49 protein-coding genes and 1 tRNA gene (1 of these 50 running past the window's edge) are annotated in these 57,671 nt (G+C 33.5%); 30 read left to right on the forward strand and 20 right to left on the reverse strand.

What is annotated here, in order from left to right:
• The 6 genes from AC3VI6_RS07695 (at position 1) to AC3VI6_RS07720 (ending at position 12,786) form a co-directional block, all read left to right on the forward strand.
• Positions 1-573: a TetR/AcrR family transcriptional regulator gene (locus tag AC3VI6_RS07695; RefSeq protein ID WP_497705744.1), complete on the forward strand. Its 573-nt coding sequence runs from the start codon at positions 1-3 to the stop codon at positions 571-573.
• 123 nt (positions 574-696) lie between these two features.
• Positions 697-1,659 (forward strand): helix-turn-helix domain-containing protein, encoded by a 963-nt coding sequence (locus tag AC3VI6_RS07700; RefSeq protein WP_497705745.1) that lies wholly within the window; start codon positions 697-699, stop codon positions 1,657-1,659.
• 90 nt (positions 1,660-1,749) lie between these two features.
• Positions 1,750-3,333: a tetratricopeptide repeat protein gene (locus AC3VI6_RS07705; RefSeq protein ID WP_497705746.1), complete on the forward strand. Its 1,584-nt coding sequence runs from the start codon at positions 1,750-1,752 to the stop codon at positions 3,331-3,333.
• A gap of 235 nt (positions 3,334-3,568) precedes the next feature.
• Positions 3,569-5,608, forward strand: a complete 2,040-nt coding sequence (locus AC3VI6_RS07710; RefSeq protein ID WP_497705747.1) for a BspA family leucine-rich repeat surface protein — start codon at positions 3,569-3,571, stop codon at positions 5,606-5,608.
• Positions 5,609-5,639: 31 nt separating this feature from the next.
• Positions 5,640-11,870, forward strand: a complete 6,231-nt coding sequence (locus AC3VI6_RS07715; protein ID WP_497705748.1) for a BspA family leucine-rich repeat surface protein — start codon at positions 5,640-5,642, stop codon at positions 11,868-11,870.
• A gap of 1 nt (position 11,871) precedes the next feature.
• Positions 11,872-12,786, forward strand: a complete 915-nt coding sequence (locus tag AC3VI6_RS07720; protein WP_497705749.1) for a PorP/SprF family type IX secretion system membrane protein — start codon at positions 11,872-11,874, stop codon at positions 12,784-12,786.
• Here AC3VI6_RS07720 and AC3VI6_RS07725 read toward each other — a convergent pair whose 3' ends face one another.
• The 5 genes from AC3VI6_RS07725 to AC3VI6_RS07745 form a co-directional block, all read right to left on the reverse strand.
• On the reverse strand, positions 12,787-13,596 hold the full coding sequence (locus tag AC3VI6_RS07725; protein ID WP_497705750.1) for a DNA/RNA non-specific endonuclease: 810 nt from the start codon (positions 13,594-13,596) through the stop codon (positions 12,787-12,789).
• Positions 13,597-13,607: 11 nt separating this feature from the next.
• Positions 13,608-14,042 (reverse strand): acyl-CoA thioesterase, encoded by a 435-nt coding sequence (locus AC3VI6_RS07730; RefSeq protein WP_497705751.1) that lies wholly within the window; start codon positions 14,040-14,042, stop codon positions 13,608-13,610.
• Between the two features lie 134 nt (positions 14,043-14,176).
• Positions 14,177-15,244 (reverse strand): ABC transporter permease, encoded by a 1,068-nt coding sequence (locus AC3VI6_RS07735; RefSeq protein WP_497705752.1) that lies wholly within the window; start codon positions 15,242-15,244, stop codon positions 14,177-14,179.
• Complete coding sequence (locus tag AC3VI6_RS07740; protein ID WP_497705753.1) at positions 15,237-16,502, reverse strand: mechanosensitive ion channel family protein; 1,266 nt, start codon at positions 16,500-16,502, stop codon at positions 15,237-15,239. Before AC3VI6_RS07740 ends, AC3VI6_RS07735 begins: the two co-directional genes overlap by 8 nt.
• A gap of 15 nt (positions 16,503-16,517) precedes the next feature.
• Positions 16,518-17,204, reverse strand: coding sequence for a queuosine precursor transporter (locus AC3VI6_RS07745; RefSeq protein WP_497705754.1), 687 nt, complete (start codon positions 17,202-17,204; stop codon positions 16,518-16,520).
• A 65-nt stretch (positions 17,205-17,269) separates the two neighbouring features.
• Here AC3VI6_RS07745 and fabD point away from each other — a divergent pair, with 65 nt between their 5' ends.
• A complete protein-coding gene (gene fabD, locus AC3VI6_RS07750) occupies positions 17,270-18,157 on the forward strand; it encodes an ACP S-malonyltransferase (RefSeq protein WP_497706581.1) in 888 nt (295 codons plus the stop codon).
• A gap of 49 nt (positions 18,158-18,206) precedes the next feature.
• Here fabD and AC3VI6_RS07755 read toward each other — a convergent pair whose 3' ends face one another.
• Both AC3VI6_RS07755 and AC3VI6_RS07760 read right to left on the reverse strand, forming a co-directional pair.
• Entirely contained in the window at positions 18,207-18,623 is a 417-nt protein-coding gene (locus AC3VI6_RS07755) for an MFS transporter (protein WP_497705755.1), read from the reverse strand.
• Positions 18,624-18,732: 109 nt separating this feature from the next.
• Positions 18,733-19,857, reverse strand: coding sequence for a DegT/DnrJ/EryC1/StrS family aminotransferase (locus AC3VI6_RS07760; RefSeq protein ID WP_497705756.1), 1,125 nt, complete (start codon positions 19,855-19,857; stop codon positions 18,733-18,735).
• 186 nt (positions 19,858-20,043) lie between these two features.
• Between AC3VI6_RS07760 and AC3VI6_RS07765 the strand changes: the two genes are divergently transcribed.
• Positions 20,044-22,467 carry a hybrid sensor histidine kinase/response regulator gene (locus AC3VI6_RS07765; protein ID WP_497705757.1) on the forward strand — a complete coding sequence of 808 codons (2,424 nt, stop codon included), beginning with the start codon at positions 20,044-20,046 and terminating at the stop codon, positions 22,465-22,467.
• On the opposite strand, the gene AC3VI6_RS07770 is transcribed toward AC3VI6_RS07765, so the two are convergent.
• From AC3VI6_RS07770 to AC3VI6_RS07780, 3 genes are all read right to left on the reverse strand, one after another.
• Positions 22,460-23,794 (reverse strand): sigma-54-dependent transcriptional regulator, encoded by a 1,335-nt coding sequence (locus AC3VI6_RS07770; RefSeq protein WP_497705758.1) that lies wholly within the window; start codon positions 23,792-23,794, stop codon positions 22,460-22,462. The genes AC3VI6_RS07765 and AC3VI6_RS07770 overlap by 8 nt on opposite strands.
• 110 nt (positions 23,795-23,904) lie before the next feature.
• Positions 23,905-24,213 (reverse strand): hypothetical protein, encoded by a 309-nt coding sequence (locus tag AC3VI6_RS07775; protein ID WP_274634018.1) that lies wholly within the window; start codon positions 24,211-24,213, stop codon positions 23,905-23,907.
• Positions 24,214-24,276: 63 nt separating this feature from the next.
• Positions 24,277-24,585 (reverse strand): hypothetical protein, encoded by a 309-nt coding sequence (locus AC3VI6_RS07780; RefSeq protein ID WP_274634017.1) that lies wholly within the window; start codon positions 24,583-24,585, stop codon positions 24,277-24,279.
• 252 nt (positions 24,586-24,837) lie between these two features.
• On the opposite strand from AC3VI6_RS07780, the gene AC3VI6_RS07785 reads away from it, so the two are divergent.
• The 6 genes from AC3VI6_RS07785 (at position 24,838) to AC3VI6_RS07810 (ending at position 30,039) form a co-directional block, all read left to right on the forward strand.
• Positions 24,838-27,219 carry a penicillin acylase family protein gene (locus AC3VI6_RS07785; RefSeq protein ID WP_497705759.1) on the forward strand — a complete coding sequence of 794 codons (2,382 nt, stop codon included), beginning with the start codon at positions 24,838-24,840 and terminating at the stop codon, positions 27,217-27,219.
• Positions 27,220-27,438: 219 nt separating this feature from the next.
• Positions 27,439-27,969 (forward strand): hypothetical protein, encoded by a 531-nt coding sequence (locus AC3VI6_RS07790; protein WP_520436159.1) that lies wholly within the window; start codon positions 27,439-27,441, stop codon positions 27,967-27,969.
• A 2-nt stretch (positions 27,970-27,971) separates the two neighbouring features.
• On the forward strand, positions 27,972-28,430 hold the full coding sequence (locus AC3VI6_RS07795) for a UCP033725 family protein (protein ID WP_497705761.1): 459 nt from the start codon (positions 27,972-27,974) through the stop codon (positions 28,428-28,430).
• Positions 28,431-28,778: 348 nt separating this feature from the next.
• Positions 28,779-29,015 carry a hypothetical protein gene (locus AC3VI6_RS07800; protein ID WP_497705762.1) on the forward strand — a complete coding sequence of 79 codons (237 nt, stop codon included), beginning with the start codon at positions 28,779-28,781 and terminating at the stop codon, positions 29,013-29,015.
• Positions 29,016-29,097: 82 nt separating this feature from the next.
• The gene (locus tag AC3VI6_RS07805) at positions 29,098-29,319 is read left to right on the forward strand and encodes a hypothetical protein (protein ID WP_497705763.1); all 222 of its coding nucleotides are present in this window, start codon (positions 29,098-29,100) and stop codon (positions 29,317-29,319) included.
• A gap of 270 nt (positions 29,320-29,589) precedes the next feature.
• Complete coding sequence (locus AC3VI6_RS07810; RefSeq protein ID WP_497705764.1) at positions 29,590-30,039, forward strand: hypothetical protein; 450 nt, start codon at positions 29,590-29,592, stop codon at positions 30,037-30,039.
• Between the two features lie 314 nt (positions 30,040-30,353).
• On the opposite strand, the gene AC3VI6_RS07815 is transcribed toward AC3VI6_RS07810, so the two are convergent.
• The 5 genes from AC3VI6_RS07815 to AC3VI6_RS07835 all read right to left on the reverse strand — a co-directional run bounded on the left by AC3VI6_RS07815 (position 30,354) and on the right by AC3VI6_RS07835 (position 34,755).
• Entirely contained in the window at positions 30,354-31,088 is a 735-nt protein-coding gene (locus AC3VI6_RS07815) for a nitroreductase family protein (protein WP_497705765.1), read from the reverse strand.
• 50 nt (positions 31,089-31,138) lie between these two features.
• On the reverse strand, positions 31,139-32,512 hold the full coding sequence (locus AC3VI6_RS07820) for an aldehyde dehydrogenase (RefSeq protein WP_497705766.1): 1,374 nt from the start codon (positions 32,510-32,512) through the stop codon (positions 31,139-31,141).
• 128 nt (positions 32,513-32,640) lie between these two features.
• Positions 32,641-33,327: an RluA family pseudouridine synthase gene (locus AC3VI6_RS07825; RefSeq protein ID WP_497705767.1), complete on the reverse strand. Its 687-nt coding sequence runs from the start codon at positions 33,325-33,327 to the stop codon at positions 32,641-32,643.
• A 30-nt stretch (positions 33,328-33,357) separates the two neighbouring features.
• Positions 33,358-33,969 (reverse strand): ribosome biogenesis GTP-binding protein YihA/YsxC, encoded by a 612-nt coding sequence (gene yihA, locus AC3VI6_RS07830; RefSeq protein ID WP_497705768.1) that lies wholly within the window; start codon positions 33,967-33,969, stop codon positions 33,358-33,360.
• Positions 33,970-33,990: 21 nt separating this feature from the next.
• Positions 33,991-34,755 carry an alpha/beta fold hydrolase gene (locus AC3VI6_RS07835; RefSeq protein ID WP_497705769.1) on the reverse strand — a complete coding sequence of 255 codons (765 nt, stop codon included), beginning with the start codon at positions 34,753-34,755 and terminating at the stop codon, positions 33,991-33,993.
• A 201-nt stretch (positions 34,756-34,956) separates the two neighbouring features.
• On the opposite strand from AC3VI6_RS07835, the gene mraZ reads away from it, so the two are divergent.
• The 16 genes from mraZ to AC3VI6_RS07915 all read left to right on the forward strand — a co-directional run bounded on the left by mraZ (position 34,957) and on the right by AC3VI6_RS07915 (position 52,113).
• Positions 34,957-35,424, forward strand: coding sequence for a division/cell wall cluster transcriptional repressor MraZ (gene mraZ / locus AC3VI6_RS07840; protein ID WP_497705770.1), 468 nt, complete (start codon positions 34,957-34,959; stop codon positions 35,422-35,424).
• Positions 35,411-36,307 carry a 16S rRNA (cytosine(1402)-N(4))-methyltransferase RsmH gene (rsmH, locus tag AC3VI6_RS07845; protein WP_497705771.1) on the forward strand — a complete coding sequence of 299 codons (897 nt, stop codon included), beginning with the start codon at positions 35,411-35,413 and terminating at the stop codon, positions 36,305-36,307. The genes mraZ and rsmH overlap by 14 nt, the downstream gene beginning before the upstream one ends.
• A complete protein-coding gene (locus tag AC3VI6_RS07850) occupies positions 36,307-36,639 on the forward strand; it encodes an FtsL-like putative cell division protein (protein WP_497705772.1) in 333 nt (110 codons plus the stop codon). Before rsmH ends, AC3VI6_RS07850 begins: the two co-directional genes overlap by 1 nt.
• 5 nt (positions 36,640-36,644) lie before the next feature.
• Positions 36,645-38,657, forward strand: coding sequence for a PASTA domain-containing penicillin-binding protein (locus tag AC3VI6_RS07855; RefSeq protein WP_497705773.1), 2,013 nt, complete (start codon positions 36,645-36,647; stop codon positions 38,655-38,657).
• Positions 38,658-40,124 (forward strand): UDP-N-acetylmuramoyl-L-alanyl-D-glutamate--2,6-diaminopimelate ligase, encoded by a 1,467-nt coding sequence (locus AC3VI6_RS07860; RefSeq protein ID WP_497705774.1) that lies wholly within the window; start codon positions 38,658-38,660, stop codon positions 40,122-40,124. It abuts the gene before it with no gap.
• Positions 40,125-40,127: 3 nt separating this feature from the next.
• Entirely contained in the window at positions 40,128-41,354 is a 1,227-nt protein-coding gene (gene mraY, locus AC3VI6_RS07865) for a phospho-N-acetylmuramoyl-pentapeptide-transferase (protein WP_497705775.1), read from the forward strand.
• Positions 41,355-41,427: 73 nt separating this feature from the next.
• On the forward strand, positions 41,428-42,813 hold the full coding sequence (murD, locus tag AC3VI6_RS07870; protein ID WP_497705776.1) for a UDP-N-acetylmuramoyl-L-alanine--D-glutamate ligase: 1,386 nt from the start codon (positions 41,428-41,430) through the stop codon (positions 42,811-42,813).
• Positions 42,814-42,829: 16 nt separating this feature from the next.
• On the forward strand, positions 42,830-44,020 hold the full coding sequence (locus AC3VI6_RS07875) for an FtsW/RodA/SpoVE family cell cycle protein (RefSeq protein ID WP_497705777.1): 1,191 nt from the start codon (positions 42,830-42,832) through the stop codon (positions 44,018-44,020).
• A 72-nt stretch (positions 44,021-44,092) separates the two neighbouring features.
• Entirely contained in the window at positions 44,093-45,184 is a 1,092-nt protein-coding gene (gene murG, locus AC3VI6_RS07880) for an undecaprenyldiphospho-muramoylpentapeptide beta-N-acetylglucosaminyltransferase (protein WP_497705778.1), read from the forward strand.
• Positions 45,184-46,530: a UDP-N-acetylmuramate--L-alanine ligase gene (gene murC, locus AC3VI6_RS07885; RefSeq protein WP_497705779.1), complete on the forward strand. Its 1,347-nt coding sequence runs from the start codon at positions 45,184-45,186 to the stop codon at positions 46,528-46,530. Before murG ends, murC begins: the two co-directional genes overlap by 1 nt.
• A gap of 1 nt (position 46,531) precedes the next feature.
• A complete protein-coding gene (locus tag AC3VI6_RS07890) occupies positions 46,532-47,272 on the forward strand; it encodes a cell division protein FtsQ/DivIB (protein ID WP_497705780.1) in 741 nt (246 codons plus the stop codon).
• On the forward strand, positions 47,259-48,611 hold the full coding sequence (gene ftsA / locus AC3VI6_RS07895) for a cell division protein FtsA (protein WP_497705781.1): 1,353 nt from the start codon (positions 47,259-47,261) through the stop codon (positions 48,609-48,611). The genes AC3VI6_RS07890 and ftsA overlap by 14 nt, the downstream gene beginning before the upstream one ends.
• Positions 48,612-48,696: 85 nt before the next feature.
• On the forward strand, positions 48,697-50,556 hold the full coding sequence (ftsZ, locus tag AC3VI6_RS07900; protein ID WP_298996540.1) for a cell division protein FtsZ: 1,860 nt from the start codon (positions 48,697-48,699) through the stop codon (positions 50,554-50,556).
• Between the two features lie 70 nt (positions 50,557-50,626).
• Positions 50,627-51,073, forward strand: a complete 447-nt coding sequence (locus tag AC3VI6_RS07905) for a GatB/YqeY domain-containing protein (protein WP_497705782.1) — start codon at positions 50,627-50,629, stop codon at positions 51,071-51,073.
• Positions 51,074-51,084: 11 nt separating this feature from the next.
• Positions 51,085-51,158: transfer RNA gene (locus AC3VI6_RS07910), tRNA-Arg, on the forward strand.
• A gap of 151 nt (positions 51,159-51,309) precedes the next feature.
• The gene (locus tag AC3VI6_RS07915) at positions 51,310-52,113 is read left to right on the forward strand and encodes a zinc-dependent peptidase (protein ID WP_497705783.1); all 804 of its coding nucleotides are present in this window, start codon (positions 51,310-51,312) and stop codon (positions 52,111-52,113) included.
• Between the two features lie 5 nt (positions 52,114-52,118).
• Here the strand turns inward: AC3VI6_RS07915 and AC3VI6_RS07920 are convergent, their stop codons facing one another.
• The 5 genes from AC3VI6_RS07920 to AC3VI6_RS07940 form a co-directional block, all read right to left on the reverse strand.
• Positions 52,119-52,307, reverse strand: a complete 189-nt coding sequence (locus AC3VI6_RS07920) for a YgaP family membrane protein (protein WP_274633718.1) — start codon at positions 52,305-52,307, stop codon at positions 52,119-52,121.
• A 2-nt stretch (positions 52,308-52,309) separates the two neighbouring features.
• Complete coding sequence (locus AC3VI6_RS07925) at positions 52,310-52,615, reverse strand: hypothetical protein (RefSeq protein WP_274633719.1); 306 nt, start codon at positions 52,613-52,615, stop codon at positions 52,310-52,312.
• 1 nt (position 52,616) lies between these two features.
• Positions 52,617-55,823, reverse strand: coding sequence for an efflux RND transporter permease subunit (locus AC3VI6_RS07930; RefSeq protein ID WP_497705784.1), 3,207 nt, complete (start codon positions 55,821-55,823; stop codon positions 52,617-52,619).
• A 79-nt stretch (positions 55,824-55,902) separates the two neighbouring features.
• Positions 55,903-56,979 carry an efflux RND transporter periplasmic adaptor subunit gene (locus tag AC3VI6_RS07935; RefSeq protein WP_497705785.1) on the reverse strand — a complete coding sequence of 359 codons (1,077 nt, stop codon included), beginning with the start codon at positions 56,977-56,979 and terminating at the stop codon, positions 55,903-55,905.
• A 20-nt stretch (positions 56,980-56,999) separates the two neighbouring features.
• Positions 57,000-57,671: the 3' portion of a TolC family protein gene (locus AC3VI6_RS07940; protein WP_497705786.1), read on the reverse strand. Its footprint extends 642 nt past the window's final position; 672 of the gene's 1,314 nt are visible here — the last part of the coding sequence; its start codon lies beyond the right edge, outside the window; its stop codon occupies positions 57,000-57,002.

Raw genomic sequence — 57,671 nt, forward strand, 5'->3', positions numbered from 1 at the left:
ATGAGTAATAGGAAAAAACTTATCGATGTAGCTAAAGAAAAATTTATAGCTTTTGGTAGTAAACATACTACAATGGATGAAATAGCCGAGTTACTCGGAATATCCAAAAAGACAATCTATACTTGTTTTTCATCCAAAGAAGAATTGATTATAGAAAGTATCAAAGCGCTAATAAATGAGTTTAAAATTGATGTAGAACCTATTCTTAACTCTAATGAATCAGCTTTAAATAAAGTAATAGCGATTTACGAAGTAATTTTTAAATATGTGGTAAAATTTAAGCCGTCGTTTCTTTTCGGATTAAGAAAATATTATCCTAATGCCTACGATGCATATAAAGAAATTACTATAGATGTAGTTTCTACAGATATAATGAAGTTACTTGAAGAAGCTAAAGTGAATGGAGAAATAAGACCAGATGTAGACCTTGAATTATTTAGCAAGCTATATTTAAGTGATTTAGAACGTCGTTTGTTTGATGCTGATAATTTGTTTGACAATTACCGAAAAGAGGTATTATTAGAATATATGATTGTTAATAATTTAAACTCTTTAAAACCTACCACTAAATAGGGATATAAGTTTGTGGTTTTTAAGAAGTGTCATGGAGTTTTAAAACTTATGGCACTTCTTTTTTTTGATAAAAATGATAGTTTAAAAATAATTATTTTTGGTGTTTTAGACGACTATAAGTAAATGAAGGAAAGAATAATAGAATATCAACTTGCACAACCCAAAGAATTTTTTGCAGAATTAAGTAAAACATTACCTGTAGAAATTAAAGGAACGGAGCTTATTTTTAAGGAGGAATTAGGTGAAGGAAAGATAAAATACATAGAAGTGCAAGAAGGTTTATGGGCGCAGCAAATAGACTATACTTTGCATGAGGATATAGGTTTGTTTCGAATTCCTAAAAGCACAAATAATTTCTTTTTAGTTGATTTCTATTTGTCAGATACAGAAATAATAAGATGTGCAGAAGGAAAAACGTTTAAACAAAGTTTTGAAAATGTAAATATGGTATTGAGTTCTTCTACTACTGCATCAAGAGCGTTATTGCCTAAAAACAAAAGAATAAAAGCTTTCAATATTCTCATTTCTAAAGAGTGGTTATTTAAAAACGTATTAGACGATCATGATAGTTTACGAGGCTTTTTTAGTTGTAATAGCCCAATATACTTATCAGAAAATTTAGATTATAAGCTCAAAGAGTTATTAAAGAAAATTGATTTAAACCTAAATAATAGGTTAACATCAATTTCTAACATTATACAAATTGTCGATTACTTATTTATTCGTTTTGGAGACAGACCTTTAAAAGAAGGGAAGCAAAACATACATCCAAACGATTTACAGCAGTTAATGAAGGTAAGAAAGGTGTTAGATACAAACCCGGAAAAAGAAATTTTGTTAAACGATCTTTCAGGTATTGCAGGAATGAGTTTATCTAAGTTTAAGCGTCTTTTTAAACAAGTTTTAGGAACAACACCGTATAAATATCACCTTAAAAACAAAATGGAAAAAGCGATGGAAACCCTTCAACAAGGTAACTATTCTGTGTCTGAAACAGGTTTTTTAATGGGCTATTCTAATTTAAGTCAGTTTTCAAAAGCGTTTAAAAATCACTTCGGAATTTTACCCAGCGAGGTAATAGTTTAATGAAAATTCCGTTTTTAAACGTAACTAGGTATTCCTACAAGCTAAAAAATCGATAGCTTGTTGTATTTTTGTAATAAAAATTCCCCAAGTTTGTTAAAAAAATTAGCTACATATTTCTTTTTGTGTCTTGTAATCCAGCTTTATAGTCAACAGAAACTAGACATTCAATATACCGATGCTTATAAAAAAGCAGAAGTTTACTTAAAGTTATTGCAAGAAAAATATTACGAAGGCGATTACAAACTTCATAAAGTGTATAGTGATTCATTGTATATAATTTCCAAAGAAAATAATCTGGAGAAATTTGAAATAAAAGCAATGGTTAATCAAGCTATTAATTTGAACCTAAAGGCAGAATATCACGAAGCTATAGAGCTTTACAAAAAAGCTTTAATTTTAACTGAAAAAGCACCAGAAGATGCTCATACAAAAACACTGATTTTAGTCAATTTAGGAAATACTTATAACAATGTAGAATTGTATGAAAAGAGTATAGAAACAATGAACCGAGTGCTAGAGCAAGCAAGTACTAAAGAGAAATCAGATTTGATAAAAGTAGCTGCTTTAAATGGACTCTCTAAAAGTTATTCATATATAGGCAATGATCAAAAAGCAATGCTATATGCGCAAGAGGTTAAAGAAATCGGAGAAAGGATAGGGAATGAAAGTATTGTGTTAACCTCACTAAATCATATTAGTAATACTCGTTATAAGCTAGGAGAATACCAAAAAGCAATTGAAATTGCTGAGAAAGCATTTCAGTACAAAGCATTTGAGAAAAACACAAGAGTTAAAGCTTGGTTGTTAATTAATTTAGGAGTAGCACATTACAAATTAAAAGAGTATAACAAAGCAGAAGAATACCTGCAAAAATCGTTATCTATTGCTATAAACAAGAATATTTTTGAAATAGAAATGAAATGCTATCAGCAATTAGCTAATATTTATAGAGAAACAGATAATAAAAATGCTTTTGAAGAAGCAGAAAAGAATTATAACCAAGCCCATGCTAATTTTTTAAATAGTCAAAAAGAAGCAGTAACCGAAGATTTGCAGGCAGAAATAAAAAACAAAGACAAGAAGATTTCTGAACAAGAAAAAAAGGTAACACAACTCACAAAACAACAAAAAACAATACTTTGGTCAAGTGTACTATCAATTTTAGGCTTAGGAAGCCTATTTTGGATATATATAAAAAAATATAAAAAAAGAAAATCACACAATACCACAAACAAGGATAATGATGTAATAATAAGTGAGAATCATGAAGTAGTTAAAGAAGAAAAATATAAAAACTCCTCTTTATCAGAAAAAGATAGAGACTTTTACAAAGGAAAAATTTTAGAGATAATGGAAGAAGAGAACATATATTTAGATTCTGATTTGAACCAAACTACTTTTGCTAAAAAAATAGGGTTAAGTAGCCACCACTTATCTGAAATATTACACTTTGGGTTTAAGAAAAACTTTTATCAATTTGTTAACTCATATAGAATTAGAGAAGCCAAAAACATACTAAAATCGTCACATAGTAAAAACCTTAAAATACTCGCTGTGGCATTTGACTCAGGTTTTAAAAGCAAAACAACATTTAATCGTGTGTTTAAAGAGCAAACAGGGTTAACACCTTCTGAATATAGAAAAAACATCAATAAATCGGGTTCCACTCGTTAGAATGATACTTTTAAAATAACAAACAATTTTACCTTGCACTTATTATTAGTTAGCATATAGTTTTTAGCAAGGATAAATAAAAGATTGAATTAATAAAGTAGTGTTTCTATGGGATTTTCTTTAAAATAGTTGTTTTAAAAGAAAAAAACAGAGGGATTTATTAATTGTCAAAACACTATTATAGTTTAAGTTTTAAGAGCGTTTAGTTAGTTGTTTTTAAAACAAAATGAAAAGAATGAGAAAACCATTACACATATTTTTTAGAAATAGTCTTGTTGTGCTTTTTGTTATTTTAAGCGGACAGTTATTTTCACAATCATTTACTTCTTTGTGGAATACAACTAATATAAATTCGAGCTCTTCTGCGACAAATCAAATAACAATACCTGTTAATCCAGCATATACATATTCTTATACAGTAGATTGGGGAGATGGAAATGTTGATGCCAATATAACAGGTAGTATCACGCATACCTACGCAACTCAAGGAACTTATACTTTAGAAATTAGCGGTACATTTCCAGCAATTTATTTTAACAATAGTGGAGACCGTTTAAAAATAATAGAAATACTTAATTGGGGAGATATTCAATGGCAAAGTATGGAAAATGCTTTTTACGGATGTCAAAATTTAAATTTTGATGCCATTTCACCACCAGATTTAAGCCAAACGACTAGTTTACGAAATGCCTTTAGAGATTGCTTATTATTTAACGGTATTATGAATAATTGGGACGTTAGCACAATTACTGATATTTCTGGTTTATTTATGAGGTGTGAAGTTTTTAACAGACCGCTAGATCAATGGAATACCATTAGCGTAACAGATATGTCTAATACCTTTAACGGAGCTAGAGTTTTTAATGAACCTTTAGATAATTGGAATACAGCTTCCGTGACTACATTAGAATACTTTTTATCAGGAGCTTCTAGGTTTAATCAAAATATTAACGATTGGAATACTGCTAGTGTAACCAATATGAATGGTGCCTTTAGATTTACCAACAGTTACAATCAACCTATGAATAATTGGGATGTGAGTAATGTTACTAATATGGAAGCAACATTTCAAGGCTCTAATTTTGATAGTTCAATAAGTAATTGGAATGTAAGCAATGTAACAACCATGGCAAGTATGTTTAGAGAATCTGAATTTAATCAAACTCTAAATAATTGGAATGTAAGTAATGTTACCGATATGTCGGAAATGTTCCAGAGAAACCGAACTTTCAATCAAGCTTTAAATAACTGGGATGTAAGCAATGTTACCAATATGTCTAGCATGTTTGATGGATGGATATGGGGATCTGTATTCAATCATCCTTTAAACTCTTGGGATGTAAGTAATGTTACCAATATGAGCTATATGTTTAGAGATAACTCAGCTTTTGATCAAGACATAAGCAGTTGGAATGTAAGTAATGTTACTGATATGGAAAGTATGTTTGAAGAAACGACAATGTTTAATCAAGATATCAGCTCATGGAATGTTAGTAGTGTAACAAACATGGAGAGTATGTTTGAAAAGACAGAAGTATTTAATCAACCCTTAAATAGTTGGAATGTAAGTAATGTTACTATTATGCGAAACATGTTTGCGTTATCTCAAGCATTTAACCACCCTTTAAATAATTGGGATGTTAGTAATGTTACCAACTTTCAAAACATGTTTGATAGATCTGCCCTTTTTAATCAAGATATAAGTACTTGGGTAACTTCAGCCGTTAGTAATATGGCTAGTATGTTTAATCAAGCAACTTCTTTTAATCAAAATATTGGAGCTTGGGATATCTCTGGAGTAGCAAATATGACAAATATGTTGTCAAATAGTGGGATCTCTCAAGAAAACTACGATAGTATTCTTATAGCTTGGGCAGCTCAAACTGTACAAAATAATATAACCTTAGGCGCAACTAATCTTAATTATTGCGATGCTTTAAATCAAAGACAGAGTTTAATAGACAATTATGGATGGAGCATCAATGGAGATAATGTAAACTGTTCCTATGTGTTATGTACACAAATAACAATGCCCCAAAATGGAGATACTAATGTTCCAGCAAATAGTGATATTCGATGGAACCCAGCTCCGAATGCTACAGGATACAGAATTAGTGTCAGAAGGGAAAATGGGGCAACTTCTCAAATAATTTATGATAATGAAGATGTAGGAAATGTAGTAGGTATAGACTTTACTAATGAATTTACTTCAGGCGATATAGTATATGTAACCGTTATACCTTATAATGATGAAGTGACCTGCTACAGGATGTGAAGAAATTAGTTTTACAGTAGTAGAAAGTTGGGTGAACAGCCCTGATGCATTTAAACTAACCTACGATACAAGATTACAGAGTCCTTATGGAGGTTCTACACCAACAAACCAACTAAGAATCGAAGCTCAAACAGGTTACCCAGATAATCTTACTTATAATTATTCTATAGATTGGGGAGATGGACAATATGATAACAATGTTACTGGAAATATTACGCATACATATCTTACCCCAGGAATTTATACAGTGAGTATTATAGGAACTTTTCCAGCTCCTAAACATGAGGAATTTAATAGTGATTCACACAAACTATTGTCTATAGACCAATGGGGTACACAAGTTTGGCAAAGCATGAATGGTGCATTTGCAGGCTGTGAAAACATGGAATATAATGCTACAGACGTTCCCAATCTAAGCAATGTAACAAGTATGAGAAGAATGTTCATTGTATGTAGAAATTTTAATGGAAATATAAACAACTGGGATGTAAGTAATGTAACAAATATGTATGGGATGTTTGGTGCAGCATCGGTTTATAACCAACCCTTAAATAACTGGGACGTTAGTAGTGTTACTACTATGAATTTTATGTTCGCAAGTGCATCAGAATTTAATCAAAACATTGGAAACTGGAATACAAGTAGCGTAACCGATATGTCTAGAATGTTTAGTAATGCTGAAGTATTTAATCAAAACATTAATGACTGGGATGTGAGTAGTGTAACCAATATGTCGCAAATGTTTGAAAGAGCAGTAGCATTTAACCGACCTCTGAATAATTGGAATGTAAGTAACGTAACCGATATGTCTGAAATGTTTAATGGGTTTGTTGCAGATATGTCCTTTAATGAAAATATTAACAGCTGGAATGTGAGTAATGTTACAAATATGTCAGAAATGTTTCAGAGATGTGTCAATTTCAATCAGCCTTTAAACAATTGGAATGTAGCATCAGTAACTGATATGAATTCAATGTTTGAGAGGGCCTCTTCTTTTAATCAGCCCCTGAATAACTGGAATGTTTCTTCTGTGACTAACATGGCGAGTATGTTTAATAGTGCTAGTGCTTTTAACGAGAATATCAGTAGTTGGAATGTTACCAATGTTACCAATATGAGTAGTATGTTTTTTGGTGCAGAAACATTTAATGAAACTTTAAATAGTTGGGATGTAAACTCAGTAGTAAACATGTCTAGTATGTTTCGTAATGCGATAGCCTTTAATCAACCTTTGAATAACTGGGATGTAAGTGCCGTAGCAAATATGAGCAGCATGTTTGAAGGTGCTACAGCCTTTAACCAACCTTTAAATTCTTGGAATGTAAGCTCAGTAACTTTAATGCCCTCTATGTTTGAAAGTGCCACAGCTTTCAATCGTCCACTTGGAAACTGGAATGTTTCAGTAGTTACAAACTTTGAAGCAATGTTTAAAAATGCATCAGTATTTAATCAGTCACTGACAAACTGGAATACAGGAGAAGCGCAAACAATGGCAGAAATGTTCTACGGAGCATCTGTGTTTAATCAAGATATTAGTAGTTGGAATGTGTCATTCGTAACCACAATGCAAGAAATGTTTAGAGAAGCCTTTGCCTTTAACAGTTCTTTAAATTCATGGAACGTAGCTTCGGTAACTACAATGCAAGGAATGTTTCAAAATGCTATTGCTTTTAATGGAGCTATAGAAAACTGGAATGTAAGAGCCGTTACCACAATGCAAGATATGTTTAATGGGGCAACAAACTTTAATCAACTAATTAATAATTGGAGACCAACTGCAGTAACTAGTATGCAACGAATGTTTCAAGAAGCAACCTCCTTTAATCAAGCCCTTAATCAATGGCTGTTAGGTGCTGTATCTATGAATGCAATGTTTAATGGTGCTTCGACATTTAATCAATCTTTAGGCGAATGGGATATTAGCAATGTTACCAATATGCAAAATATGCTAGATAATACGGCTCTTACTCGTGAGAATTATGACAGTACCCTTATTGCATGGTCTGAACAAACGGTAACACCAGGCATCAATTTGGGAGCAAATACACTTTTGTACTGTGATGCCATGGAAGAAAGACAAGCAATGATTGATAATTTTGGATGGACTTTCACAGGAGATATTCTAGATTGTCCAATTCCTGAGTGTACACAATTAATAGCGCCATTAAACGGAGAAACAGATGTACCCGTTAATACCAACCTTACTTGGGAACATGCCTTGTATGCGCGAGAGTATAATTTATCAATTACAATTCAACCTTCTGGAACAACCATAACAGAAACTGTGATAAATGCTACTACGTATGAATTTCCCACAGATTTTTCTGGAGGCGAAACCGTTTATGTTACCATTACACCTACAAATGGAACAGGAAGCGCTACCGCTTGTACAGAAGAAAGTTTTACAATTGCTACTGCTCCAGCAACTGTTCCCGATTGTACAAGCTTAACAATACCACTTAATAATGATACCAATGTTTCAGTAGGTACTGATTTAAGTTGGAATGCTATAAGCAATGCAGATGGATATACCTTAACGGTAGGAACTACTTCTGGAGGAACAGATATCCTAAACACGGTTGACGTAGGAAATATAACAACGTATGATTTGCCAACAGACTTACCAGAAGACACAGAAATAGTTGTTTCTATAATACCCTATAATGCAGAAGGAAATGCGACAAGCTGTAGCGAAGAATCTTTTACTACAGAATTTATTCCAGTACCACCAACTTGTACCGCATTGGCAAACCCTCTTAATGGAGCAACGAATGTTCCAGTTAGTACTGCTATTTATTGGAATGCAGTTCCAGAAGCAACAGGGTATTTAGTAAGTGTTGGTACTACCCAAGGAGGTATAGAAATAACTAACAGTATTGATGTTGGAAATGTTACTTCTTATAGCTTTAGTGGAGATTTACAAGAAAATAGAAGGTATTATGTTCGTATAACTCCATACAATGATGTGGGAGATGCCACAGGTTGCTCAGAAGAAAGTTTTACCACAGGAGTAGGAACCGTTACTGTAGTGCCAAACTGTACAACAATAACCAGCCCAACAAATGGTACAACCGATGTAAGTATCAGTACAAACATAACTTGGGATGCAGTTACCAATGCCGACGGATACTATATTTCTATCGGAACCACTTCTGGCGGAACGGATATCATCAACAACGAACAAGTAACAGGTACGAGTTACGACCCTACAAACGATTTTCCAGAGAACACCACCATCTATGTTTCGGTAACTCCATACAATTCCGTTGGAAGTGCCACAGGCTGTGCAGAAATTAGTTTTACTACCGAAACTGTTACCACGCTTCTAGACTGTACAACAATAACCAGTCCAACAAATGGTACAACCGATGTAAGTATCAGTACAAACATAACTTGGGATGCAGTTACCAATGCCGACGGATACTATATTTCTATCGGAACGACTTCTGGAGGAACGGATATCATCAACAACGAACAAGTAACAAGTACTAGTTACGACCCTGCAAACGATTTTCCAGAGAACACCACCATCTATGTTTCAGTAACACCATATAATTCTGTTGGAAGTGCCACAGGCTGTGCAGAAATTAGTTTTACTACCGAAGCTGTTGCCACGCTTCCAGACTGTACAACAATAACCAGCCCAACAAATGGCACAACTGATGTAAGTATTAGTTCCAATATTAGTTGGGATGCAATAAGCAATGCAGACGGTTATTATATTTCTATCGGAACGACTTCTGGAGGAGCGGATATCATCAACAACGAACAAGTAACAAGTACTAGTTACGACCCTACAAACGATTTTCCAGAGAACACCACCATCTATGTTTCGGTAACTCCATACAATTCCGTTGGAAGTGCCACAGGATGTTCAGAAATCAGTTTTATTACGGAAACCGTAGAGACAATCCCTGATTGTACCAACATCACCAGTCCAGCAAACGGGGCAACCGATGTAAGTATCAGTACAAACATAACTTGGGATGCAGTTACCAATGCCGACGGATACTATATTTCTATCGGAACGACTTCTGGAGGAACGGATATCATCAACAACGAACAAATAAATAGTATGAGTTACAATCCAGCAAACGATTTTCCAGAGAATACTACTATCTACGTTTCGGTAATACCATACAATTCCGTTGGAAGTGCCACAGGATGCTCTGAAATCAATTTTATTACGGAAACCGTGGCGACAATTCCTGATTGTACTAGCACCATCAGTCCAACAAGCGGGGCAACCGATGTAAGTATCAGTACAAACATAACTTGGGATGCAGTTACCAATGCCGACGGATACTATATTTCTATCGGAACCACTTCTGGAGGAACGGATATCATCAACAACGAACAAATAAATAGTATGAGTTACAATCCAGCAAACGATTTTCCAGAGAATACTACTATCTACGTTTCGGTAATACCATACAATTCCGTTGGAAGTGCCACAGGATGCTCTGAAATCAATTTTATTACGGAAACCGTGGCGACAATTCCTGATTGTACTAGCACCATCAGTCCAACAAGCGGGGCAACCGATGTAAGTATCAGTACAAACATAACTTGGGATGCAGTTACCAATGCCGACGGATACTATATTTCTATCGGAACCACTTCTGGCGGAACGGATATCATCAACAACGAACAAGTAACAGGTACGAGTTACGACCCTGCAAACGATTTTCCAGAGAACACCACCATCTATGTTTCGGTAACTCCATACAATTCCGTTGGAAGTGCCACAGGATGCTCTGAAATCAATTTTATTACGGAAACCGTGGCGACAATTCCTGATTGTACTAGCACCATCAGTCCAACAAGCGGGGCAACCGATGTAAGTATCAGTACAAACATAACTTGGGATGCAGTTACCAATGCCGACGGATACTATATTTCAATTGGGACCACTTCTGGCGGAACGGATATCATCAACAACGAACAAGTAACAGGTACGAGTTACGACCCTGCAAACGATTTTCCAGAGAACACCACCATCTATGTTTCAGTAACACCATATAATTCTGTTGGAAGTGCCACAGGCTGTGCAGAAATTAGTTTTACTACCGAAACTGTTGCCACGCTTCCAGACTGTACAACAATAACCAGCCCAACAAATGGCACAACTGATGTAAGTATTAGTTCCAATATTAGTTGGGATGCAATAAGCAATGCAGACGGTTATTATATTTCTATCGGAACGACTTCTGGAGGAACGGATATCATCAACAACGAACAAGTAACAAGTACTAGTTACGACCCTGCAAACGATTTTCCAGAGAATACTACTATCTACGTTTCGGTAATACCATACAATTCCGTCGGAAGTACCACAGGATGCTCTGAAATCAATTTTATTACGGAAACCGTGGCGACAATTCCTGATTGTACTAGCACCATCAGTCCAACAAGCGGGGCAACCGATGTAAGTATCAGTACAAACATAACTTGGGATGCAGTTACCAATGCCGACGGATACTATATTTCAATTGGAACGACTTCTGGCGGAACGGATATCACCAACAACGAACAAGTAACAGGTACGAGTTACGACCCTGCAAACGATTTTCCAGAGAACACCACCATCTATGTTTCGGTAACTCCATACAATTCCGTTGGAAGTGCCACAGGATGCTCTGAAATCAATTTTATTACGGAAACCGTGGCGACAATTCCAACATGTACAACTATAATCAATCCTGTTAATGGCGCTACGGATGTAAGTGTTAGTGTAAACATCTCATGGAATGCCATTAATAATGCTGATGGTTATTATATTAATATAGGAACAGTTCCGGGGGGAACCGATATTGTAAATAACGTCAGCACATCAGAGTCTACCTACAGTTTACCTTATGAATTCCCCGAGAACACTAATATTTATGTATTGGTGGTTCCGTATAACAATGTAGGTAGTGCTCTTGGTTGTTCAGAAATTAGTTTTACAACTGAGATAGGAAGTATAAGGGAAACTAAATACGGTTTTTCTCCAAATGATGATGGTGTAAATGATTTTTGGGAAATTGAAGGAATAGAACAATACCCAGACAATACAGTTACTGTTTACAATCGATGGGGAGATATGGTATTTCAAATTGAAGGATACGATAACCGATTTAATGTTTTTAGAGGTACAGCTAATAAATTAACAAGTATGGGAGGCGATAAACTACCAGCGGGAACATACTTCTTCAGTATAAAAACTTCACAAGGAGGAAAATCAACTGAAACAAAAGGGTTTTTAGTGTTAAAAAGATAAAATGAAAGAGATAAGAAACTATATATTATTAGTTGTTTTTATGGTTGTATTTAAAAATGGTTGGGGACAACAAACTTCATTATATCCTGAGTACAACTACAATCCATTTATTATAAATTCAGCGTATGCAGGTATGTCTGAAGGAGCAGAAATTACACTGAGCAACTACGGATTTATAAACGATGTAGAAGGAAGTCCTAGAACACTGTCGTTAAGTTTTCACACGCCTATTGCTAGAAGAAAAATGGGAGTAGGAGGAGCTATTTTACGTGATAAAATAGGAGTAAGCACCTACACACACGCGTTCGCAGCCTATTCGTATAAAATATTTTTTGATACAGAAATCGACCGACCTTATTGGCAGCATTATAATGAACATGTGATATCATTCGGACTTACAGCTGGGATTCAGCAGTTTCATGAAAATTTATTAGACCTTGGAATTACTGATGACATTGAGTTCGCCGAAAATATAGATGTTACTGTACCGACAGTTGGGATTGGTTTCTTGTATAACCATGCTAACTTTTATGCAGGAATATCGTTACCTAATATCTTGGGTGATAAATTAGCTTCTAGAGATGATTTAGAACTTTCCAATCCTGTTTATGGATATTTCGGTTATCGATTTTTTACCAATCGATTTGAAGAAGTAATGATTAAACCAAGTGTATTATTAAAGTACGAAGGAGGAGCACCCATGCAGATAGATGCCAACCTAGCAGTAAACTTTAAAAATAAGTTTGAAATAGGAACAGGATACAGAAGCAGTTCTTCAATTAACTTTTTAGGTGGAATTTACGCCCTGAAAAATCTAAAATTTGTGTATTACTATAATGTGGGATTAAGCGATACAGTTTTAGGCAATAGCCACGGAATACTGGTTTCTTATGTCTTCGGAAATAAGAGAAGATAATTATCTAAAACTCCAGTTTTTATAGTTAGCAGAAGCTTCTAGTTTATTTTCTAAACCATCAGGTAATTCAGGAAAGAAATCGATGCCCGTTTTTTGTTCTAACTCATCAATAGAAACGACAAACTCATACAAAGGTTTGTTGCTGTCTTTATGAGGTAATAAAAAAGCAATCGCCTTAATTTCTGGTTGGGTATAATCTAACAAAACCTTATAAAAATAGTTAGGTACGCTTACTTTTTCTTTTCCGATGGTTGTTAAGTTGGGTTCTAAAATCCCACCAGTAACCACATACAAATGGTTGTATTTCTTAGCCCAGTAACGAGTTTTTTGTTCTAGTTTATTCCAAACTCCTGAGTTAAACTCATGGTTTTGAGGGGAAATATTCGATGTATAAAACGTTTCATCATGTGCTTTTTGTGAAGCACGCCTATCTCCTGCAGGACACAAATGCCCTTTGTCGTAACCAGAGTTTTTATAGTTTCTCCAATCGGCAGATTTGGTTTTTACCTTTGGGTCTTCAATAAAAAACGGACGCTTATAATTGGTGTAAACAATATCGCTTTTGTCTAAAGAATAGGCCACCCATTCAGCTTGCTCATGTTGTTCGTTATACGACAACTGGTAGCCATTATGCTTAATAATAACCCCAGTTGTTGAGGTTGGAAAATAATCAAAGTCGTTTGGTTTATTATTTGTTGTTTCGGTTGATGGTTGAGGTGAGGTATTTACATCTTCCTTTTGCTGTAACCAATAACCAACCACTAAAACAATAATGGTAATAACAACTTTTATTTTCCTAGAAGTACTCATTCTTTATTTATCTATACAATTTCTTTAAAATCTTCAGTTTTTTCAACTTCATTAAAAATTTCTTGAAACTTAACAGGTGGCACCGTTAATTTACGCTTAACCAAATCTAACCAAGCACCATAAACGGTGATAATAGCCGATAATTTACCTGCTTCATTAAAAACTTCATGCTGAATTTTCCAACGTTCACCTTTACTAGACAATCCTGTAACTTTTAAGTTCACAGTAATGTCTTCGCCCATGTGAATCTCACGTAAAAACTTGGTGTTTTCTTCAAATAAAATAGGACCTATATTTTCTTTTGTAAAGTCTTGAACCGTAACGTTATGTTCTTTAAAAAAACGCAAACGTAACTCTGCTGCATAATCGTTGTATGCGGTATGACGCATGTGTATGTTGGCATCAAAATCTGCCCATCGTGTCTTAAATTGTACACTAAAACTCATATCTAAAATTTTAATCGCAGGGCGATAGCCAAGAGTTAATTCCCTAAGGCTTGCCTCGAAATACATAAATAGTTTTCATCAATCAACTTATGGTTATACCTAGTGATAATTGATGGATGCGAAAGTACAAATTTTTAAGTTTTTACATCTAAAGCATCACGAAGTGTGTTTCCGATTAGCATAAAAGCCATTACTAAACTCATAATTGCGAGCCCAGGGATGATAGCTAAATACGGTTTTCCTAGAATAATGTAGTTGTAATGGTTTTTAATCATAGCTCCCCAAGAAGGAGTAGGAGGTTGCGCCCCTATACCCAAGAAACTCAAGCCACTTTCAATCAAAATAGCAGCAGCGAAATTAGCGGCAGATATTACAATAATTGGCGCTAAAATATTCGGTAAAATATGCTTAAAAATAATTCTGAAATCAGAAAACCCTAAGGCTTTAGCAGCTTCTACATATTGCTGTTGCTTGGTGGTAATTACCTGACCACGCACTACACGAGCCACTTCTACCCACATCGTGAGCCCCACAGCAATAAATACTTGCCAAAATCCTTTTCCTAAAGCTAGTGTGATAGCAATCACCAATAAAAGTGTTGGGATAGACCAAGTAATGTTGATAATCCACATGATAAAATCGTCTATTTTTCCGCCAAAATACCCTGCGATAGCTCCGATAGGAATTCCGATGACAAGAGAAATAAAAACGGCGATAAAACCGATAAAAAACGAAATTCTAGCTCCAATTAACAATCTGCTCAATAAATCGCGTCCGTATTTATCGGTTCCTAAGTAAAATGTTTTTTGTTGAATATGCTTTTCGTAAGACGCAGGAAAGTCCTTTGGTAAACCATCTGCATACTTAATTATTTCTAGTTGATTATTTTTAACTGAGTGTGATTGTATCGGAATTTCAGTTGCCGATTGTTCTTTTCCGTTCATAAAAACTGAAAACCACGACTGCTGACTTTTACTTTCAGAAGGGATGCTCAGCATTTGAACAGAAAAACCTGGAGGCTTAGAATGAATTTCTAAATGCATTTGGTTAGCGGAGTTAGTGTTGTCTGGAGCTAAAATATAGCAGAAAACTGCAACGAATCCACAAAAAATAATAAACCAAAAGCTAAACATTCCTGTTTTACTACGTTTAAATTTTTGGATGGCTATTTGCCACAAAGATGTGCTTGCGTTACTATTCACTCTTTTTAAATTCTTTCAAATTATTGATGTCAATACTCGACGGATTTTGAAAAACTTCTAAATCAAAATATTTAACAGAAGCTAAAATATGGTCAAAAATATTCGCCATTACACGCTCGTAATCTTGCCATACTTTTTCTCTACTAAACGCATAAATTTCTAACGGAATTCCATTAGGCGTAGGTTCTAGTTGACGAGACATGAGCAACATGTCTTGGTTAATTTTTGGATGATTTTGAATATAATGATCTAAATAAATTCGGAAAGTTCCAAAATTGGTTAGGTTTCTACCGTTTAGTAAGACTGATTTATCAACGTTGTGTTCCTCATTGTATTTTTTTATTTCCTCACTGCTTTTTGTAATGTAATCAGAAATTAATTCAATTTTTTTAAAGCGTTCGATGTCTTCATCAGTAAGAAAATGAATACTGTTTATTTTAATTAAAATAGCTCGTTTAATACGTCTACCTCCCGAACTATTCATCGTTCGCCAGTTTTTAAATGAATCGGATGTTAGGTAATAGGTAGGAATGCTGGAAATGGTATTGTCAAAATTTCGAATAATTACTGAAGTTAAGTTAATTTCAACAACATCACCATCAGCACCGTATTTTTCCATAGTAATCCAATCACCAATTCTAACAGTATCGTTAACCGCTACCTGAATACTTGATACAAAACCAAGAATAGTATCTTTAAAAACTAATAAAAGAACTGCTGAAAAAGCTCCTAAAGCAGTTAAAAAACGAATTAGAGGCTTACCTGTTAAAACTGAAAAAGACGAAATAGCTGCAATAAGCCATAACACAATCATAAAGATCTGTACATAGCTTTCTAAAGGTTTGTCTTTAAAAGCTTCGGTGGTACGTAAAAAATCTTTAACCGTTAATAAAATACTACGGATAAACCAGATGATGGCAAAAATAATTCCGATAGTCGTAATACGTTCTGCGTAGGTAAACAAGTTAGGGAAATCAACAAGAATTTCTTTCAGCAGATTATAAATCAGTATGAAAATAATAATTCTTGTTAAGTTTAAAAAAGTTCTGTTTTTAATTAGTAAATCATCAAAAGTGGTAGATGTTTTATTCGCCATTTTGCGAATAGCTTTTCTACCAAAGTATCTGAAAGCCTTAAAAAGAATATACCCTAATAGAGTAAGTACCAAAAGGTTTGCTAAAAGATTAAGGTATATTAAAGTGGTTTCAGAAAGAGAAAAATGCTCTTTAAAAATTCTATAAAAAAACTTGTTTAACATAGTAGTACAAGGTTGTTAATCTGTTATTTCTTCGCCAACTTTTAGTCCAAATTTTCTTCGGAACCAATACACCACAATATATAAAACAGGGGTGTCTAAGGCAGCTATAATTACTTTAAATAAAAATCCACTTAGTAAAAGACTTCCAAAGATATTCCAAGGAAGAATTTCAAAAGAACTTAGTAAAAATAATACGGTAAAAGTATCTATAAATTGTGATAAAAAAGTAGAGAAGTTGTTACGAAGCCATAAATGTTTTCCTTTGGTTAAATTCTTCCAAAAATGAAAAATTCGGATATCTATAAATTGAGCTGCTAAATAAGCTAGCATTGAAGCTAAAACAGCTAATGGAGACAACCCAAAAACTTTTGTAAAGGTACCATTGTCAATAGGAGAATTATCTATAGCAGGTGTATAATCTGCCATTAAAATAATAAGCATAGAAAAAAAGGAGGCAAAAATACCAGCGATTACTACTTGGTTGGCTTTTTTCTTTCCGTAAATTTCCGATAAAATATCAGTAATTAAAAAAGTGATAGGATAAGGAAGGATACCTACCGAAACCTCAAAACGGAACAAATTAAAAGGTTCCCAATAAAAAAACTTCTGAAAAATTAAATTCGAAGTTACTAAAGATGCAATAAATAAAGCTGCTAAAACTAAGTAAATAAGTTGTGCTTGATTTTTTTGTCGTGCCGTCATAAAACGAAGATAGTAATTTTAAAAATTGTATGTTTGCATCGTTAAACAAACAACAAAATAAATACATGAAGGCATATATTTTTCCAGGTCAAGGAGCACAATTTACAGGAATGGGATTAGATTTATATGAAAATTCACCACTAGCTCAAGAACTTTTTGAAAAAGCAAATACTATATTAGGATTTAGTATTACTGATGTAATGTTTGAAGGTACTGCTGAAGAATTAAAACAAACAAAAGTAACGCAACCAGCAATCTTTTTACACTCGGTGATTTTAGCGAAAGTTTTAGGTGATGATTTCAAGCCAGAAATGGTAGCAGGTCACTCATTAGGAGAATTGTCTGCATTAGTAGCTAATGGAGTATTATCTTTTGAAGATGGATTAAGATTAGTTTCTAAACGTGCTTTAGCAATGCAAAAAGCTTGTGAAATTCAACCATCAACCATGGCAGCTGTTTTAGGGTTAGAAGACAAAGTTGTGGAAGATACGTGTGCTGAAATTGATGGAGTAGTAGTAGCAGCGAATTACAATTGCCCTGGTCAATTAGTAATTTCTGGAGAAGTTGAAGCAGTTGAAAAAGCTTGTGCAGCATTAACAGAAAAAGGAGCAAAAAGAGCGTTAGTGTTACCAGTTGGAGGAGCGTTTCACTCACCATTAATGGAGCCTGCTCGTGAAGAGTTAGCAGCAGCAATTGAAGAAACTACGTTTAACGAGCCTATTTGCCCGGTATATCAAAATGTAGTAGCCAAAGCAGTAACAAATCCTGCAGAAATTAAAGAAAACTTAATCGCACAGTTAACAGCACCAGTAAAATGGACACAGTGTGTACAAGCAATGATTGCTGACGGTGGTACAGAGTTTATCGAAGTAGGTCCTGGTAAAGTATTACAAGGCTTAATGCGTAAGATTGATAGAAACGTAGCAGCTAGCGGAGCTAGTTTTGAAGCGTAATCAAATTTTATATAAAAGTAAAAAGCGAACTCATTTGAGTTCGCTTTTTTTATGATCGTAGTTCAGAATCTTTAATGTCTAAGGTTTTTGAAATTTGGTATTCTTTTGGTGCTAAGAGAATCATATAAATTAATAAAATTACTCCTAACAATAAAAAGTCAGGTTTTAAAAATAAAATTATAAAACAAGCTCCTTCAATGACAGCCCATCTTACGATTGAAGCTGTTTGATAAATTGCAAACTTCTCTTCATTACTAGCTTCTCTTTTTACATTTTTCAACATGTTTTTAAATAAGAAATTACTAAAAACATAAGCAATTGCAGGAATGAAAGCATATAACAAAGAAGAATTATCAATAATCATTTTGAAAATGTTTTCAAAATCTCCTAAAATAAAATATGCCAAAGTAATTCCTGCTACAAAAGCTAAATGAATAAATTTTAATGTTTTAATTTTCTGTTTCATAGTTTATTGCTTTTAAAAATAACAACTTCCTAGGAGGTGTTCAAAGGAAGTTGTTTTAAGTGTTTCGAGGCAAGACTTAGGGAGTTAACTCTTGGCTATCGCCCTGCGATTAAATAAAATCGTTAATAGTTTTCGTAATAAAAGCTAATTGTTCTTCATCTAATTCTGTATGCATAGGTAACGAAATTACTTCATCAATTAATTGATTGGTAACTGTAAAATCAGCTTCATTGTATCTGTCATCTTGATATGCTTTTTGGGCATGTAATGGTACAGGGTAATAGATGGCGTTAGGAATATTATTATCTAATAAATGTTGGTGTAATTCATCACGTTTTCCGTTAGTAATTTTCAAAGTATATTGGTGGAAAACATGCGTGGTAAAATCACTAATGGTTGGTGTAATGATATTAGGATTGTTAGCAAAAGCATTTGAATAGTATTCTGCAGCTTTTCTACGAGCATCACAATAGCTATCTAATAAAGGTAGCTTCGCTTTTAACACTGCTGCTTGAATAGAATCTAAACGCGAGTTCACTCCAACTACGTCGTGGTAATAACGTTTGTACATTCCGTGGTTTACCATTCCTCGAAGTGTGTGTGCTAATTCATCATCATTAGTGAAAATAGCACCACCATCACCATAACATCCTAAGTTTTTAGAAGGGAAGAAAGAAGTGGTTCCAACATTACCCATTGTACCTGCTTTCTTTTTAGTTCCGTCTGTAAAAGTATAATCAGCACCAATAGCTTGTGCATTATCTTCAATTACAAATAAGTTATGTGCTTCAGCAACTTCAAGAACAGCTTCCATATTTGCACATTGTCCAAACAAATGTACAGGAACAATTGCCTTTGTTTTAGGTGTAATCGCCTTTTTTAAAGCTTCAATGTCAATGTTAAAGGTGTCCGGTTCAACATCAACTAAAACAGGAGTTAATTTTAATAAACCAATTACTTCTACTGTAGCAGCAAAGGTAAAATCGGCAGTAATAACTTCATCACCTGGTTCTAAACCTAAGCCCATCATGGCAATTTGTAAAGCATCGGTACCGTTAGCACATGGAATTACGTGCTTAACACCTAAATATTTTTCTAAATCTGCTTGAAACTCATGAACATACGGTCCGTTAATATATGCTGAAGTATTTAAAACTTCTTGGATAGAAGCATCAACCGTATCTTTTATTTTTTGATATTGACCTTGTAAGTCAACCATTTGAATTTTTCTCATTGAACATGATTTTTATAAGCATCAAAAATACAAACAATCTTTCATTGTTTTAAATCTTTAAGGAAAATTATAAAAGTCACGTTTTATTTATGAGAACGGGTGTTTTGTGGTATATTTAATGAGCAGAAAACAACAACAAAAATCACAAATTTTCGTTCTGTAGCTACAAGAGAATAAGGATAATTAATGAAAGAATCGAAACGTAAAATAGCCTTTAAGGTTTTAGTAGGATATGCTATACTTGTTGTGTTAGCTGTTGTTTCAGGAGCACTACTTTTTTCTGAAATAAAAACGTATATCGATATACAAAAACAAGGGATTTCAGATAGAAATAATATTATACAAACAGGAGGGTTGATAGCTGATATTTATGAAAATGAAAATCTAGGTAGAGCAGCTATTCAATTAAACTCATTTAAGCGATATAACGAGTATGTAGAAGAGAATAAATCGCTGATTAAAAAGATTGATTCGTTAAATTTTATTGTAGAAGACGTTTCAAAAAAGAACATATTAGATAGTATTAAACTTGTTTTAAATAACAAACGAATAAACATTACAAGTTTAAGGAGATTGAACCAGCAAAATGCTTCTGATAAATCTATTAATGAAGCTATTAATAAGTTAGGGTCAATAGATTCGCTTTTGGGAAAAGAGACATTAAAAGATCTTGTCGGTAATCCAGAAAAATTCAATGATAAAACAGGATTAAGTCTAGAAAGATATTTAATGTTATTTGATAGAGATGAAGAAGATAAACCAGTTGGAGCGACAGAGCAAAAACAAATAGACTCTTTAGTAACAGCATCCAAAGAAATCCTTCAAAAAGCGCAAAAAGAAACCAATATAAAAAGGAGGTTTTTACGAATAAAAGAGAGAGAATTAATAGAAAATGATGTTACAATTTCAAGAAAACTACGAGAGGTATTAAGTGTGTTGGAAAGAGACGTTATTTCGAATGCAAATGAAGCGTATAAAAAGCATGAAGAAACTCTAAATCGTAGTAAAACTATAATATTGTTAGCAGCTGGAGTTGGTTTTGTGATTATAGTACTGTTCTCAATTATTATTTTAAATGATTTTTGGAGAAGTCAACATTACAGGCAAGAGTTAGAAAGCGCCAATGCAACTACGTCTTCACTTTTAAAAAGTAGAGAGCAATTAATATCCATGGTAAGCCATGATTTAAGAACACCGTTAAGTACAATTACGGGTTTTAGCGAACTATTACAAAAATCAATACATAATACAAAAGAGAAAAATTATGCTGCTCATATACAAAATGCGTCAGTTTATATGAAGCAGCTTGTAGAAGATCTGTTAGAGTTTTCTAAACTAGAACATGATAAAGTAACGATAGAAAAAGTTCCTTTCGATTTAGAGAAAAACTTAAACGAAGTATATAACAGTGCAAAAAATCTAGTTCAAAACAAACCAATATTGGTAAACGTAAATCACGATGAAAAAATTAACTCTTTAGTGGTGAGTGATCCGTTTAGAATAAAACAAATTCTTTATAATCTAGTAACGAATGCTTGTAAGTTTACTAAAGAAGGTTCAATAACGATACAAAGTAAATTAAGACAGGTAAAAGAAAAGAGTTATGTAGAGATTGCAGTAATTGATACAGGAGTAGGAATAAGTAAAGATAAACAAAACAAGGTGTTTAAAGAGTTTACTCAAGTACGTGAAAAAGAGAATGGTAAAAATGGTTTTGGACTAGGTTTAACTATTTCTAAAAGATTAGCAGAGCTTTTGGGAGGATCATTGACTTTGGAAAGTAGTTTAGGAAAAGGAAGTAAGTTTTCATTGTTTGTGCCAGTTACTTTTGCTGAAAGTAAATTAAAAGAAAATGAAAAAGAGCTTCAAAAAGAAATACTTAATATTCATGCGGTAGTGGTAGAAGATGACACTTCGTTAAGGACATTATTGAAAAATATTTTAGAAGGATTTGGTGTTACGGTAACTTCTTTTAGTGATGCTCAAGAAGCATTAAATAAAATTGATACTGTTGCTTACGATTTGGTCTTAACCGATATACAACTTCCAAAAATGAACGGTATTCATTTTATGGAAACTCTTAAAAAGCATAGTACTTATAAAGGTCAGCCAATTATAGCAATGACAGGAAGAGCAAATTTATCTGAAAGTGAATATGTTAAAAATGGCTTTTCAGATGCATTGATTAAACCATTTAAAACCGAAAGACTAGTGGAAGTTTTACAGCGATTTTTTAATGTAAATCTTGATTATGAGAAAGAGGAGGAAAGAGAAGTTAACAATAAAGAAAATCAAAGTTTTGATATTGCTTCATTAAAAACTTTTTTGGGTAATGACAATTTAATGGTAGAAAAAACACTGCATTTGTTTGTAAAAGAAACAGAGCAAAATTTATCGTTGTTAAAACAATCAGTTGATAAGAATGACTTACAATCTTTTCAAACAATTAGTCATAAAATGCTAGGGATGTTTAAGCAGCTAAAAATTCACTCATTAGTAGTGTTTCTTCAAAATTTTGAAGAAGCTGACAAAATAGATAAAGAAGTTTGGGAGAGTTTTAACGAAAAAGTGGTTCACTTGTTAAAAGAAATACGAAACTTCCTTAGTTAATTTCGTATTCCTTTAATTTGTTGTAAAGAGTCTTTCTAGTAATATTTAAAAGCTTTGCAGCTTTTGTTTTGTTGTTTCCTGTTTCTTTTAATGCACTTATGATTAGTGTTTTTTCATTTTCTTTGGTAGAAAATTTGTTGGAAAAATTATGTTGAACATCAGGGGTTTTTAGTTCTTCTGGTAACACTTCTTTTTCAATAATTTCAGTTTGAGATAAAAGCGTAGCTCTTTTTATAATATTAGATAATTCTCGTAAGTTCCCAGGCCAATGGTACTGCTGAAATAAAGCTAAGACTTCTTGAGAAAAACCAGCGACTTCTTTATGTAACTGTTGGTTTGCTTTCTCTAAAAAGAAATCAGCATATAAAATTAAATCATCCTTTCTGTCTTTTAAACTAGGTACTTTAATCGAAAACTCATTTAATCTATGGTATAAATCTTCTCTAAAATTACCGCTTTCAACGGCAAAAAGTAAATCTTCATTAGTCGCAGTAATAAGTCGTATATCTACAGTGATTTCCTTACTGCTTCCAACAGGTTTAATTTTTCGTTCTTGTAAAGCACGTAATAATTGTACTTGACTTTCGTAGTTTAAGTTCCCAACTTCATCTAAGAAGAGAGTTCCGCCATTAGCGGCTTCAAAATGTCCTATTTTATCGTTTGTTGCACCAGTAAAAGAACCTTTTTGATGTCCGAAAAACTCACTAGAAGCAATTTCTTTAGGTATCGCTCCGCAATCAACAGCAATAAAAGGTTTGTTTTTGCGTAAACTTTGATTGTGTATGGTGTTGGCAACAACTTCTTTACCTGTTCCGCTTTCACCAGTAATAAGAACAGACATATCAGTAGGAGCTACCAAATTAATATGCTCGAATAAACTTTTAGAAGCAGCACTAATGCCAGCAACAATATTAGCATTTGTATTGGTGCTTTTCTTTTCTTCTTTTACAACTTCTATAAAATCAGATTTTTCTTCAAGAGCATTGCTAATTACTTCTAAAACTTCATCAGGATTAAAAGGCTTAGAAATATAATCAAAAGCACCTTGTTTCATTGCTTGAACAGCAGTTGAAACTTCAGCATATCCTGTCATTAAAACTACAGGAATATTACTGTTGTTGTCTTTGCTTAATTTTAATAAATCGATACCGTTTCCATCTGGAAGACGTAAATCGGTAAAAATTAAATTATAGGTTTGCTCTTTTAAAAGAGTTGTAGCATTTTTAATCGTATAGCTTACATCTACAGTGTATTGATGACGTTCTAAAAAATGCTTTAACATATTTGAAAATGTAACATCATCTTCTACCAGTAAAATCGTTTTCATAAAATATGTTTGTTCTAAATAGTTCCTCTAATATAAGCCCTTTATAAACTAAAAAAAAGAGCGTTTTACAATAAAACGCCCTTTTCTCACTAAAATTGAGGGATTACCAATTATTTAACATCTTTGGCATCTAACCAATTTCCGTCTTTGTCAGAGTAAAGAGTTTTAGCTTCGTTTTCAACACTAATTTCTAATTTGTATTGTTCTTTTCCGTTAACATAAGCTTTGCTTAAAGTAGCAGAAGGAAAGCTGCTTTTAAGAGCATCAACAATTGCTGTAGGTAATTTATCTAAAGAAACCTCTTGGAATCCGTTTTCTACAACTGTGTGTACTGGTGCGATAGGAGAAACAGTGTTGTTTACTGTTGCGTAAGTTGATACTCCTGTTAAAATTGCTACTGCTAAAATTAAATTTTTCATGATATTAAGTTTTAAATGGATTATATATTGTTTACTATTAATATTCTTGGGGGTGAATACTAATTATTTTACGTCTTTAGCGTCTAACCAATTTCCGTCTTTGTCGGCGTAAAGAGTTTTAGTTTCGTTTTCAACACTAATTTCTAATTTGTATTGTTCTTTTTCGTTTACAAAAGCTTTGCTTAAAGTAGCAGAAGGAAAACTGTTCTTAAGAGAATTAGTGATTGTTGTTGGGATCTTATCTAAAGAAATTTCTTGAAAATCGTTTTCAACAACTGTGTGTACTGGTGTGATAGGAGAAACAGTATTGTTTACTACTGCGTAAGTTGATACTCCTGTTAAAATTGCTACTGCTAAAATTAATTTTTTCATGATTTTTATTTTTTAATTACTAATCGTTTGCTTGGTATATTGAAATAAACATGCCAACGACTGTGTGTAAAATCGTTTTTATCTGTACGTTGTTGTTATACAGTTTGTTGTGTGTTTTTTGGTTTTTGAAGATTCGCAGCGAGGTGTGTAAAAAGTGTGTAAACTAAAAACAAAACTGTGTAAATTTTACACTTTTTATCCTAGTAAGTAACAATAAATAATTCTGTTATCTTTGATAAAAAATCATCCCTAATGAAGTTATTAAAAAAGTCGTTAAAAATTGCGTTGTTATTACTAGTGTTATTAAGTGTTGGTGTTTGGTTGTTTACAAAAACTCTACATCCAACTTATGAAGGTGAGTTAGAACTAGCCTCAATTTCAGATAAAGTTACTGTGTATTATGATGAGGTAGGAGTTCCGCACATTACCGCACAAAATCAACAAGATGCTTATACGGCTTTAGGATACGTACATGCCCAAGACAGATTATGGCAAATGGAGCTTATCAGAAGAATTTCAGCTGGAAGATTAGCAGAAGTTTTTGGAAAAGATTTGGTAAGAGTCGATAAATTTTTCTCTGGATTAGGAATTGAAGAAGCTGCTGAAAAAACAATTCAAGAATTAGATAAAAATTCAGAAACGTATAAATTAACGGAAGCATATTTAAATGGGGTTAATCAGTTCATAGAAGAAGGAGCAACGCCCTTAGAATTTTATTTAGTAGGATTGGATAAAGAAAATTATACAATTAAAGATGTGTATAATGTTTTTGGGTACATGGCATTTAGCTTTGCGATTGCACACAAAACAGATCCGTTTCTTACTGAAGTAAAAGAAAATTTAGGGGAGCCGTATGTGAATGAGTTGTTGAATTCTTTCGATAAAAATTTAACCCTAAACAAAACAACGAATAAAGAAGCGATTAAAGCAGAAATGTCCATTGCAGTAAGTGAAATAATGGAAAAACTCCCTGTTTCTCCATTTATTGGAAGTAACTCATGGGTAATTGCGCCACCAAAAACTAAAAACGGAAAAGTAATTTTTGCAAACGATCCGCATATTGAATTTTCTCAGCCTTCGGTTTGGTATCAAAATCACATAAAAACTCCAGACTTTGAAATCTACGGATTTAATCTGGCTTTGATGCCATTTCCGTTGTTAGGACACAATAAAGAGTATGCTTACGGATTAACAATGTTAGCAAATGACGATTTGAACTTTTATATAGAAGAAAACAATCCAGAAAATTCAATGGAGTACAAAACACCTAATGGATACCAGAAATATGAGTTATGGGACAAACGTATAAAGGTTAAAGGAGGAAAAGATACTACATATCAAGTTAAAGTTAGTAAACATGGCCCGATTATGAACGGATTGATAGAGCATGTAACTGATGAAAGTCCAATTGCAATGAACTGGATTTATACGCAGTTGCCTAATCAATTGTTAGAAGCGTCACACAAAATGTCGCATGCAAATTCGTTAGAAGATTTTAAAACAGGAACCGCAAAAATTCATGCACCAGGATTAAATGTAATGTACGGTGATGCGAAAGGAAATGTAGGTTGGTTTGCTTCGGCTAAATTATATGAATTAAGAGATAGTTTATCTTCTAAAATGTATTTAAACGGAACTTCTGGTAAGGATGAAATTGTAGAGTATTTAGATTTTGAAGAAAATCCGCAGGCGGAAAATCCGAGTTGGAATTATGTGTATTCAGCAAATAATCAACCTGATTCGGTAAGAGGAAAATTGTATCCTGGATATTATCAACCAGAAGATAGAGCGAAGAGAATTGTTCAGTTATTAGAGCCTAAAAACGATTTTACCAAACAAGATGTAGCTGAAATGATTTATGATGTAACCTCACCTGTGGTTCCAGAAATCGGGAGAGAATTATTAAATGGTGTGGATAAATCATCACTATCTCCTTCGGCAAAAAAAGTATATTCGGTGTTAGAAAAGTGGGATGGAGCATATAAGAAAACCGATGTAGCTCCAACAATTTACAATCGATTTTTGTACGAATTCTTAGCGGCTACTTTTAAAGATGAGTTAGGAAAAAGCTTTCAGTTATTTATTGATTCACAATTGCAAGATCAAGTGTTAGCAGAGCAAGCGAAAAGAGAACAATCGGTTTGGTGGGATGATGTTTCAACAACAGATAAAGTTGAAACTAGAAATGAAATAATTACCACAGCTTTTCAAAAATCCATCACATTTTTACAAAATCAATTAGGAGAGAATGTAGATAATTGGACGTGGAATCGTGTAATTTCTGTGGAGTATGAGCATGCTATTGGTAAAGCAGGCGGATTGCTACGTAAATTCTTTAATGTAGGTCCGTTTGAAACCATTGGAGGAAATGAAGTGATAAACAATCAGATTTTTAAGTTAGATAGTACAGGTGTGTATAAAATTAATGCAGGACCTTCAACACGTAGAGTCATTGATTTTTCTGATGTAGAAAACAGTATTGCTATAATGCCAACAGGTCAGTCAGGAAACGTTTTTAGTCCTTATTACAAAGACCAAGCACAAAAATATGTAGATGGTGAGTTTGTAAAAATGATCCTCAATGAAGCAGCTATAAAGAAGAGTAAAAATAAATTGGTGTTTTTACCAAGGTAAAGAAAAAAGAAGATATGTTAATTTTATAATGTTGTAGACAGCACAAGCGTGATGCTTGCGCCAGCGGGGTGAGATGAAGTTGGATTTAGAAAAAGGACTAATCAAGAATATGTTGGAAAATATTCTTTAGAATCATTAAAAGAAGAGACTGGCTTTGTCGATTTATTACCTGAATTAATAAAAAAAGAGGGATTATCACTAGATGATTTTCATTATATGATGCAGAAAAATGTTAATGCATTAACATCTATAGAAAAAATGAAATTAGCTAATATCAGAAACTCTTTGCCAAAATTAACATCAACAACATTAATACAGAAAGTTATTACTAAAGGAGATATTCAAAAGTACTTGAATGGTACATATAATAATGTTGGAGGGTTTGTTTCTAGAGCATTAGATGCAAAGCATTTGAAATCATTTGAGGATTTATATCATGGTTTAAGATTAGATTACAAAAACACAACTTTCTTTGTTGAAGATGGAAGTTGTGGAGTAATAAGGTTTAAATCAGATAGTGCTAGAGATGCTGTAATTCCTTCTGGGGGAACATATGACGACTGGGACTTTCCTTTTACTGCGACAGGATTTACATCTGGAAAAAATGGAAGAATAGGTGTCCCAGAATGGCACCTTCAAAATAGGGTTAATTTTACTGAAGGAGCTGAAATATGGAAGGTACATAATAATGGAGTAGAGGAGTTGATAGCTACTTATGATGCAATTCTTAAAAAGTTTGTAAAAAAATGATAATGAAGATAAGATTTGGACAGTATGCCTTTTTTAAAGGAAAAGAATATGAACTGCAAAAAAAAAATGATTTACTCTATAATTTGATAATAAGAAGTAGTAAAATAACTAAAGAGGAAAAGAGTTTAGGGTTTAAAAAATATGCTGAATCTATCTATATTTTAGAAATTGATAAAGATTTAATAGATTTTGCTTTTAGTGTTAAAACTTATTGTAGTCATAAAGGGTATAAGTTTCAAATAACTGATATTATAAGTAATGGAACTATTAGAATATGGTATTTAATAGAAGCACAGAAAGCCTTTAAAAAATTATCTCATCATGGGTTTGATGCTTATAAAGAAGTTAATGAAGAAGAGTTGGATGAGATTTGGGAAGAACGGGAACCTATAGAAGATTTTAAATTAGGTGTTGAGCCAATTTTTTATATTAAAAAACAGGATAATAACTCAACGAATTAATTTTAAAAAGGATGAATGATTTATATATTTTTATTTTTTTATTAGGTGCATTATCTATTTTTTTTCTTCATAAGATAATAAAAGGTATTATAAGTATTTTTAATTATAAGAATAGCTATACAATTAAAGCTAAAGTTATAGACTTATTATGGGTAAAAGCCCCCGCTAGCGTGAGCATCTTGCTCGTGACGGCATGATAGTAAAGGCATGTAAAGAAAAAAGAAGATATGTTAACAGATAATAATTTAAACTATAGTGTAAACTTGCGCCAGCGGGGGGTGCATCTGACGGAACAGAAACTTTAAGAGCTGTATTTAATAGTAATCAAAATAAGTTTATAGAAGTACAATGATAATAAGAAAAGGAATTTACACTTTTTATGAAGGAATAGAAATGGCCGTTACTGAGCATTATGGCCATGGACTGGATCAAAATATTAGTGAAGATTATAGATTGATTTCGTATGATAAAGCTAACGGAATTATAGATGGTTTTCAATTAAATGAAAGTAGTAATAGATTTTATAAAAGTATTAAAATTAATGAATTAAATAATACATTTAATATCATTACAAAAGCTATATAAGGGAAGCCTATTTTTAGTAGAGTCAGATACTGAAATAGGTTATATTGGTTTGAAAACTGATAATTTTTTTATTTATAAAAAAATGGGGTTAGAAGCAGATGAAGTAAATGATGAGAAAAAATATGGTGAAGAAGAACTTTATAAAATAAAATATTTTAAGGTTTTTGATGGATATATAATAAGAGTGAAAATAGAAGATGTTGAAGAGATTTGGGAAGAAAAAAGTAAAAGTAAATATGATTTACCTATTCCAAAAGGGATAGAAAAAAATAAAACTCTTTATAGAAGATATCCTTTCTTATAATTTTCATAAATGATTAAGAGAAGATATTACCTTATAAATATACTGAGGTTAAAATTTAGAGAGATAAAAAGTAAACGATATAGAATATGTTAAAATTGATTTTAACAAAAAAAGAGAAAAAACATTTAAGAATATTTCAACATCAAGCTAATCATCTGACAGGTTTGATTAAAGAAGATTCAAGGTCTGAAAAAAGGAATACATGGAAGAATATATTAGGAGAAATTCTAATAAGAACAGAAACTTTATTAAAAGATAAAAACTAAACTTTTGAACGATTTATACATTTTTGTTTTTCTTTTAGGGGCATTAATTACTTTTTTTATTTATAAAATAGTAAAAGGAATTTTAAGTATTTATAATTATAAAAAAGGTTATAAAATGAAGGCTAAAGTAGTAGATTTATTATGGATAAAAACACCTCCTGCAAGATTTAGTTATTTATACCCAACAGAGCAGTTAAGAATTACTTTTAGGTTTGTTTTAGAAAATGATACATATGAGAAATCAGAAACAGATATTCATTTTAAATATAAAAAGGTAAATTTTAAATCCTTACCAAAAATTGGAGATGAATTAGAAGTTTACGTTCCTAAAAACAAGGATCCAAATAAGGTAACCATCAATAATATAAACAAGACTATTTTACCTTTAATAGGTCTATCTTTGATGGTATTTTTCTGTTTAACTATTTTATTTTTAATAATGAAGAATATTTAAGTATAAATTGTTATGAAAATGAAACTACTACATATAATTCTATTACTATTTAGCATGGTAAGTTATAGCCAGCATACTTATTTGTTTAAGTATAAGGCTTCTTTTTCATCTGCCGTAACTAGCAATGTATTGTATTTTGAAAGCCCCCGCTAGAGCGAGTATCCTGCTCGTGACAGTATGAGTAAAAAAGAGAAAAATAAAAGGTAAAAAATAATAAGTAGAAAATGTAAATTTCATAACGAATCAGTAGCATGCTTTATAAATTTTGGACTATTCACAAAATTTGATATGTTTTTTTGATACTATCTAGGTTTTTATACTTCCCTATAAACCTCTTCAAAAGGAATTCTAAAACGTTCTCCATATACTCCTTCTGGTTTGCGAATACCACAAGAAATAACCATATTAATTTCTGCACTACGAGGTAAGCCTAATAAGCGTTTAAGTCGCCAAGTATCGGAGCCTTCCATAGGGCAGGTGTCATAACCTTCAGCAGCCATTGATAACATAAAGGTTTGTGCTGCTAATCCACAGGTTTTATGGGCGACTACACGCATATCACTATTTCGAACTTCACGATAAATAGGGCGGAAAAGTCCAACAATAAGAACCATCAAGTATTTAAGATAGCCGAAAATTCCAAAAATATCAAAGTAGGTAAACGGAATCAATTTTCCGTAGTAATTACGCGCTACTTTTTCTCTACTTCGTTGTTCCGATTTAGGATTATTTTTTCCAAAAACTTTATCCATATAAGCTAAGTTGGCTTTAGCGCGTTTACGCCATAAATCTTTACGAACCACAAAAATCACTAATTGTTGCGCAGTTTTAGCAGCATTTTGATTAAAACACAACGGAGCTATTTTATCGATTGTTTCTTTTGAGGTGATATGGTAAAACTCCCACAGTTGCATATTGCTACTGGTAGGAGCTAAACTAGCTTGCTCCAAACATTTTCTTACAATAGTTGTGTCTATTGGTTTTTCAGGATCATATACTCTTACCGAACGACGATAGTTAACTGCTTCTGATACGGTTTTTTCACTCATAACTTGAAAGTCTTAGTTCTTGATTCTTGATTCTTGTTTCTGAAGAAAAACTATCCCAGCTTCATTAAAGTTTTTAATTGTTGTAGTTTTCCTTTGTATGGAGCATATCGAGTAGGAACGTCTAGCCAAGTTCCGCGAGAAACAACTCCTTTTTTGTGAGAAAACGTATCAAAAGTTTTTTTTCCATGGTAACTGCCTATACCGCTTTCACCAACGCCACCAAAAGGTAACCTATGATTAGCAAAATGTACAGTGGTATCGTTTATGGTTCCACCTCCAAATGAATAACGTTGAATCATTTTTTTAGCAAATGAATTTCTATTGGTAAACACATATAAAGCCAGAGGTTTGTCGTATTTAGTAGTGATTTTTTCAATGTCAGCTTCATTTTCGTAAGAGATTAGCGGGAAAATAGGTCCGAAAATTTCTCCTTTCATTACTTCACTATCCAAGCTAGGTTCGTCAATTAAGGTAGGGGCAATATAGCGGTCATCTCTATCGGTTTGTCCGCCAATTACACAATTTTCATTTTTTAGCATCAAAGCTAGACGGTCAAAATTTCGAGTGTTTACAATACGTGGAAAATCAGGAGAATTTTGAGGATTCTCTCCATAAGCTCTAAAAATTTCTTCTTTAAATTGTTGTATAAACTGTTCTTTAACCGATGTATGAATCAATAAATAATCAGGAGCAATGCAGGTTTGTCCGCCATTGATGAATTTTCCCCAAACCAAACGTTTTGCGACCAATTTAATATTGGCAGTTTTGTCAACAATACACGGACTTTTTCCGCCTAATTCTAAGGTAACAGGAGTTAGGTGATTTGCTGCGGCTTTGGCAACAATTTTACCTACAGGAACACTTCCAGTAAAGAAAATATAATCCCAACGTTGCGCTAACAATTCTGTAGAAGTATCTATACCACCTTCAACAACAGCTACATGATTTTTATCAAAAACAGCTTCAATAATTTCTTTGGTAATTTTACTCGTATGAGGTGTCAACTCTGAAGGTTTTAATACGACTGTGTTTCCTGACGCAATAGCGCCTAATAAAGGTGCAAAGGCTAGTTGATAAGGATAATTCCAAGGAGCAATGATAAGTACAGTTCCGTAAGGCTCTTTATAAATTTTTGCTGAAGAAGGAAAATTTAACAAAGAAGGTAGTACACGTTGAGGTTTGCTCCAAGAATGAATATTTTTTATAGCCATTTTTAATTCAGCCAAAACGATAGAAGTCTCGGTCATGACTGCTTCGTACTCCGATTTTTTAAAATCATCGTGAAGTGCTTTAATAATATCTTGTTCTCTAGCAATAAGTTCTTTTTGTAATCTTTTTAAAGCATTTTTTCTAAAGGAAATATCTTTGGTTTGTTGGGTGGCAAAAAAGTTTTTTTGCGACTGAACCAATGCGGGAATATTCATAAGCTATAAGTCTTGTGATTTTTTATTCATCATTGAAAACCATAATGACGTAACCAAGACAAACAAAGTTAAGCTGACAAGGTTAGGTAATGACTTTGTGATGCAAAATTTGTCTAAATATACAAAAATTACAAGCAAGCATCCCAAATAGAATCAGATGGAGTTGGAGCAGTAAGTTTTATCAATTCTTTGCTAACTGGGTGTGTGAATTCAATTTTTCGAGCATGTAAATGGATGCTTCCATCTTTATTGCTTCTTTTAGCGCCGTATTTTAAATCACCTTTTATAATAGCACCAATGTTAGATAATTGCACACGAATTTGATGATGACGACCCGTTTCTAAATCGACTTCTAGTAACGAATAATTATCTAAATTTTTAAGTGTTTTGTAGTGAAGTATGGCTTTTTTGCTTCCTTCAACTTCTTTGGTGAAGGCTGTAGATTTATTATTCTTCGGATTTTTCTTTAGGTAATTTGTTAAGGTGTCTGAAGCTTTTTTAGGTTGCTGCTGCACTACTGCCCAGTAAGTTTTCTTGATGGTTTTATCGCGTAACATTTTGTTCAGGCGTTCTAATGCTTTTGAAGTACGTGCGTAAATAACAATACCAGTAGTAGGGCGATCTAATCGGTGAACTGTTCCCAAAAAAACATTTCCAGGTTTGTTGTATTTTTCTTTGATGTACTCTTTTATAACATCCGAAAGCGGTTTGTCGCCCGTTTTATCACCTTGCACAATATCACCTGAACGTTTGTTAACCACTATAATATGGTTGTCTTCGTGTAAAACTTGTAGGTTTTCTTTAGTAGAGTGCATAGTAAAAGTACCTTGAGCGTAGTCGAAAGGTTATTTAAAATTCTCAGCTACGTCTTCGTTTACTTGGTCGATAAAGTTTAAAAACTCGTCACGTCCCATTCCTGTTGATGAAGAAGTAACAAACGACATAGGAAGTTCTTCCCAATAGTTTAATAATTTCTTTTTATAAGAGGTGATTTGTTTGTTAAGTTTAGAGCTACCAAGTTTATCAGCTTTGGTAAAAGCAATACAAAAAGGAATGCGATTTTCACCTAAAAACTGCATGAAGTCCAAGTCTATTTTCTGTGGATCGTGACGAGAATCAATTAAAACAAAAGTGCAAACTAATTGTTCGCGCTCTTTAAAGTAGTTTTCAATAAAATACTGAAAAATTTGTCGTTTCTTTTTAGAAACCTGTGCATAACCATATCCTGGTAAATCAACCAAAAACCATTCGTGATTAATCTTAAAGTGGTTGATTAGCTGTGTTTTTCCAGGTTTTCCAGAAGTTTTAGCTAAATCCTTACGTTCCATCAACATATTGATTAATGAGGATTTCCCAACATTAGAACGACCAATAAAAGCATATTCAGGAATACGTTCTTTTGGTGCGTTGATAACATTGCTGTTACTCATTACAAAATCAGCAGATTTTATCTTCATACTACTAAGTTATAGCTGTTGTTATATTTCGCGTTTAGAAAGCCAAGCTTCTAAAATATTATTAAATTCTTCTGGTCTTTCCATCATAGCTGCATGTCCACATTTATCAATCCAAAATAAATCAGCATCAGGTAATAATTTATGGAAATCTTCGGCTACTTCTGGTGGAGTAACACTGTCTTGTTTTCCCCAGATTAAACAAGTAGGCTGATTCATGCTAGGTAAATCTTTGGCCATGTTGTGACGAATTGCACTTTTAGCGATTGCTAATGTTTTAACTAACGTATTTCTATCGTTAATAACATCATATACCTGATCTACAAGTTCATCAGTGGCAATTTCTTTGTCGTAAAAAACATCTTGTGCTTTTTTTCTAACAAATTCTTTATCACCTCTTTTTGGGTAACTATCTCCCATAGAGTTTTCATACAATCCTGAACTACCTGTTAAAACTAATGCTTTCACATCTTCAGGGTAGTGTTTTGTAAAGTATAAACCAATGTGACCTCCTAAAGAGTTTCCTAAAAGAGTAACCTCTTTAAGTTCTTTGAACTCAATAAAATCGTGTAAGAACTTCGCTAAGTTCTTAACATTGGTTTTAAGGAGTGGTAGGGTGTATAGGGGTAATTCTGGGATAATAACTTTGTATCCTTTTTTTGAAAGGTGATTAAAAGTTGAGTCAAAATTACTTAAAGCGCCCATTAAGCCATGAAGTATAATAATCGGACTTCCTTCTCCTGCTTCTGCGTATGTAAATTTGCCTTCTTTCTTTAAAAATTCAGTCATAGATTTCTTGTTTGACTTAACCACAAATGTAGTTCTTTTTTGTTAAAATTTCATTTTTATTATTTCTGAGGTTTATATTCTTTGAAAGGGCTTAAGCATCAGTTTTTTAAGGTAAAAGTCAAAACTTATTAACAAAGTGGTAAAATGTGGTAAAAAGTGGTAGATTTTTTTTATTTTTGATGCAAACTATAGATTCTTTAAGTGGTAAATTTAATTGGAACATACGAATGCAAAGTAGATGCTAAAGGAAGGATGATGATGTCATCAGCTTTCAAGAAGCAGTTGTCTTCTGTGTTGCAAGAAGGGTTTGTGATTAAACGTTCTGTGTTTCAGTTTTGTTTGGAGTTGTATCCGATGCAAGAGTGGAATTCGGTGATGGCAAAAATCAATAAACTAAATCGATTTGTAAAGAAAAATAATGACTTTATCAGGAGGTTTACAGCGGGTGTAAAGGTGGTGGAGATGGATGCTTCCGGTAGGATATTAATTCCAAAAGATTTGTGTCAATTCGCAGAAATTGAAAAAGAAGTAGTGCTTTCGTCTGTAGTGAACATTATTGAGATTTGGGATAAGGATAAATACGAAAAAGTAATAGATGATGCTGTTGTTGATTTTGCTGATTTGGCAGAAGAGGTAATGGGTAATATAGGAGAAGATGAGTTATCATAGTCCAGTTTTGTTGAAAGAAAGTGTAGATGCGCTTAATATTAAAGAAGATGGGGTGTATGTAGATGTGACCTTTGGTGGAGGTGGGCATTCACGCGAAATATTGAGTCGACTAGGAGAGAAGGGAAGGTTGTTTGCTTTTGATCAAGATCCGGATGCGCAGCAAAATAAAATTGATGATCCGCGTTTTGTGTTAATTGGTGAGAATTTTCGATTTATTTCTAGGTTTTTACGTTTTTACGGAGTGAAAAAAGTGGATGGTGTATTGGCAGATTTAGGTGTGTCGTCACATCAGTTTGATGAGGCGGAAAGAGGTTTTTCAACTCGTTTTGATGCTGATTTGGATATGCGAATGGATCAGAAATCAGAATTGTCTGGTAAGAAAATTATCAATACTTATACTGAAGAGCAATTGTCGGATATATTGTTTTTATATGGTGAGTTGCGAAATGCACGAACATTGGCGAAAACAATTGTTGAAGCGAGAGCTGAGAAAGAAATCAAAACAAGTTTTGAGTTAAAAGAAGTGTTGCAAAGATTTCTTCCGAAGGCAAAAGAACATAAAATATTAGCGCAGATTTTTCAGGCAATACGTATTGAGGTAAATCAAGAGTTGGAGGTATTGAAAGAGTTTTTAGAGCAGATGCCTCAGTTGTTGAATGAAGATGGTCGGTTGAGTGTGATTTCGTATCATTCTTTAGAGGATAGATTGGTGAAGCGATTTATAAGAACAGGGTTGTTTACTGGAGAGCCTGAAAAAGATTTCTACGGAAACACCAATGAGCCAATGAAGAAAGTGGGTAAAATGATTGTTCCTACTAGAGAGGAAATAAAAGAGAATAATAGGGCGCGTAGTGCAAAACTGCGAATAGCAACGCTAAAGTAATGTCGAACGGAAAGAAGAGTATAGTATACAGTTTTTTAAGAGGAAGTTTTCTTACAGATGAAAGCTCGTTTAAAAATTGGAGGATCTTAATTTTTGTGGTAGCGCTATTGTTGTTGATGATTTACAGCGCGCACAGTGCAGATGCTAAAGTGGTTAAAATAGCAGAGCTGAATAAGAAGAAAAGAGAGTTGAGGGCTGAAGATGTAGATACGAGTACGCAGTTAATGAAAATGAAGTTAGAAAGTAGTATTCGAGATAAAGTAAAAAGTAAAGGATTGTATCCTGCAAAAACACCTCCTCAAAAAATTAAAGTAACATATGATAAAGAATAATATAAATGGTAGTTAAAAAAAGCATATTAAACAAACTCTATGTAATAGTTGTTTTAATGACGCTTTTCTTTGTTGTTATCATTTTTAGAGTTTTTAATCTTCAATATGTTGAGGGTGAAAAGTATCGTAAACTTTCGTTAGAGGAAACTACAAAAAACGATACCATTTTTGCAAATAGAGGTAACGTATATGCTGCTGACGGAAACCTGTTGGCAACTTCAATGTCTAAGTTTACAATCCGTATGGATGTGGTGGCGGTAGATTCAGAAGTTTTTGAAAAAAATATCCGAGGGTTGTCAGAAGCGCTTTCAGGTTTATTGGGTAAACCGACTAGTTATTATCAGAATAAATTACGAGAAGCAAAAAGACGAAAAAATCGTTACTTATTAATTGCTAGAAATGTTGGGTATAACGATTATGTAAAGATGAAAAGCTTCCCAATTTTTAATCGAGGAGTGTATCGAGGAGGGTTTATAGCAGAGCAAAAAACGGTGCGTGTGCATCCGATAGGTAAAATTGCAGAACGTACTATTGGGTATGATGATTATAGAGGAGGAGCAGGAATAGAAGGTGCATTTGCTGATTATATGGAGGGCGAAAATGGTTGGCGACTAAAACAAAAAATAGCCAAAGGTCAATGGAAACCTATTAATGATGTAAATGAAAAAGAACCTATTGATGGAAGTGATGTGATAACAACAATTGATGTGAATATTCAAGACATAACACATCATGCTTTGTTACGACAAATGGAATATTTTGAAGCAGAACACGGTTGTGCTGTGGTAATGGAGGTGGAGACGGGTGAGATTAGAGCGATTTCAAACTTAGGGAAAACTTCTAGTGGAAAATATTACGAAAAAAGAAACTATGCTGTTTGGGAGAGTCACGAACCTGGGTCTACATTTAAACTGGCAAGTTTAATGGTAGCTTTAGAAGATAAAGTGGTAGATACTTCAACGGTGGTAGATTGTGAAAAGGGACGAATTTATATCAACAATCGTAAAGTTGAAGATAGTAAGAGGGGTGGTTACGGAAAAATATCAATGGGTAGGGTATTTGAGGTTTCTTCTAATGTTGGAATTGTAAAAACGATACAGAAATATTACGATAAAAATCCAGAGAAATTTACTAAAAGAATTAAGTCTTTTGGATTAGATCAATTAACTGGTGTGAAAATTAAAGGAGAAGGGAAACCATATATCCCAGAACCATCAGAAAAGAGTTGGAGTCCTATTTCATTAGAATGGATGGCATGGGGATATGGAGTGTCATTAACACCTTTACAAACACTGGCATTTTACAACGCGGTGGCGAATGATGGTAAATTAGTGAAGCCGTATTTCGTTAAAGAATTGCGAGTGGGAGGTAAAGTAGAACAGAGCTTTGGTACAGAAGTATTGAAGGAAAAAATTGCATCTCAAGAAACGTTAGATAAAGTAAGAAAGGTAATGGAGAATACTATTCAATATGGAACAGGTAAAAAAATCTATTCTCCAAATTTTTCAATGGCGGGAAAAACAGGAACAGCTAAAAAATATATTCCTCGAACTAAAAATGACAAAGGTGAATATGAAGGAGGCTATTATTCTAATGAGAAGTACGTAGCGTCATTTGCTGGATTTTTTCCGGCAGATGAACCTAAATATTCTTGCATAGTGGTAGTACATAGTCCGAAAAAAGAAAAAGGATATTACGGAGCTACAGTTGCAGCGCCAATTTTTAAAGAAATAGCTCAAAAAATATACACTTCAACAGCGATTAACAAGCAATTTGTCGCTGATAAAATTTCAGATGAAGTAATTGATAACGAATACCAAGAGTACTATCAAAACTTAAGAAAGTATAAAACCATTATGCCTAAAGTAACAGGTATGAGTGGAATGGATGCCGTAGCTTTATTAGAAAACATGGGGCTAAAAGTGAAGTTTACAGGTGTTGGAAAAGTAAAAGAGCAATCGGTAGAAAACGGAAAAAAAGTAGAAAAAGGAGCAACGATATATTTAAAATTATCATAGTTGAAGAATTTAAAAGACATATTATATAAGGTATCGGTAAGCGAGGTTTACGGGAATACTGATGTTGCTGTGAATGCAATTCAGTTTGATAGTAGACAAGTGCAGGATAATGATGTTTTTGTAGCGCAAAAAGGAGTAACAGTTGATGGTCACCAATACATTGAGAAGGCTATTAACCTTGGAGCAAAAGCAATTATTTGTGAAGAGATTCCTGAAAGAAGAAGTGAACAAGTAACGTATATAAAAGTAGAAGACTCCAATGTTGCTTTAGCAATAATAGCGGCAAATTATTATAACAACCCGTCAAAAAGCTTGCAATTAGTAGGAGTTACAGGTACCAATGGTAAAACTACCATTGCAAGCTTATTGTACCAATTGTTTAAAAAGGCAGGATATAAAGTAGGTTTGTTGTCAACGGTTACAATAATGGTTGATGAAAAAGAGTATAAGGCAACACATACAACACCAAACTCAGTGGCAATTAACAATTATTTGTCAATGATGGTTGAAGAAGGGGTTGAATATTGTTTTATGGAAGTGAGTTCTCATGGAATTCATCAAAAACGTACTGAAGGATTAGAGTTTGCAGGAGGTGTGTTTACGAATTTATCGCACGATCATTTAGATTATCATGAAACCTTTGCAGAGTATCGCGATGTAAAAAAATCATTTTTCGATTCTTTACCAAAATCGGCATTTGCCTTGGTGAATATTGATGATAAAAATGGGCAAGTAATGTTGCAAAACACGAAAGCCACTAAACAAACTTATGCGCTAAAAACTATAGGAGATTTTAAAGCGAAAGTATTAGAAAAACGTTTTTCAGGAACCTTGTTGACAATTAATGGAGTTGAAGTTTGGACGAAGTTAATAGGTGAGTTCAATGCGTATAATTTATTAGCTATTTACGGTGTAGCAGAATTGTTGGGACTTGAAAAACTAGAGATTTTACGAATTGTAAGTGAGTTAGAAAGTGTAAGCGGACGCTTTCAATATAAAATCTCAGATGGTGGAGTTACTGCAATTGTAGATTACGCACATACACCTGATGCTTTGAAAAATGTGTTGCAAACCATTAACGACATCCGTACAGGAAATGAAACTGTAATAACAGTTGTAGGTTGTGGTGGAGATCGAGATGCAACTAAACGTCCAAAAATGGCATTGATTGCTTCACAATTAAGTAATCAAGCAATTTTTACCTCAGATAATCCAAGAACTGAAGACCCACAATTGATTATAGATCAAATGGAGGAAGGTGTTACTGCAGAAAATTATAAAAAAATATTGTCGATTGTAGATAGAAGGCAAGCTATAAAAACAGCTTGTAAGCTAGCAAAGTCAGGAGATATTATCCTAATTGCAGGAAAAGGACATGAAACCTATCAAGAAGTAAATGGAGTACGTCATCATTTTGATGATTTAGAAGAGGTAACCAACTGTTTCAATCAACTAAAAAAACACTAACGAATGCTATATTATTTATTTCAATATTTAGAAAGTGAGTTTAGTCTAACAGGGGCGAGCGTGTTTCAATTTATCACATTCCGATCGGCTATGGCGTTCATTTTGTCTTTGTTGATTTCAACAATTTTCGGTAAAAAAATCATTAATTATTTAAGAAGACAACAGGTTGGTGAAACGGTTAGAGATTTAGGGTTAGAAGGACAAGTACAAAAAGCTGGAACTCCTACAATGGGAGGTGTCATCATCATTCTAGCTACATTAATTCCTGTGTTGTTATTATCAAAACTAGAAAATGTATACATCATAATTCTATTAATAACTACAGTTTGGATGGGGTTCATTGGTTTTGCTGATGATTATATTAAAGTATTCAAAAAAGATAAAGCTGGATTAAAAGGGAAGTTTAAGATTTTAGGGCAAGTAGGTTTAGGACTAATAGTAGGTTCTATGTTGTATTTCCATCCAGATGTGACTATTAAAGAGCAATTGCCACTAGCAGAACAAGTTGTGCAGGTTGATGGAAAAAAGAAAGTGTTTGTAGAAGAGCATAAATCAACAAAAACAACAGTTCCATTCATGAAAAACAACGAGCTAGATTACGCGAAAGCATTTAGTTTTTTAGGTGATGGATATGAGAAGTACGGATGGATAGTATTCATTTTTGTTACGGTATTTATTGTAACAGGAGTTTCTAACGGGGCAAATTTAACCGATGGAATCGATGGTTTAGCAGCAGGATCATCAGCGATTATGGTCATTGCTTTGGCAATTTTTGCGTGGGTATCGGGTAATATCATTTTTGCAGATTATTTAGATGTAATGTACATACCAAAATCAGGAGAAATGACCGTGTTTATTCTAGCATTTGCAGGAGCATTGATAGGGTTTTTATGGTATAACACATATCCTGCTCAAGTATTCATGGGAGACACAGGAAGTTTAACTATAGGAGGAATTATAGCGGTTATAGCTATTGCGATTAGAAAGGAATTATTGTTGCCAATTTTAGCAGGAATATTTGTAATAGAAAACCTATCAGTAATCTTACAAGTATCATGGTTTAAGTACACAAAAAAGAAGTTTGGAGAAGGAAGGAGAATCTTTAAGATGTCGCCTTTACATCACCACTACCAAAAATCAGGGTATCATGAAAGTAAAATTGTAGTCCGTTTTTGGATTGTTGGAATTTTACTAGCGGTATTTACCATTGTAACATTAAAGTTAAGATAAATAAGCCCACCCCAGCCCTCCCGAAAGGAGGGAGTAAAAAAGGGTATAAAAGAGATAAAAAGGAGGATAACAAGTGAGTAAGCAAGAAAAAAGAAGTGATGGGGTTGTTTCCCCTTCGGGGACTAAGGGGCTTTTGGTTGTGCTTGGAGGAGGAGAAAGTGGTGTAGGAACAGCGCTTTTAGGGAAACAAAAAGGATATGAGGTTTTTGTTTCAGATAAAGGAAGTATAGCAGAGCGATACAAAAAAGTTCTTTTACATAATTCAATCGATTTTGAAGAAAATCAGCATACAGAAAGTAAAATTCTAAACGCTGATGTGGTGATGAAGAGTCCAGGTATTCCAGATAAAGTAGCATTAGTACAAAAACTGCTTTCTGAAGGAGTGAAAGTAATTTCAGAGATTGAATTTGCTGCTCAGTTTACAGAAGCTACTATTGTGGGGATTACGGGTTCAAACGGAAAAACCACAACAACCATGTTAACACATTATGTGTTGCAAAAAGCAGGATTGAATGTAGGGGTTGGTGGGAATATAGGAGACAGTTTTGCAGAACAAGTTGCGGATGATAATTATGATGAATATGTGTTGGAGTTAAGTAGTTTTCAGTTAGATGGAATTGAAACATTTAAACCACATGTTGCTATAATAACCAATATCACACCCGATCATTTAGATCGATACGAATATAAATTTGACAATTACATAAACTCGAAATTCCGTATTACAAAAAACCAAACGGAAGACGATTTTTTAATATACGATGCCGATGATGAAGCAATTCAAAATTGGTTAAAAAATAACAAAACAAGAGCAACGCTAGTGCCATTTTCAATAGAAAAAGAATTGGAATACGGAGCTTTTTTAAGACAAGATACGATACTGATGAAATTAAAAACAGAAGAAAAATTAATGAAGGTTTCTGAATTAACATTACAAGGAAAACACAATACTAAAAATGTAATGGCAGCTTCAATGGCAGCTAGATTGCTAAAAGTAAGAAAAGAAACAATTGCCGAAAGTCTGTCTGATTTTGAAGGTGTAGAGCACCGTTTAGAAAAAGTACAAAAAATTAACGGAATAGAATTCGTTAATGATAGTAAAGCAACCAATGTAAATGCAGTTTATTATGCGTTGGAATGTATGGATAATCCAACTGTTTGGATTGTAGGTGGTGTTGATAAAGGGAATGATTATTCAGACTTATTGCCTTTAGTCAGAGAGAAAGTAAAGGCAATCGTATGTTTAGGATTAGACAATCAGAAAATCATTGACACTTTTGCGAGCGTAGTTGATGTTTTGGTAGAAACTGCTGGGGCAGAAGAGGCTGTTAAAGTAGCGTATAAAATAGCACAAAAAGGCGATACGGTATTGTTATCTCCTGCATGTGCTAGTTTTGATTTATTTGAAAGTTACGAAGACAGAGGAAGAAAATTCAAAGAAGCTGTAAGAAACTTATAAAAGCTAAAAAGGATTGATGAAACACATCTTTCGACATATTAAAGGAGACAGAGCTATTTGGGCTATCGTAACAATGTTGGCAATATTTTCGTTTATGCCAATATATAGCGCTAGCACCAATTTAGTGTATGTAGTGGGTAATGGTTCTACTTTTGGACATTTAATAAAACACATCGTGTTATTAATTACAGGTTTTGCTGTGATTTACGGGGTGCATAAAATTCCGTATAGATACTTTAGTGGAGGTTCTGTTTTAATGTTTCCAGTTGTTATTGTTCTGTTGATTTTTACCCTAGCTCAAGGAACAACCATTGGAGGTGCAAATGCTAGTAGATGGATACGAATTCCGTTTGTAGGTATCGGTTTTCAAACTTCTACGTTGGCGGGTCTTGTGTTAATGGTGTATGTGGCTAGATATTTAGCCAAACATAAAGAAAAAGTCATTTCATTTAAAGAGAGTCTGTTACAATTGTGGTTTCCAGTTGGTGTTGTGTTGTTGTTGATATTACCGGCAAACTTTTCAACCACGGCCATGGTGTTTTTTATGATTCTGTTAGTATCATTTATAGGAGGTTACCCGTTAAAATACATCGGATATATATTAGGAATGGGACTCATCTCTTTCTTGTTTTTTATATTACTAGCTAAGGCGTTTCCTGATGCTATGCCTAACCGTGTAAATACCTGGAAGAGTAGAATTGAAAATTTTTCTCAACCTAATGGTGAAGAAAATTATCAAGTAGAAAAAGCAAAAATAGCCATAGCTACAGGTGGAGTTATTGGAAAATGGCCAGGAAAAAGTGTTCAAAAAAACTTTTTACCTCAATCGTCATCCGATTTTATTTATGCAATTATTGTTGAAGAATATGGTTTGGCAGGAGCAGTTGTAGTTATTTTTATTTACTTTTTATTACTCTTTAGAATATTAATAACAGCTAAAAAAGCTACCACCATATTTGCAACATTGTTAGTAGTAGGTGTGGGAATCCCGATTGTTTTTCAGGCGATGATAAACATGGCGGTAGCGGTGAATATTTTACCAGTAACAGGACAAACACTCCCCTTAATTAGTAGTGGAGGTACCTCTATTTGGATGACATGTTTCGCATTAGGAATGATTTTAAGTGTAAGCGCTTCTAAAAACGAAACTGAAGAAACAATTTTAGACGATAACCCTTTAGATATTTTACATGAAACACTTGATTAAAAATATAAGTTTATGGGTTGGAACTGCTATGAGTGTTACATACAACCATAATGTTAAAATAAAATAGATTGTATGAAACAGTCGATTAATATCATAATAAGCGGTGGAGGTACTGGTGGACACATTTATCCAGCCATAGCAATTGCTAACGAAATTAAAGTTCGTTATCCAGAAGCTAATATTTTGTTCGTAGGAGCAAAAGATAAAATGGAAATGGAAAAAGTTCCGCAAGCGGGATATGAAATTGAGGGATTATGGGTTTCGGGTATCCAAAGAAAACTAACTCTAACAAATTTGATGTTTCCTTTCAAGTTGTTAAGTAGTTTATGGAAAGCCCACCGAATTATAAGAAGATTTAAACCAGATGTAGCAATTGGTACAGGAGGTTTTGCTAGTGGGCCAACATTAATGGCTGCTAATCAAAGAGGAATTCCTACTTTGATTCAAGAGCAAAATTCTTATCCAGGAATAACCAATAAATTTTTAGGGAAAAACGCACAGAAAATATGTGTAGCCTATGACGATTTAGAACGTTTTTTTCCAGAGGATAAAATTATAAAAACAGGAAATCCAGTTCGACAAGATTTACTGTTTATTCATGTAAAAGTTGAAGAAGGTAAAGAGTTTTTCGAGTTAGATATTTCTAAAAAAACCTTGTTGGTTTTAGGAGGAAGTTTAGGGGCTCGTAAAATAAATCAGCTAATAGAAGCGAATTTAGATTTCTTTAAAAAGCAGGATATACAGCTTATTTGGCAATGTGGTAAGTTGTATTTTGATGAATATAAAAAATACAATGAGGTAGAAAATGTACAAGTACATCAGTTTTTAAACCGAATGGATTTAGCTTACGCAGCTGCCGATTTTATTGTGTCGAGAGCAGGAGCGAGTTCGGTGTCAGAGCTGTGTATTGTAGGTAAACCAACCATTTTTATTCCGTCACCTAACGTGGCAGAAGATCATCAAACAAAAAATGCTAAATCAATTGCTAAAGAACACGGGGCAATTGTGGTTAAAGAAAATGAGTTAGAAACGTTTCCTGTGGTATTAGAAACTTTGTTGAAAGATAAAGGGAAACAAGAGAGTTTAAGTGAGAATATTAATGAATTGGCGTTGCCTAATGCAACAAGTAATATCGTTAATGAAATAGAAAAATTAATCAGTTAGTGAATTTAAAAACGATACATAACGTTTATTTTGTAGGTATTGGTGGAATTGGAATGAGTGCCTTAGCTCGCTATTTTTCCGAGAATGGTAAAGTAGTTACAGGTTACGATAAAACACCATCACCTATCACTAAGAGTTTAGAAGAAATAGGGGTAGAGGTTCATTTTGAAGATGCTGTAAAGAATATTCCGATTTCATTTTTAGATAAAAAAGCTTCATTGGTAGTGTACACACCAGCAGTTCCTAAAAACCATCTGGAGTTAAACTATTTTATAGATAACGGATATACGGTTTTAAAAAGAGCAGAAGTATTGGGAGAAATTACCAAAAACACTTTTTGTTTAGCGGTGGCTGGAACGCATGGTAAAACGACGACTTCATCAATTTTGGGTCATATTATGCAACCTGAAAAAGCAACTTCCTTTTTAGGTGGAATTGCAGAAAATTATAACTCCAATTTAATTTTAGGTGAAGATAAAGTATCGGTGGTTGAAGCAGATGAGTTTGATCGTTCGTTTTTAAAATTATCTCCAAATATTGCCTGTGTAACCTCTATGGATGCAGATCATTTAGATATTTATGGAGAGAATGAAATGCTTCAGCAATCATTTGTTGAGTTTGCGAATAAAGTTTCTGATACGCTAATTGTTGCAAAAGGATTACCACTAAAAGGGTTAACCTATGCTGTAAATGAAGATGCAGATTATAAAGCTTTTAATGTTAGGATTGAAGTTGGCAAGTACATTTTTGATGTACAAACACCAACATCTCAAATTAAAGACATCGAATTTCATCTACCAGGAAATCACAATATGATGAATGCACTGGCAGCATTAGCAATGGCAGATGTATACGGAGTTTCGTTAGAAAAAATAAAGAAGCAATTAAAGTCTTTTAGAGGTGTACAAAGAAGATTTTCATATAAAATAAAAACGGATGATGTTGTTTTAATTGATGATTATGCACATCACCCAACAGAAATAAAAGCAGTAGCACAATCGGTTCGAGAAATGTTTCCAAATGAAAAAGTGTTAGCAGTTTTTCAACCGCATTTATTCAGTAGAACAAGAGATTTTGCTGATGATTTTGCAGCAGCATTATCCTTGTTTGATGAAGTGTTGTTGTTAGATATTTATCCGGCAAGAGAATTACCTATTGAAGGAGTTACTTCAAGTTGGTTGTTGGATAAAATGAGCTTAGAAAATAAAAAGCTAGTATCTAAAGAAAAACTAAGTGACGAAGTGCTAAAATCTGAGTCAAAAATTGTGGCGATGTTAGGAGCAGGAGATATTGGTTTATTGGTAGAAGAAGTAAAAAATAAAATTAAAGAAAAACACAAAATCTAGTATGAAAAAAGTAGCAACTTATCTATCTTTTTTCTTGTTGTTGATGTTTTTGGCGTTCTTGTATGGCTTTACAACCAACAGAAACGGCTTGAAAAAGGTTAAAAACACCGTGGTCGAGTTTGAAGCAGGTGATAATAACTTTTTGACGCACAGTATGGTTGATAAATTGTTAATACAAAATAATGAATTTGTTAAAAACCAACCGAAAAGATTGGTAGATTTACACTTTCTGGAGGCTAATGTTTCGGCGAATCCGTATGTTGAAAAAACAGCGGTGTTTTTAACGGTAGATGGGGTGTTAAAAACAGTAATAAAACAACGAACACCGATAGCTCGCATTGTTGATAAGAACAAATCTTTTTATGTTGATAAGTACGGGGCAGAAATACCATTATCAACAAACTTTTCAGCAAGGGTACCGTTAGTTTCAGGAGTAGGGGAATCTGAGCAAATCAAAGAATTAACAGAGTTAATAAAGGTTATAAATAACAATAGTTTTTTTGCTAAAGAAATTATTGCTATTCAAAAAGACAACCAAAACGAATATACATTTACAGTTCGTAGCGGTGATTATGAGATAATTTTTGGTGAGTTTAAAGATGCAGCAGAAAAATTTAAAAAGCTAACAGCGTTTTATAACAAAGCTCTTAAAGACAAAACTATAAGTAATTACAAAACGATAAATGTAAAATACCACAACCAAGTTGTGTGCACAAAACAAAATCAAGATGGAAAACAATAAAATAGCAGTTGGTTTAGATATTGGTACAACCAAGATTGTTGCCATGATTGGTCGTGAAAACGAATACGGAAAACTAGAGGTTTTAGGTATTGGTAAAGCAAAAAGTTTAGGTGTAAAAGGAGGAGTTGTTAATAATATTACGCAAACCATTCAATCCATTCAGCAAGCAGTTGAAGAAGCAGAAAGTGTTTCAGGACAAAAGATAGAGAATGTGGTGGTTGGCATTGCGGGTCAGCATATAAGAAGCTTACATCATAGTGATTATATAACACGAGAAAATGCCGAAGAAGTTATTGATGCAAAAGACATTGAAAACTTAGTAAATCAGGTACATAAATTAGTAATGTTACCTGGTGAGGAAATTATTCATGTGTTACCTCAAGAGTTTAAAGTAGATAGTCAACCAGGTATTAAAGAACCTATCGGGATGTACGGAGGAAGGTTAGAAGCAAATTTCCACGTTGTGGTTGGTCAAGTGTCTTCTATCCGAAATGTAGGAAGATGTATTAAAAGTGCTGGTTTAAATTTATCTGATATAACATTAGAGCCTTTAGCATCGGCATCAGCAGTATTAAGTCAAGAAGAAAAAGAAGCAGGTGTAGCGTTGATTGATATAGGTGGCGGAACAACAGATTTAGCCATTTTTAAAGACGGAATTATTCGTCATACAGCAGTCATCCCTTTTGGAGGTAATGTAATTACTGAAGATATTAAAGAAGGCTGTTCAATTATAGAAAAGCAAGCAGAGTTGTTAAAAATCAAATTTGGTTCTGCATGGCCAGGGGAAAATAAAGAAACAGAAATTGTATCTATTCCAGGGTTACGAGGAAGAGAACCAAAAGAAATTACACTTAAGAACTTATCTAAAATAATTCACGCAAGAGTACAAGAAATTATTGAGCACGTGTACTTAGAAATTAGAAGCTACGGACACGAAACTCAAAAAGGAAAACTCATTGCAGGTATTGTTTTAACAGGTGGCGGAGCTCAATTAAAACATTTACGTCAGTTAGTAGAATATATTACTGGAATGGACGTTCGTATTGGGTATCCAAATGAACATTTGGCAGGAGATTCTGATGAAGTCTTATCAAGTCCAGCATTTGCAACCGCAGTTGGGTTGTTAATGGAAGGCTTGAAAAAAGAAGGAAATGAAGTAGCAGCAGAAGAAGCTCAAGAAGTGTTTGTAGAACCAACTATTGAAGAAGAAAAAGAAGCTATAGAAGAAGCTCAAGAAGAGAAGGAACTACCAGCGAAAGAAAAGTCTAAATCAATCTTTGAAAAGTTTACCAAGCGATTCACAGAAGGATTTAAAGAGTTTTTAGATAACGCAGAGTAAAAGTATATAAAAAGCTACTCCGAATTAATCCCCTAAGAAGGAGAGTGTAAATTGAATAAGAATTAATAAAAAAAGAAAAGTTATTATGAGCGCAGAATTTGATAACATTTCATTCGACATGCCGAAAACACAATCGAATGCCATTAAAGTAATTGGTGTTGGTGGGGGAGGAAGTAACGCAGTAAACCACATGTATAGTAAGCAAATTCACGGAGTAGATTTTGTGATTTGCAACACTGATGCACAAGCATTAGAAAACAGTCCAATTCCTAATAAAGTACAATTAGGTGCACACTTAACTTCTGGGTTAGGTGCGGGTGCAAATCCTGAAATAGGAGCACAAGCAGCGGCTGAAAGTATTCAAGAAATTCAACAAATGTTAAGCACGCATACCAAAATGGTATTTATTACCGCAGGTATGGGTGGAGGTACCGGTACTGGAGCAGCGCCAATCATTGCCAAAATTGCTAAAGATATGGATATTTTAACGGTAGGAATCGTTACAATGCCATTTCAGTTTGAAGGGAGAATGCGCTCAAAACAAGCTCAAACAGGAATTGATGAGCTACGTAAAAATGTAGATTCGTTAATTGTTATCAATAATAATAAACTGCGCGAAGTTTATGGTAACTTAGGGTTTAAAGCAGGATTCTCAAAAGCAGATGAAGTGTTAGCTACCGCGGCTAAAGGTATTGCAGAAGTAATTACACATCACTACAAACAAAATATCGATTTACACGATGCTAAAACGGTATTGTCTAATAGCGGTACTGCAATTATGGGGTCTGCAAAAGAAACTGGAGCTAACAGAGCTAAAAATGCAATTGTAAAAGCGTTAGATTCACCGTTATTAAATGATAACAAAATTACAGGAGCTAAGAATGTATTGTTGTTAATTGTTTCTGGAGGTAATGAAGTTACCTTAGATGAAATTGGAGAAATCAACGATTATATTCAAGATGAAGCAGGATACGATGCCAATATTATTATGGGTATTGGTGAGGATGAAACTTTAGAAGACGGAATAGCCGTAACAGTGGTAGCAACGGGTTTCGCTGCTGATCAACAAGGAAATATTACCAATACAGAAGTAAAAAAGATTGTTCATACTTTAGAAGATGAACAAAAGGCTACGTATAATTTTGGAGATCAGAAAATTCAAACATCTCCTAGTATAAATGAACCTTTACCAACTAAACCTGTTGATAAAGTTGTTCACGTATTAGAAGAGGAAGTTGTTGAGCCTAAATCGAATTTAATTCCTACTACAGAGGCTATTAAAAATATTGATGTAGTGTATGACGAAATCGCTGTTGAAACCATTTCAGAAGATGATTTTATCATAACAAATATCGCTGAGCCAAAAGTAGAGGAAGAAGTAAGACAACAACCAATTCAACAAGATTTATTGTTTGATTTACCGTTGAATTCTTACGAAGAAATAAAACCAGCTTCTCATTTAGTTGAAACTACAAATGAGATTAAAAACATTGAAGTAACTGCACAAGAAATTACCTTTCACAAGGTAGAAAAACGATATGTTTTAGACGATTTTAGTGCAGAGCCAACAATTGGTAAAAGTTCTACCCCAACTATAAAAGAAGAGGTAGAAGAAGAGTTACGTTTTCAAGTAAAGTCAAAAACTCAAGAAGAAATTAATAATATAGATACATCTAGTGAAGAAGTATCTCCGTTGAGTTTAACAATTTCTGAAGTGCAAAAAAGAGCACAAGAAAGACGTGAAAAAATGAAAGGTTTTAACTATAAGTTTAACGACCAAAGAATAAAAAACGTAGATGAAATTGAGAGTCAACCAGCTTATAAAAGATTAGGGGTTGATATTGATTCAGGTTCAAATATTAGTAAATCAGACACTGCATTAAATACTGATAATAACGATTTATTACGCTCAAATAACTCGTTTTTACACGATAATGTAGATTAATAAAAGAATAACACGTATTTTTAAAATCCCGATTTATCGGGATTTTTTTAATAGTAAAAATCACAAAATTATGAGTTTGCAAAAACAGGTAATGGATAAAATGAAAGAAGCTATGAAATCGAAAGATACCGTAGCTTTAACCGCTTTAAGAGCCTTGAAATCGGCTTTTATGTTAGCAAATACAGAAGTAGGAGCAGGTGAATTATCAGAAGCAGAAGAGCTAAAAATTGTTCAAAAGCAAGTAAAACAACGTAAAGATAGTGCAGCTGTATTCACAGAACAAGGACGTAATGATTTAGCAGAACCAGAATTAGCTGAAGCAGCTGTTTTAGAGCAGTTTTTACCAGAAGCGTTGAGTGATGAAGAAATTGGTAAAATTGTTGAAAAAACCATTGCTGATGTTGGTGCTGAGGGAATGAAAGACATGGGTAAAGTAATGGGAATAGTTTCCAAGCAATTAGCAGGAGAAGCAGACGGAAAAACAATTTCAGCAATTGTAAAAGCTAAATTAGCGTAACCATTTTTATAGACCCAGTAGTTCAACTGGATAGAATATCAGATTTCGGCTCTGAGGGTTGGGGGTTCGAGTCCTCTCTGGGTCACAAAAAAAGAAAACAGCAGAAGATTTGCTCTCTGCTGTTTTTTTATCTTCAAGGGAAATATTAGGGAAAGGTTGCTTAACTGACCGTAAAATTAAAAAAAGCTATTGTCTTGTAATGTAACCTAAGTTATATTTGAGTTTTTCAAATTGATATGAAACCCATCTTTTTAATTAAATACACTGCTATTTTTATCGGAGTTGTAGGTGTTGGGGTTAATATTATAGAGTCTATTTACGTGTCTCTATTTAACCGACCTATTTTTGTACACTTTTATTTAGTAAAAAAGAAACTTCCTAAAAAGAAAAAAGAATTTTTAGTAGAAAATATAGTCTTTTATCAGAAGTTAAACGAAAAGCAAAAAGCATATTTCGAGCATCGATTAACCAAGTTTATCAGAACGTATGATTTTATTGAAAGAGACAATTTTGAGTTGACGCCAGAAGCAAAAGTTTTGATAGCAGCATCGTATATAAAGCTCACTTTTGGTATGCGAAGATATCTTACCTCTACATTCGATAAAATTATAGTGTATCCTACCAGTTTTTATTCAACAATAACAGAACAATATCATAAAGGAGAGTTTAATCCGAGGTTAAAATCTATTGTATTTTCTTGGGAAGATTTTTTGATCGGAAACATCATATTAAATGATAACCTAAATTTAGGAATTCACGAATTTTCTCACGCGTTAACTTTTCATGGAAGAAAATCTAAAGATGTCAGTGCTCGAATTTATTATCGATTATTTGAAGAAATAACAGTGTTTATGAAAAAGGAAGAGAATATTGAAAGAATTGAAACTTCAGGATATTTTAGAGCATATGCGCTTACAAATAAATTGGAATTTGTTGCTGTAATTATGGAACACTTTTTTGAAACTCCTGAGGATTTACAGCAACAATTTCCACAATTGTATAAAAAGATTCAACTCATGTTGAATTATTCTGTAGAATAAATAAGTTAATCTTTCACTTTAAAAACCTTGGTTAAAATATCATCCATTAAACACCATTTGGTTAATGATGATTGTAATAAATTGGCACCTACAAAAGCAGTAAACCACAACCAATTAATATTTACTTTAATTGCTAAGATTAAACTAATAAGTATAAAACTACCAGCAATACCACGTACAATTCTATTCTTCATAATTAAATATATTTATCAATAGGAACCACAACAGCTCGTATTGGATTATTTGTTTCTAAATTTTTATTAAAAGTTTCAATTAAGTTAAACAGTGTATCTATTTTATCAGTTTCAGTAAATGAGAAATACATATATGAACCAGTTGCTTTTTCATTTCCAGAAAACCAATCATTTACAGAAATTACAGGAAAAGAATTTCGAAAACCTTCAATATCAGAAGCACTAAAATTATCTATAGCTGCTTCTTTTAATAGTTTTAGTACTTCATTTTGAAGCCCATCAACTACGGTTATTATTAATAACTTCATCTTATTTATAGTTTTTACGTTCAATTAAATAGTATACTAATGGTACTACTAATAAGGTTAGTACAGTTGCAGTAATAGTTCCTCCCATTAATGAAATAGCTAATCCTTGGAAAATAGGATCGAATAAAATTACAAACGCACCAATAACTACCGTACCTGCAGTTAGTAGAATAGGAGTGGTACGTACTGCACCAGCTTCTATAACAGCTTGTTTTAACGGAACTCCTTCTGCTAAACGTAAGTTGACAAAATCAATTAATAAGACTGAGTTTCGTACCATAATTCCTGCTAGGGCAATCATTCCAATAAATGAAGTAGCTGTAAAATAAGCGCCCATCATCCAGTGTCCTAAAATAATCCCTACCATAGATAATGGAATTGCAACCATCATTACAATTGGAGCTTTAAAGTTTTGAAACCACCCTACAATCAACATATAAATGATAATGATCACTCCTAAAAAGGCAATTCCTAAATCTCTAAACACCTCTAAGGTAATTTGCCATTCACCATCCCATTTTACGGTGTAATTATCTTCAAAATCGGGTTGTTTAATGTATAATTCGTTTAATTCATACCCCTTCGGAAGTGGAATCTCTTTTAATTTCTCTTCCATTCCTAAAATAGCATAGGCAGGACTTTCCAATTCCCCAGCCATATCTGCCATCACATATACTACACGTTTTTGATTCTTTCTGTAAATACTTTTTGCACTGTTCTTTTCTTCAACAGTAACCAAATCACTTATAGAAACCATGTTGCCGCGTTGCGATTTAATCTGTAACTGAGCAATATCTTGGATAGAAGATTTCTCTTTTTCATCTAAAGCAAACACAATCCCTACTTGATTAGAGGCATCTTCATCATATAAAGTTGAAACCGCTCTGTTGGATAACGCCATGTTTAATGTAAAAGCAATTTGCTGAGGAGCCACACCATACAACATTGCTTTTTCCTTGTCGATTACAAATTCATATTCCGTTTGATTGTCTTCTACCATCCAATCGATATCTACTACATCGGCTGTATTGTGTAAGATGTTTTGAACTTCGTTGGCAATTTCAATTTGCTTGTCATAATCTGGTCCGTAAACTTCAGCAACAATCGTAGATAATACAGGTGGTCCTGGTGGAACTTCCACTAATTTTACATTAGCTTTAAATTTTTTAGCTATGTTTTGAATATCAGCACGCATCGATTTTGCAATGCCGTGACTTTGTATGCTTCTATCTTTTTTATCAACCAAGTTTACTTGAATATCTGCCATATTACTACCACCACGTAAATCGTAATGACGAACCAATCCATTAAAGGTAATTGGGGCAGAAGTACCCACATAACTTTGGTAGTTTACTACTTCTGGTCGTGTAGCTAAATACTGTGAAATTTCTTTGGTTACGGCATCGGTACGCTCTAATGTGGTACCTTCAGGCATATCAATTACTACCTGGAATTCATTTTTATTATCAAAAGGCAACATCTTTACAGCTACCGATTTGGTAAAGAACAACGACATAGAGCCTAGTAATAAAACAATCGTGATTCCTAAGAAAGCCCAACGCTTGGTTTTATTTTCAATAAGTGGACGTTCGAAACGCTCATACAATTTATAGATTAGCGTGCTTTGCATTGCTTTGGTTTCGTCTTCTTCTACCTTTTCCTCAGTACCGTGCTTGTCTTTTTCGCGTAAGAAAATATATCCTAAATAAGGAGTAATCGTTAACGCAACAAACAGCGATAAAATCATGGCGATCGAAGCTCCAATAGGCATCGGACTCATATAAGGCCCCATTAATCCAGATACAAACGCCATAGGTAACACCGAAGCAATTACGGTAAAGGTTGCCAATATGGTTGGATTCCCTACTTCGTTAATAGCATACAAGGCTGCTTGTTTAAATGGTAGTCGCTTCATTTTAAAATGCCTGTGCATGTTTTCAGCAATAATAATGGAATCATCTACCACAATACCCGTCACAAATACCAAAGCAAATAAGGTAATTCTGTTTAAGGTATAATCAAGCATATAGTAACTTAATAAGGTAAGCGCAAAGGTGATTGGAACTGATAAGAATACAACCAATCCACCACGCCAACCCATAGCTAACATTACCACTAACGTTACTGCGATAATTGCACCGATTAAGTGTAATAATAATTCCGATACTTTTTGTGAGGCTGTTTCACCGTAGTTACGGGTAACTTCAACATGTACATCATCAGGAATCAAGTTGGTACGTAAATGATCAACCTTAGCTAAAATAACATCGGCAATTTGCATGGCGTCAGCCCCTTTTCGTTTAGCTACCGAAATAGTTACAGCCGGATATTCTGATTGATACGTCGAAGCATTACTACTGGCTTGTCCGTACCCAAAACTTACATAGTTTTTAGGGATTTCTGGACCGTCTAGTACGTTCGCAACTTGTTTTAAATAAATCGGTTGATTTTGTTGTACACCAACCACCAAGTTTTTTACATCTTCAGCAGATTGTAAAAACTTCCCTGTAGTTACTAAAAACTCGGTGTCGTTTTTATCATAACTTCCTGCACTCAGTTGCTGATTGCTAGCTTTTAGCATTTTAGTAACTGATAAAAAGTCTAATCCGCTAGCAGCTAGTTTGTCTTTATCTACAACCACACGAACCTCACGATTTCTACCTCCAATTTTTTGAGTAATCGCTACATCGTTTACCTTTTCGATTTCGTTGGTAAGTTCTTGTGCTATTTGTTTTAATTGATAGTCATCATAGTTTTCACTCCATAAGGTCAACCCTAACATAGGCACATCATCAATCGCGCGTGTTTTTACTAAAGGCATCGTAACACCTTTCGGCATTTGATCCATGTGTTTGTTAATCTCATTGTATAGTTTTACGAACGAGCGCTCGATGTCTTCTCCAACATAAAACTGAACAATGACCATTCCTTGTTCTTTCATCGAAGTAGAGTATACGTACTCTATTCCTTTAATGTTCGAAATTATTTTTTCTAAGGGTTTGATAACTCTCGATTCTACTTCTGTAGGGCTCGCTCCTGGATACCCTACAAAAATATCAGCCATAGGCACATCGATTTGTGGCTCTTCTTCTCTCGGAATTAAAAAAGAGCTATACACACCAATTACCATAAACACTACCATTAATAAGATGGTAAGTTTAGAGCCGATAAACCCTTTGGCTATTTTTCCTGCTAAACCTTCTTTCATTTTATATAATTTGAAAATTTGTTGATTTGATGATTTGAAAATGGGGTGATTGAGTCATTTTCAAATTTTCAAATTGATTTTATTGAATTGTAATGTTCGCTCCGTTGTAAAGTTTACCTTCAGAAGAAACGATATAACTTTCATTGGCTGATAAACCTGATAAAACTTCTACTTGATCTCCAAAAGTTCTTCCTAAGCGTAACCAACGCAACACAGCTGTATTACTTTGACTTACCGTATAAATTCCTGATAGTTGTCCTTTGTGTACTAAAGCTTCTGACGGAATTAAAACCATGTCAGTACTTTTTTGTGTTTTTTCAACAGGAAACTGTACCGTTGCAAACATTCCTGATAACAACTTTATGTCTGTTTTATCTAGGTCAATTTTAACTAAGTATTGTCCACCAGTATTTTTTGCAGAGGTACTAACTTCCGATACGTTACCTGTAACTGTTTTGTTGATTGATTTAATTGTTATATCAACCTTTGTATCTTTTTTAATTTGAGAAATTTCACTTTCAGGTACTAACGCAGTTACTTCAAATCCACCTTTTCCTTCAACAGAAATTAAAGGAATTCCAGGATTCGCCATGGCACCTTTATCGATAAATTTGTTAGTTACCACTCCTGAAAATGGAGCTCTAATATTAGTATAGGCAAACTGAGAATTGATTTCGTTTCTCATTTGTTTTGCTGCTTCTAAATTCGCTTTAGCAACATTGTAATGAACAGTGATATCGTCAAATTCTTTTTGAGAAGCGCTATTTTGTTCAAATAAGTTTTTAAAACGATTGTAATCTTTTTCAGCACTTGAAAATCCTGCTTTCGCTTTAATAATGTTAGCCTCTACTTGTGCTTTCTTAGCTTGTAAATCGCTGTTATTGATAGATAATAATAATTGACCTTTATTTACTTTATCACCAACTTTTACGTGTATGTTAGTTACATAACCCATCATACGAGTACTTAATTCAGCACTGTTGGTAGCTTCCACTTTTCCGCTTGCAGTGATAAACGGATTGTTATCGTTAGCCGTTACTTTAGCAACTTTTACAGCAACTGCTGGTTTGTTATTAGTATTATTGGCTATTTCTTTTTTGCCACAACTTATTGTTAAAAATGATGCGGCAAGAGCGATTGTATATATAGTCTTCATTTGTTCGTTTTTACTGTTGATTATTCTTTAGTTAAAAAATCTAAATAAGCTTTGGTATAATTATATTGATATACAGTTTGGTAATATTCTAATTGCTTTTGAGCGTATTGCGTTTCAGCGGTTAATAAATCGGATGTTTTTTCTAACCCTTCTTTAAATCTGTTTTTTCTGATTCGTAAGGCTTCTTCCGATTGTTGTAAGGCTAACTCGGTTAGTTTTAACTGTTCCTCAGCATCAGTTAACAATCGTTTAGTATTATTTAATTCTAATTGACTTTTAGATTTGTACTGCTCGTATTCTAATCTTGATTTTTCATACTGAGCTTTACTTTTTTGCACTTTTCCGTAGCGTTTAGAACCTTTGAAAATATCCCAAGTTAATTGTGCTCCAACTACATATCCACTAGCATCTGCATTGAAAATTTTATCATCATACAATTCGTAGCTACCAAAAGCATTTAAACGAGGGAGGAAATCCATCTTATCGGCTTTGTGCATTTTTTGATAAGCCTCAGAAGCTAACTCCATGGCTTTAATGTCTGAACGATTTTCAGAAATAGTAATATCTGCTAACTGATCGGTTAAGCGTACTTGTAAACTATCTGAAGGTTCATAAATGTTGTTTTGTTTTTCATTCATTAAAAAAGACAAGTAGTTAGAAGCATTTAGTACATTGCTTTTTGCTGTTTGTAA

Source organism: Tenacibaculum sp. TB-56 (genome assembly GCF_059716275.2).

Coding starts and splice junctions, on each gene's coding strand:
- AC3VI6_RS07875 (WP_497705777.1), top strand. CDS start 42,830: ATGAAACACATCTTTCGACATATTAAAGGAGACAGAGCTATTTGGGCT.
- fabD (WP_497706581.1), top strand. CDS start 17,270: ATGAAGGCATATATTTTTCCAGGTCAAGGAGCACAATTTACAGGAATG.
- AC3VI6_RS07770 (WP_497705758.1), bottom strand. CDS start 23,794: ATGAAAACGATTTTACTGGTAGAAGATGATGTTACATTTTCAAATATG.
- AC3VI6_RS07805 (WP_497705763.1), top strand. CDS start 29,098: ATGGGGTTAGAAGCAGATGAAGTAAATGATGAGAAAAAATATGGTGAA.
- AC3VI6_RS07710 (WP_497705747.1), top strand. CDS start 3,569: ATGAGAAAACCATTACACATATTTTTTAGAAATAGTCTTGTTGTGCTT.
- mraY (WP_497705775.1), top strand. CDS start 40,128: ATGCTATATTATTTATTTCAATATTTAGAAAGTGAGTTTAGTCTAACA.
- AC3VI6_RS07730 (WP_497705751.1), bottom strand. CDS start 14,042: ATGAGTTTTAGTGTACAATTTAAGACACGATGGGCAGATTTTGATGCC.
- AC3VI6_RS07935 (WP_497705785.1), bottom strand. CDS start 56,979: ATGAAGACTATATATACAATCGCTCTTGCCGCATCATTTTTAACAATA.
- AC3VI6_RS07925 (WP_274633719.1), bottom strand. CDS start 52,615: ATGAAGTTATTAATAATAACCGTAGTTGATGGGCTTCAAAATGAAGTA.
- AC3VI6_RS07700 (WP_497705745.1), top strand. CDS start 697: ATGAAGGAAAGAATAATAGAATATCAACTTGCACAACCCAAAGAATTT.
- AC3VI6_RS07720 (WP_497705749.1), top strand. CDS start 11,872: ATGAAAGAGATAAGAAACTATATATTATTAGTTGTTTTTATGGTTGTA.
- AC3VI6_RS07800 (WP_497705762.1), top strand. CDS start 28,779: ATGATAATAAGAAAAGGAATTTACACTTTTTATGAAGGAATAGAAATG.
- AC3VI6_RS07725 (WP_497705750.1), bottom strand. CDS start 13,596: ATGAGTACTTCTAGGAAAATAAAAGTTGTTATTACCATTATTGTTTTA.
- AC3VI6_RS07920 (WP_274633718.1), bottom strand. CDS start 52,307: ATGAAGAATAGAATTGTACGTGGTATTGCTGGTAGTTTTATACTTATT.
- AC3VI6_RS07755 (WP_497705755.1), bottom strand. CDS start 18,623: ATGAAACAGAAAATTAAAACATTAAAATTTATTCATTTAGCTTTTGTA.
- AC3VI6_RS07930 (WP_497705784.1), bottom strand. CDS start 55,823: ATGAAAGAAGGTTTAGCAGGAAAAATAGCCAAAGGGTTTATCGGCTCT.
- AC3VI6_RS07795 (WP_497705761.1), top strand. CDS start 27,972: ATGAAGATAAGATTTGGACAGTATGCCTTTTTTAAAGGAAAAGAATAT.
- AC3VI6_RS07740 (WP_497705753.1), bottom strand. CDS start 16,502: ATGTTAAACAAGTTTTTTTATAGAATTTTTAAAGAGCATTTTTCTCTT.
- AC3VI6_RS07785 (WP_497705759.1), top strand. CDS start 24,838: ATGAAGTTATTAAAAAAGTCGTTAAAAATTGCGTTGTTATTACTAGTG.
- ftsA (WP_497705781.1), top strand. CDS start 47,259: ATGGAAAACAATAAAATAGCAGTTGGTTTAGATATTGGTACAACCAAG.
- AC3VI6_RS07760 (WP_497705756.1), bottom strand. CDS start 19,857: ATGAGAAAAATTCAAATGGTTGACTTACAAGGTCAATATCAAAAAATA.
- yihA (WP_497705768.1), bottom strand. CDS start 33,969: ATGAAGATAAAATCTGCTGATTTTGTAATGAGTAACAGCAATGTTATC.
- AC3VI6_RS07695 (WP_497705744.1), top strand. CDS start 1: ATGAGTAATAGGAAAAAACTTATCGATGTAGCTAAAGAAAAATTTATA.
- AC3VI6_RS07780 (WP_274634017.1), bottom strand. CDS start 24,585: ATGAAAAAATTAATTTTAGCAGTAGCAATTTTAACAGGAGTATCAACT.
- AC3VI6_RS07855 (WP_497705773.1), top strand. CDS start 36,645: ATGGTAGTTAAAAAAAGCATATTAAACAAACTCTATGTAATAGTTGTT.
- AC3VI6_RS07745 (WP_497705754.1), bottom strand. CDS start 17,204: ATGACGGCACGACAAAAAAATCAAGCACAACTTATTTACTTAGTTTTA.
- AC3VI6_RS07825 (WP_497705767.1), bottom strand. CDS start 33,327: ATGCACTCTACTAAAGAAAACCTACAAGTTTTACACGAAGACAACCAT.
- AC3VI6_RS07850 (WP_497705772.1), top strand. CDS start 36,307: ATGTCGAACGGAAAGAAGAGTATAGTATACAGTTTTTTAAGAGGAAGT.
- AC3VI6_RS07835 (WP_497705769.1), bottom strand. CDS start 34,755: ATGACTGAATTTTTAAAGAAAGAAGGCAAATTTACATACGCAGAAGCA.
- rsmH (WP_497705771.1), top strand. CDS start 35,411: ATGAGTTATCATAGTCCAGTTTTGTTGAAAGAAAGTGTAGATGCGCTT.
- AC3VI6_RS07905 (WP_497705782.1), top strand. CDS start 50,627: ATGAGTTTGCAAAAACAGGTAATGGATAAAATGAAAGAAGCTATGAAA.
- murG (WP_497705778.1), top strand. CDS start 44,093: ATGAAACAGTCGATTAATATCATAATAAGCGGTGGAGGTACTGGTGGA.
- AC3VI6_RS07890 (WP_497705780.1), top strand. CDS start 46,532: ATGAAAAAAGTAGCAACTTATCTATCTTTTTTCTTGTTGTTGATGTTT.
- AC3VI6_RS07775 (WP_274634018.1), bottom strand. CDS start 24,213: ATGAAAAATTTAATTTTAGCAGTAGCAATTTTAACAGGAGTATCAACT.
- AC3VI6_RS07815 (WP_497705765.1), bottom strand. CDS start 31,088: ATGAGTGAAAAAACCGTATCAGAAGCAGTTAACTATCGTCGTTCGGTA.
- AC3VI6_RS07915 (WP_497705783.1), top strand. CDS start 51,310: ATGAAACCCATCTTTTTAATTAAATACACTGCTATTTTTATCGGAGTT.
- AC3VI6_RS07820 (WP_497705766.1), bottom strand. CDS start 32,512: ATGAATATTCCCGCATTGGTTCAGTCGCAAAAAAACTTTTTTGCCACC.
- AC3VI6_RS07765 (WP_497705757.1), top strand. CDS start 20,044: ATGAAAGAATCGAAACGTAAAATAGCCTTTAAGGTTTTAGTAGGATAT.
- AC3VI6_RS07790 (WP_520436159.1), top strand. CDS start 27,439: ATGCAGAAAAATGTTAATGCATTAACATCTATAGAAAAAATGAAATTA.
- ftsZ (WP_298996540.1), top strand. CDS start 48,697: ATGAGCGCAGAATTTGATAACATTTCATTCGACATGCCGAAAACACAA.